General features: G+C 69.9%; 49 protein-coding genes (1 of these 49 running past the window's edge). 20 read left to right on the top strand and 29 right to left on the bottom strand.

From position 1 onward, the window contains the following. Positions 1 to 299: 299 nt before the first annotated feature. A complete protein-coding gene (gene lnt, locus E8A74_RS38830) occupies positions 300 to 1997 on the bottom strand; it encodes an apolipoprotein N-acyltransferase (protein ID WP_211365551.1) in 1698 nt (565 codons plus the stop codon). A gap of 2 nt (positions 1998 to 1999) precedes the next feature. Continuing rightward, positions 2000 to 2518, bottom strand: a complete 519-nt coding sequence (locus E8A74_RS38840; protein ID WP_136934155.1) for a peptidylprolyl isomerase — start codon at positions 2516 to 2518, stop codon at positions 2000 to 2002. A 90-nt stretch (positions 2519 to 2608) separates the two neighbouring features. Here E8A74_RS38840 and E8A74_RS38845 point away from each other — a divergent pair, with 90 nt between their 5' ends. Together E8A74_RS38845 and E8A74_RS38850 are read left to right on the top strand one after the other, a co-directional pair. After that, positions 2609 to 3850: a hybrid sensor histidine kinase/response regulator gene (locus E8A74_RS38845; RefSeq protein WP_136934156.1), complete on the top strand. Its 1242-nt coding sequence runs from the start codon at positions 2609 to 2611 to the stop codon at positions 3848 to 3850. Continuing rightward, a complete protein-coding gene (locus E8A74_RS38850; RefSeq protein WP_136934157.1) occupies positions 3847 to 5016 on the top strand; it encodes a cysteine desulfurase family protein in 1170 nt (389 codons plus the stop codon). The genes E8A74_RS38845 and E8A74_RS38850 overlap by 4 nt, the downstream gene beginning before the upstream one ends. Positions 5017 to 5348: 332 nt before the next feature. Here the strand turns inward: E8A74_RS38850 and E8A74_RS38855 are convergent, their stop codons facing one another. The 4 genes from E8A74_RS38855 to E8A74_RS38870 form a co-directional block, all read right to left on the bottom strand. Then, on the bottom strand, positions 5349 to 6332 hold the full coding sequence (locus tag E8A74_RS38855; protein ID WP_136934158.1) for a hypothetical protein: 984 nt from the start codon (positions 6330 to 6332) through the stop codon (positions 5349 to 5351). 197 nt (positions 6333 to 6529) lie between these two features. Beyond that, positions 6530 to 7255, bottom strand: a complete 726-nt coding sequence (gene rlmB / locus E8A74_RS38860; protein ID WP_136934159.1) for a 23S rRNA (guanosine(2251)-2'-O)-methyltransferase RlmB — start codon at positions 7253 to 7255, stop codon at positions 6530 to 6532. After that, positions 7252 to 7974 (bottom strand): orotidine-5'-phosphate decarboxylase, encoded by a 723-nt coding sequence (gene pyrF / locus E8A74_RS38865; RefSeq protein ID WP_420814232.1) that lies wholly within the window; start codon positions 7972 to 7974, stop codon positions 7252 to 7254. Before pyrF ends, rlmB begins: the two co-directional genes overlap by 4 nt. Before the next feature lie 154 nt (positions 7975 to 8128). Continuing rightward, on the bottom strand, positions 8129 to 8881 hold the full coding sequence (locus E8A74_RS38870; RefSeq protein ID WP_136934160.1) for a coiled-coil domain-containing protein: 753 nt from the start codon (positions 8879 to 8881) through the stop codon (positions 8129 to 8131). Between the two features lie 371 nt (positions 8882 to 9252). Here E8A74_RS38870 and E8A74_RS38875 point away from each other — a divergent pair, with 371 nt between their 5' ends. After that, positions 9253 to 9468, top strand: a complete 216-nt coding sequence (locus E8A74_RS38875; RefSeq protein ID WP_136934161.1) for an acyl-CoA carboxylase biotin carboxyl carrier protein subunit — start codon at positions 9253 to 9255, stop codon at positions 9466 to 9468. Between the two features lie 26 nt (positions 9469 to 9494). Here E8A74_RS38875 and E8A74_RS38880 read toward each other — a convergent pair whose 3' ends face one another. Next, complete coding sequence (locus E8A74_RS38880; protein WP_136934162.1) at positions 9495 to 10520, bottom strand: MlaD family protein; 1026 nt, start codon at positions 10518 to 10520, stop codon at positions 9495 to 9497. A gap of 71 nt (positions 10521 to 10591) precedes the next feature. Between E8A74_RS38880 and E8A74_RS38885 the strand changes: the two genes are divergently transcribed. Further along, entirely contained in the window at positions 10592 to 11332 is a 741-nt protein-coding gene (locus tag E8A74_RS38885) for an ABC transporter ATP-binding protein (RefSeq protein ID WP_136934163.1), read from the top strand. Between the two features lie 44 nt (positions 11333 to 11376). Here E8A74_RS38885 and E8A74_RS38890 read toward each other — a convergent pair whose 3' ends face one another. The 5 genes from E8A74_RS38890 to E8A74_RS38910 form a co-directional block, all read right to left on the bottom strand. Further along, entirely contained in the window at positions 11377 to 12240 is an 864-nt protein-coding gene (locus tag E8A74_RS38890) for an Fpg/Nei family DNA glycosylase (protein WP_136934164.1), read from the bottom strand. 21 nt (positions 12241 to 12261) lie between these two features. After that, positions 12262 to 13113, bottom strand: coding sequence for an MlaE family ABC transporter permease (locus E8A74_RS38895; protein WP_232379943.1), 852 nt, complete (start codon positions 13111 to 13113; stop codon positions 12262 to 12264). A gap of 6 nt (positions 13114 to 13119) precedes the next feature. Then, positions 13120 to 13938 (bottom strand): MlaE family ABC transporter permease, encoded by an 819-nt coding sequence (locus E8A74_RS38900; RefSeq protein WP_136934165.1) that lies wholly within the window; start codon positions 13936 to 13938, stop codon positions 13120 to 13122. Positions 13939 to 14136: 198 nt separating this feature from the next. Further along, a complete protein-coding gene (locus tag E8A74_RS38905; protein ID WP_136934166.1) occupies positions 14137 to 16026 on the bottom strand; it encodes a DUF4091 domain-containing protein in 1890 nt (629 codons plus the stop codon). After that, a complete protein-coding gene (locus E8A74_RS38910) occupies positions 16023 to 17267 on the bottom strand; it encodes a glycosyltransferase family 4 protein (RefSeq protein WP_232379944.1) in 1245 nt (414 codons plus the stop codon). The genes E8A74_RS38905 and E8A74_RS38910 overlap by 4 nt, the downstream gene beginning before the upstream one ends. Before the next feature lie 196 nt (positions 17268 to 17463). Here E8A74_RS38910 and E8A74_RS38915 point away from each other — a divergent pair, with 196 nt between their 5' ends. From E8A74_RS38915 to E8A74_RS38930, 4 genes are all read left to right on the top strand, one after another. After that, positions 17464 to 18540, top strand: a complete 1077-nt coding sequence (locus E8A74_RS38915; RefSeq protein WP_136934168.1) for a glycosyltransferase family 2 protein — start codon at positions 17464 to 17466, stop codon at positions 18538 to 18540. A gap of 28 nt (positions 18541 to 18568) precedes the next feature. After that, positions 18569 to 19966: a hypothetical protein gene (locus E8A74_RS38920; protein ID WP_136934169.1), complete on the top strand. Its 1398-nt coding sequence runs from the start codon at positions 18569 to 18571 to the stop codon at positions 19964 to 19966. A gap of 556 nt (positions 19967 to 20522) precedes the next feature. Beyond that, on the top strand, positions 20523 to 22763 hold the full coding sequence (locus E8A74_RS38925; RefSeq protein ID WP_136934170.1) for an AAA family ATPase: 2241 nt from the start codon (positions 20523 to 20525) through the stop codon (positions 22761 to 22763). Positions 22764 to 22766: 3 nt separating this feature from the next. Then, positions 22767 to 24329 (top strand): hypothetical protein, encoded by a 1563-nt coding sequence (locus E8A74_RS38930; RefSeq protein ID WP_136934171.1) that lies wholly within the window; start codon positions 22767 to 22769, stop codon positions 24327 to 24329. A 28-nt stretch (positions 24330 to 24357) separates the two neighbouring features. Here the strand turns inward: E8A74_RS38930 and E8A74_RS38935 are convergent, their stop codons facing one another. From E8A74_RS38935 to E8A74_RS38945, 3 genes are all read right to left on the bottom strand, one after another. Next, on the bottom strand, positions 24358 to 25728 hold the full coding sequence (locus tag E8A74_RS38935; RefSeq protein ID WP_136934172.1) for a TIGR03013 family XrtA/PEP-CTERM system glycosyltransferase: 1371 nt from the start codon (positions 25726 to 25728) through the stop codon (positions 24358 to 24360). Positions 25729 to 26106: 378 nt separating this feature from the next. Then, a complete protein-coding gene (gene gyrA, locus E8A74_RS38940; RefSeq protein WP_136934173.1) occupies positions 26107 to 28725 on the bottom strand; it encodes a DNA gyrase subunit A in 2619 nt (872 codons plus the stop codon). A gap of 188 nt (positions 28726 to 28913) precedes the next feature. Continuing rightward, positions 28914 to 30080 carry a hypothetical protein gene (locus E8A74_RS38945; RefSeq protein WP_136934174.1) on the bottom strand — a complete coding sequence of 389 codons (1167 nt, stop codon included), beginning with the start codon at positions 30078 to 30080 and terminating at the stop codon, positions 28914 to 28916. A 181-nt stretch (positions 30081 to 30261) separates the two neighbouring features. Between E8A74_RS38945 and E8A74_RS38950 the strand changes: the two genes are divergently transcribed. Beyond that, a complete protein-coding gene (locus E8A74_RS38950; protein ID WP_136934175.1) occupies positions 30262 to 31377 on the top strand; it encodes a hypothetical protein in 1116 nt (371 codons plus the stop codon). Positions 31378 to 31389: 12 nt separating this feature from the next. On the opposite strand, the gene E8A74_RS38955 is transcribed toward E8A74_RS38950, so the two are convergent. From E8A74_RS38955 to E8A74_RS38970, 4 genes are all read right to left on the bottom strand, one after another. Further along, the gene (locus tag E8A74_RS38955) at positions 31390 to 32598 is read right to left on the bottom strand and encodes an alanyl-tRNA editing protein (RefSeq protein ID WP_136934176.1); all 1209 of its coding nucleotides are present in this window, start codon (positions 32596 to 32598) and stop codon (positions 31390 to 31392) included. A gap of 13 nt (positions 32599 to 32611) precedes the next feature. Continuing rightward, the gene (locus E8A74_RS38960) at positions 32612 to 33646 is read right to left on the bottom strand and encodes a hypothetical protein (protein ID WP_232379945.1); all 1035 of its coding nucleotides are present in this window, start codon (positions 33644 to 33646) and stop codon (positions 32612 to 32614) included. Then, a complete protein-coding gene (locus E8A74_RS38965; RefSeq protein WP_136934177.1) occupies positions 33613 to 35244 on the bottom strand; it encodes a serine/threonine-protein kinase in 1632 nt (543 codons plus the stop codon). Before E8A74_RS38965 ends, E8A74_RS38960 begins: the two co-directional genes overlap by 34 nt. 309 nt (positions 35245 to 35553) lie before the next feature. Continuing rightward, positions 35554 to 36210, bottom strand: coding sequence for a hypothetical protein (locus tag E8A74_RS38970; RefSeq protein WP_136934178.1), 657 nt, complete (start codon positions 36208 to 36210; stop codon positions 35554 to 35556). Positions 36211 to 36352: 142 nt separating this feature from the next. On the opposite strand from E8A74_RS38970, the gene E8A74_RS55705 reads away from it, so the two are divergent. Then, positions 36353 to 37483 (top strand): hypothetical protein, encoded by a 1131-nt coding sequence (locus tag E8A74_RS55705; protein ID WP_136934179.1) that lies wholly within the window; start codon positions 36353 to 36355, stop codon positions 37481 to 37483. 232 nt (positions 37484 to 37715) lie between these two features. On the opposite strand, the gene E8A74_RS38980 is transcribed toward E8A74_RS55705, so the two are convergent. From E8A74_RS38980 to E8A74_RS38995, 5 genes are all read right to left on the bottom strand, one after another. After that, positions 37716 to 39740: a PAS domain-containing hybrid sensor histidine kinase/response regulator gene (locus tag E8A74_RS38980; protein WP_136934180.1), complete on the bottom strand. Its 2025-nt coding sequence runs from the start codon at positions 39738 to 39740 to the stop codon at positions 37716 to 37718. 229 nt (positions 39741 to 39969) lie between these two features. Further along, positions 39970 to 40140 carry a hypothetical protein gene (locus tag E8A74_RS53235; protein ID WP_170229702.1) on the bottom strand — a complete coding sequence of 57 codons (171 nt, stop codon included), beginning with the start codon at positions 40138 to 40140 and terminating at the stop codon, positions 39970 to 39972. A gap of 75 nt (positions 40141 to 40215) precedes the next feature. Next, positions 40216 to 40530 (bottom strand): PEGA domain-containing protein, encoded by a 315-nt coding sequence (locus tag E8A74_RS38985; protein ID WP_136934181.1) that lies wholly within the window; start codon positions 40528 to 40530, stop codon positions 40216 to 40218. Then, positions 40530 to 42086: a glutamine-hydrolyzing GMP synthase gene (gene guaA / locus E8A74_RS38990; protein WP_136934182.1), complete on the bottom strand. Its 1557-nt coding sequence runs from the start codon at positions 42084 to 42086 to the stop codon at positions 40530 to 40532. Before guaA ends, E8A74_RS38985 begins: the two co-directional genes overlap by 1 nt. Before the next feature lie 59 nt (positions 42087 to 42145). After that, positions 42146 to 42619: a hypothetical protein gene (locus E8A74_RS38995; RefSeq protein WP_136934183.1), complete on the bottom strand. Its 474-nt coding sequence runs from the start codon at positions 42617 to 42619 to the stop codon at positions 42146 to 42148. Positions 42620 to 43472: 853 nt separating this feature from the next. Between E8A74_RS38995 and E8A74_RS39000 the strand changes: the two genes are divergently transcribed. The 3 genes from E8A74_RS39000 (at position 43473) to E8A74_RS39010 (ending at position 45704) form a co-directional block, all read left to right on the top strand. Then, positions 43473 to 44240, top strand: a complete 768-nt coding sequence (locus tag E8A74_RS39000) for an SDR family NAD(P)-dependent oxidoreductase (RefSeq protein WP_136934184.1) — start codon at positions 43473 to 43475, stop codon at positions 44238 to 44240. 32 nt (positions 44241 to 44272) lie between these two features. Then, a complete protein-coding gene (locus tag E8A74_RS39005) occupies positions 44273 to 44746 on the top strand; it encodes a hypothetical protein (protein ID WP_136934185.1) in 474 nt (157 codons plus the stop codon). A gap of 160 nt (positions 44747 to 44906) precedes the next feature. Next, the gene (locus tag E8A74_RS39010) at positions 44907 to 45704 is read left to right on the top strand and encodes a class II glutamine amidotransferase (RefSeq protein ID WP_136934186.1); all 798 of its coding nucleotides are present in this window, start codon (positions 44907 to 44909) and stop codon (positions 45702 to 45704) included. 2 nt (positions 45705 to 45706) lie between these two features. Here the strand turns inward: E8A74_RS39010 and E8A74_RS39015 are convergent, their stop codons facing one another. Next, positions 45707 to 45904, bottom strand: a complete 198-nt coding sequence (locus tag E8A74_RS39015; RefSeq protein ID WP_136934187.1) for a hypothetical protein — start codon at positions 45902 to 45904, stop codon at positions 45707 to 45709. After that, positions 45901 to 46248, bottom strand: coding sequence for a hypothetical protein (locus tag E8A74_RS39020; RefSeq protein WP_136934188.1), 348 nt, complete (start codon positions 46246 to 46248; stop codon positions 45901 to 45903). Before E8A74_RS39020 ends, E8A74_RS39015 begins: the two co-directional genes overlap by 4 nt. Positions 46249 to 46306: 58 nt before the next feature. Between E8A74_RS39020 and E8A74_RS39025 the strand changes: the two genes are divergently transcribed. The 3 genes from E8A74_RS39025 to E8A74_RS39035 are packed head-to-tail and all read left to right on the top strand — an operon-like array spanning position 46307 to position 48928. Then, a complete protein-coding gene (locus E8A74_RS39025; RefSeq protein ID WP_211365552.1) occupies positions 46307 to 47578 on the top strand; it encodes a glutamate-5-semialdehyde dehydrogenase in 1272 nt (423 codons plus the stop codon). Positions 47579 to 47612: 34 nt separating this feature from the next. After that, positions 47613 to 48479 carry a ribosome silencing factor gene (gene rsfS / locus E8A74_RS55160; protein WP_232379946.1) on the top strand — a complete coding sequence of 289 codons (867 nt, stop codon included), beginning with the start codon at positions 47613 to 47615 and terminating at the stop codon, positions 48477 to 48479. Between the two features lie 11 nt (positions 48480 to 48490). Next, a complete protein-coding gene (locus E8A74_RS39035; protein ID WP_136934189.1) occupies positions 48491 to 48928 on the top strand; it encodes a 23S rRNA (pseudouridine(1915)-N(3))-methyltransferase RlmH in 438 nt (145 codons plus the stop codon). 172 nt (positions 48929 to 49100) lie between these two features. Here E8A74_RS39035 and tatC read toward each other — a convergent pair whose 3' ends face one another. The 3 genes from tatC to E8A74_RS39050 are packed head-to-tail and all read right to left on the bottom strand — an operon-like array spanning position 49101 to position 51707. Next, the gene (gene tatC / locus E8A74_RS39040) at positions 49101 to 49967 is read right to left on the bottom strand and encodes a twin-arginine translocase subunit TatC (protein WP_136934190.1); all 867 of its coding nucleotides are present in this window, start codon (positions 49965 to 49967) and stop codon (positions 49101 to 49103) included. Continuing rightward, positions 49964 to 50512 (bottom strand): Sec-independent protein translocase protein TatB, encoded by a 549-nt coding sequence (tatB, locus tag E8A74_RS39045; RefSeq protein WP_136934191.1) that lies wholly within the window; start codon positions 50510 to 50512, stop codon positions 49964 to 49966. Before tatB ends, tatC begins: the two co-directional genes overlap by 4 nt. 58 nt (positions 50513 to 50570) lie before the next feature. Next, positions 50571 to 51707, bottom strand: a complete 1137-nt coding sequence (locus tag E8A74_RS39050) for a radical SAM protein (protein WP_136934192.1) — start codon at positions 51705 to 51707, stop codon at positions 50571 to 50573. A gap of 246 nt (positions 51708 to 51953) precedes the next feature. On the opposite strand from E8A74_RS39050, the gene E8A74_RS39055 reads away from it, so the two are divergent. The 4 genes from E8A74_RS39055 to E8A74_RS39070 form a co-directional block, all read left to right on the top strand. Further along, entirely contained in the window at positions 51954 to 52847 is an 894-nt protein-coding gene (locus E8A74_RS39055; RefSeq protein WP_136934193.1) for a hypothetical protein, read from the top strand. A gap of 87 nt (positions 52848 to 52934) precedes the next feature. Next, a complete protein-coding gene (locus tag E8A74_RS39060; RefSeq protein WP_136934194.1) occupies positions 52935 to 54236 on the top strand; it encodes an OmpP1/FadL family transporter in 1302 nt (433 codons plus the stop codon). Beyond that, positions 54236 to 55615 (top strand): OmpP1/FadL family transporter, encoded by a 1380-nt coding sequence (locus E8A74_RS39065; protein ID WP_136934195.1) that lies wholly within the window; start codon positions 54236 to 54238, stop codon positions 55613 to 55615. Before E8A74_RS39060 ends, E8A74_RS39065 begins: the two co-directional genes overlap by 1 nt. A gap of 10 nt (positions 55616 to 55625) precedes the next feature. After that, positions 55626 to 56576 carry the 5' portion of a glycoside hydrolase family protein gene (locus E8A74_RS39070; protein WP_136934196.1) on the top strand. The gene runs 141 nt beyond the window's last position, so only the first 951 of its 1092 coding nucleotides appear in the window; it begins with the start codon at positions 55626 to 55628; its stop codon lies off the right edge, out of view.

The raw sequence follows: 56576 nt of genomic DNA on the forward strand, positions 1-56576 counted from the left end.
CGCTGCCCCGGACCCCGCGGGGGGCTGTCCGCCCCCTCGACCCCGGACCAGCCAGGGGCTGGACCCAGGGTTGAAAAACTTCGCTCCGCGCAGTTTTTCAAACAGGCCGACGAAGAAGCCAGGTCGACAGCAGAACCCGCAGCGCGGCTGTCTCGGTTGGCAACGCCGCGGCTGGTCTTGACCGGGCCTGTTCGATGAACTGCGCATCGCGCAGTTCATCGAGCCTGGGTCCAGCGCCTCGCTGGTCCGGGTCCAGGGGTGGACAACCCCTGGTCGGGGTCCGGGGTGAAACCCCGGCGCTACGCTGCTTTCGGCGCGCGCTTCGGCCGGCTCCAGATGCCCATGGCCACGATCGCTGCCGTCGCGAGGTACCACGGTACGTCGCCGATCGCGCCGTAGAGGGTCCACGCTCGCATGAAGCGGCCCTCGCCGATGATTGTCTCCTCGCGGAACGTGCCTCCGTGCGCGACCACGCGGCCTGTTGCGTCGACGATCGCGCTCACGCCGCTGTTCGTCGCGCGCACGAGGAAGCGCCGGTGCTCCACGGCGCGCAGCTTCGCGAGCGCGAGGTGGATCCACGGCTCTGTCGAGTCGCCGAACCACGCGTCGTTCGTGAGGTTCACGAGCAGGTCCGGATCGCCGTGCTTCACGAGCTTTTGCACGAACGAGGGCAGGATGTCCTCGTAGCAGATGAGCGCGCCGATCTTGTGCTCGCCCCAGGGCAGCGCGTCGAGCGACGTGCCCGGCGTGAACTGGCCCGAGTTCGGCGACCACTTGTAGAGGACCGGGAACATGTCGCCGAAGGGCAGGTATTCGCCGAAGGCGAGCAGGTACTGCTTGTCGTAGCGGCCGAGGATCTTGCCCTCGTCGCCGGCCATGAGCGCCGTGTTGAAGTACGTCATGCGCCCGCCCGGCGTGCTCGGCGGCGTGCGCAGCACCGAGCCTACGATCGTCGGGACGCCGAGCTGCTTCGTGAGGCTCTTCTGGACCTCGTCCTTGTAGCTCGCCTCGGTGACGACGCGCGGGGCGGGGACGGCGCCCTCGCTCCACACCACGAGGTCGACCTCCTTCGACTTCGCGAGCTCCTTCGTGCGGTTCACGTAGATCTGGTAGGCGTTCTTCCGATCGAAGAGGCCCATGTTCCCCTGCACGATGCCGATCCGCACCTTCTTCGCCTCGGCCATCGTCTGGCCGATCGTACGGACCCGGAGGAATCCGTAGCCGGCTGCGAGCAGCGGCACGGCGATGCCGATCGCGACGATGCGGTTATCGGCCTTCTCCTTCTTGCGCCAGGCGAGGAGGATCTCGGCGAGGCCGAGGTTCGCGCAGACGAGCACGAGGCCGACGAGGATCGGGCCGCCGAGATCTGCGACTTGCATCAGCACGGGCGCGTTGTGCACCGAGGCGCCGTAGTACCAGGGGAAGAGCAGCGGGAAGACGAGCTCGCTCGCGGCGAAGGCGAGCGCGAAGACGAGCGGCGCGGGCCATCCGCGGGTCTCGGCGCGTCCGTAGAGCCAGCCGGCGAGCGCGATGCGGCCGCCCTGGTAGGCGCAGAGGATCGCCATGAAGAGGATGCACAGCGGCACCGGGAAGCCGCTGAAGACCTTGAGCATCTCCAGGAGCCAGTAGAAGCCGGTCATCGTCATCGTGAAGCCGGCCGTCCATCCGAGGCCCGCGGCGCGGCGCACCGGCTGGCCGCGCATCGCCACGATGAGCGGCACGAGCGCGACGAGCGAGAGCGGCCAGATGTCGATGCCCGGGAAGCCGAGGAAGTAGAGCAAGCCGCTCAGCACCGCGAGCGCGTACGCCTGCCGCGCCGGCAGCGCGCCGGTGGGGTTCCACGCCTTGGCCGCGTCCTTCGACGCCGCCTTGGCCTTGCCCTTCGCCTTCTTGGCCGCGCCTTTGGCTTCGCCTTCCGGCGCCTTTGCCTCGTCGGCTTCGGCGCCCTTCGCGACGTCTTCGGCGCTCGGGTCCTGCGTCGCCTCCCCTTCAGACATGGTCACCTGGTCCGCTTGATGATGTGGTAGCCCTGGGCCGTCTCGACGACGTCCGAGATCGTGCCGACCTCCATGGCGAAGGTCGCGTCCGCGAACGCCGGCGGCATCGCGTTGCGTTCGAAGTTGCCGATGGCGCCGTTCGCGGCCTTCGAGACCGTGTCGTCGGTGTACTTCGCGACGAGCTCCTCGAAGGTCTGCTTGCCGTCCTTCACCTGGGCGAGGACTTCTCCTGCGCGCTTTTTCGCCTCGTCCTTGGTGCGCGTCACCGTCTTCGGCGCGCGCTCGGCGCCCTTCCAGGCGATGAGGATGTGCGCGGCGCCGGCGATCTGTCGCGTTGCCGTGGGCGCGGGCGCGGGCGCCTCTGCGGCGGAGGCGAAGGGCGCGCTCGGCGCTGCGGCCGAGGGCAAGGGGGGCGCGGCGCTCTCGGAGGGCGCTGCGTTCGGGCTCGAATCGGTGCCCGCGTTGCAGCAAGCAGTGGCCACGAAGAGGAGCACGATGTTCGGGAGGAGACGCAGGCGCATGGCCGGCACGTATTGCCGACGTCCGGCCGGCCGTCAACCTGCGCGTTTGCAGCAAAAGGTGGCCGAGGTCGGGGTACGATGGCCCCAAGAATGCCCCGCATCCTTCACATCGAGGACGATCCCGCGAACCGCCTGCTCGTGCGCAAGCTTCTTCAGAAGGCAGGCCACGAGGTGATCGACGCTGCCGACGGGCTCGAGGGCGTCCGGCTGGCAGTGAGCGGCATGGCGCCCGACCTCATCCTGGTCGACCTCAACATTCCCGGGCTCGACGGGTTCGAGGTGACGTTGCGCCTGCGCGGCGAGCAGCAACTCGCGGGCGTGCCCATCGTGGCCATCACGGCCGAGGGCGACCGCGAGACGAGCCTCGCCGTCGGCTGCGACGGCTTCCTGCAGAAGCCCATCGACGCCCGCTCGTTCGCGACCGTGATCGAGCGCTACATCCAGCAAGGCACGCGCGAGAACATGCCCGTCTCGGCCGGCGCGGTGCGCCTGCGCCAGCAGAGCCAGCGCATCGTGCAGCACCTCGAAGAGAAGGTCGCCGAGCTCAGCCGGGCGAACGCGCGGCTGCGTGAGGCGGACGCCGCGCGCACCGAGTTCTACCGGAACATCTCGCACGAGCTGGCGACGCCGATGACCCCGATCGTCGGCTACGTGAAGCTCTTGCTCGACGAGGAGCTCGGGCCGCTCACGCGGGCGCAGGGCAAGGCGCTGCGGGCGATGGATGACTGCGTCCGGCGGCTGCGATCGCTCATGGACAACCTGCTCGACGTGACGGGGCTCGAGACGGGGCGCATGCGCTTCATCCACGTCGACTACGACTTCCTCGACACGACACGCAGGGCCGTCGCGCAGGTCGCCGACAACCTCGCCGAGGCGCGGATCCACCTCGTCGAGAATCTTCCGCGTGGCCCGCTCCCCGGCTGGGGTGACGCGGGCCGGCTCCAGCGCGCGATGGTGCACTTGCTCGAGAACGCCGCGAAGTTCACGCCGTCCGGCGGCACCGTGGGCGTGCGTGTGGCGCGCCTCGCCTCGGGGCACTACGAGCTCTGCGTGGCCGACACCGGGCCGGGCATCCCGCCCGATCAGCAGCAGCGCATCTTCGATCCGTTCTACCAGGTCGACGGATCGGTCACGCGCGAGCACGGGGGCGTGGGCGTGGGGCTCGCGATCGCGAGGCGCACGGCGCGCGGGCTCGGCGGTGAGCTCAAGCTTGCTTCGCCCTGCAACGAGATCATCGAGGGCGTGCGGCTCGGCGGCGCGGCGTTTTTCCTGACGGTCGCGCAACGCGCGCCGGGCGAGCTGCCGTCGCCGGACGCGGAGAAGGAGCGGTGAGGGTCGTCTACCTCGACTGGAACGCGACGACGCCGCCGCATCCGGACGTCGTCGCCGCGATGGTCGAGGCGGCGACCTCGTCGTGGGGCAACCCGGCGAGCGTGCACGGGCCGGGGCGGCGAGCGCGGTCGCGTGTCGAGGACGCGCGCGAGGCGGTCGCCGCGCTCGTGGGGTTCGATCCGCGGGACGTCGTGCTCACCTCGGGCGGGACCGAGGCGAACAACCTCGCGCTCCACCATGCGTTCGCCTCGGCGGGCGGCGCGCCTTCGCAGCCTGCGCTCGTCGTGGGCCGCATCGAGCACCCGAGCGTCGTTCGGTTCGCCGAACACCTTGCCGCGCGGGGGGTCCTCGTCGCATGGGTGGATCCCGAGCCTTCGGGGCGGATCTCGCCCGAGGCCGTCGCCGAGGCCATGGATCGCGCAGTTGCGTCGGGAGCCTCCGTGCGGCTCGTCGCGCTCCAGGCCGTGAACCACGAGACCGGCGTGATCCAGCCCGTCGCGGCCGTCGCGGCGCTCTGCCGGTCGCGGGGGGCGCTTCTCCACGTCGACGCGGTGCAGGCCGTGGGCAAGCTGCCGCGCGCGACCCTCGAAGGCGCGGACCTCGTCAGCGTGGCCGCGCACAAGATCCGGGGGCCCAAGGGCATCGGCGCGCTGCTCACGGCGCCGTCGGTGCGGCTGTCGCGTCTCCTGTACGGCGGCTCGCAGGAACGCGGGCTCCGGCCGGGGACGCAGGATCCGGTCGCGGCCGCGGGGTTCGCCGTGGCGGCCGAGCGGGCGCGACACACCCCAGCTCGATACGCCGAGCTCGCGCTGCTCCGGGATCGGCTCCAGGCCGAGCTCGTTCGGCTGGGCCACGAGGCTGGGGCCGAGCCGCTGCCCAACGGCGCGGCCGAGCGTGCGCCTCATGTGACGAACCTCTCCTTTCCGGGCTGGCGTGGGGAGGAGCTCTGCGCGGCGCTCGATCTCGAACGCGTGGCGGTCTCCAGCGGGTCGGCTTGCAGCGCGGGCACGGCTGAGCCCTCGCCGGTGCTCGCGGCGATGGTGGGCGAGGCGCGCGCGCTCGCGGCGGTGCGGCTCTCGCTCGGCGAAGAGACCACCACGGACGACGTCGACGAGGCCCTCGCGCGGTTCGCCCGCGTCCTCGGACGCACCCGCCCCGCATCCTGAACGTTCGTCCTGCCGATCGGCTCACATGCACGCGCGACGTGAGGGTTCGTCCTCCCAAACCCGATGTGGGCGAACTCGCTTCGAGCCGGTTCCCGGGAGAACCGGATCGATATCGCGCGTTTGGCGACCGGCCGGCCTCCCTTCGCGTATCGCCTGAACTATCTCGGCGAAATGCGAGGAGTTTCTCCGGGCGTCATGTCCAAGTGCGCGAAATTGATCAACAATTCGGCGATCTTCCGGCGCGCGAGGGTCATTCGCTTGAAACGAACGAAGAAGCCCTTTCCCTGGCCGCTCGTTCAGGCAAATTCGGTGATGAAGTAGAGCCTTGAAGGCTACTCGTTAAGTGTTCGAAAGTAGTCGTTTATTTCCGAGCACGTGAACTGATACACACATCGCTCCGCGGCGGCGCCATAAGGGCCCACGCCCGGCGCGTCGACAGGCCCGTCCCCGCTCCGCCAGCCGTGGAGGCGGGCGGTGGGGTCGGCTCGGAGCGGCAGCGGCAAAAAGGGCCGGATCGTGTGCGCGGCCGCGATCGCCGTGGGCACGAGGACGGCGAGCAGCATGGCAAGTCGCGCGCGCGGGGCCAAATCCTTACCGGTCCGAGCACACGCGACCACGAGGATCAAAGCCGAAGGCGCATACCAGTTCGGCTCGGGGGGCACGGCCCGCGCGAGGGCCGAGGCGGCGACGAGGGCCGTGAGGAGCAGGACGACGGCCCGGTCGGCGGGCGGAGAGGTGCGGAGGGCGCGGGCGCCGTGGAAGAGGGTCCAAGGGCTCCAGAGCAGCGCCTGGGCGAGCGCGGCCGCGGCGAGGGCCCCGAGGGCGCCGAGGAGCGTGAACACGGGCGCCTGCTGGGCGTAGGCGTGCCGGAGCTGGAAGGAGAGGCTCGGGGCGAGCAGCGGGCCGGCGAGGGCGAGGGGAGCGAGAGCGAGGAGGCGCTCGCCGAGGCGGCGGCGCGTGGCCAGGACGACGATGAGCGGGAAGAGGGGAAGGACGACCACCTTGGCGAGGGCGCCCGCGGCCCCCACGAGCCCGAGGCCGAGCGCGACGGCGAGCCTTCGTGGGGGGGACGCGGCGGCGGCCTCGGGCGCGGGCTCGGCCCACAACAGGGCGAGCACGAGGGCGAGGAGGGCGGGGCCGTCCGGGGTGGCGACGAAGCCGCCCGCGACCGGGAGGAGCGCAAAGCTCGACAGGAAAGCCGCGAGGTTCTGCCCGGAGGTGTCCGCGCCGCGGCGACGCGCGAGGGCCACCGTGGCGATCGAGAGGCCGAGCGAACACACGAGCGGGACGAGCCGGACGCGGAGCTCGACGGGCAAGGCCGTGAGCCGATCGACGAGCCGGAGCAGGAGCGGGAGGAGCGGCGGGTGGTCGACGAGCGGAGGCAGGGCGCCCGGCGCGCGCGCGGCGGCGAGGTAGTACGCCTCGTCCGGGGAGAGCTCCGTCCCGAGGGCCAGCGCGAGCCGGAGCGGCAGGGCGGCGAGGACGATCGCCGCCCAGGCCGCGCGCGGGGCTCTCAGGTGGGCACCTGCCGCTGGCGGAGCACCTCGTAGAGCGCGAGCGCGCCCGCGACCGAGGCGTTGAGCGATCCGATCGGCCCCGCCATCGGCAGACGCGCGACGTGCTGGCAGGCGCGGAGCACGGCCTTGCGTGCGCCCTTGTCCTCGGCGCCGATCACGATCGCCACCGGGCCGCGCAGATCGACCGCGCCGAGCGTCGTCGGCCCCTGCGCGTCGAGCGCGATCACGGTGACGCCACGATCCGCGAGGGATCGCAGCGCCTCCGGCAAGGACGAAACACGGCAGAGCGTGGCGTGCTCGATGGCGCCCGCGGACGCGCGGAACATGGCCGGCGAGAGCGGCGCGGAGCTGTGCTCGGGCCAGACGATCCCCGTCGCCCCGAGCGCGACGGCGCTGCGCACGATCGCCCCGAAGTTCTGCGGATCCATGATCCCGTCGAGCGCGACGACGATGGACGTCGGCTCGATCGCGAGCTGATCCACGCCGCGGATCCGGAGATCCGGCGCGACCGCGAGCACCCCCTGGTGCCTGCCGCCGCCGGTGCGACGGTCGAGCTCGACGCGGGGCGCGGTCTCGACACGGACGCCGCGGCCCTCGGCGAAGCGTCCAACCGCCTGGATCTTGGGGCTCCCGCCTTGCTCGACGACGACACGTTCGAGGGCGTCGCCGTGCACGCGCACGGCTTCGCGGACGGGCTGAAGGCCATAGACGAGTCGACTCATGCTCTCCTCGCAGCGAGCGCGCCTTCGATCTCCGCCACGACGGCGCGCGCCGCGTCGAGCGGGCTCGCCGCATCGCGGATCGGCCGCCCGACGACGAGCAAATCCGCCCCGCTCGTGATCGCCTGCGCCGGCGTCGTGATCCGCTTCTGATCCCCGGCCGCGCTGCCCGCCGGCCGGATGCCCGGCGTGACGAGCAGCGCCTCCGGCCCGAGCGCGCGCCGGAGGTTCGTCGCCTCCGACGCAGACGCGACGAACCCTCGCACCCCTGCATCCCACGCGAGCCGCGCGACCCGCTCCGCTTGTTCCGCCGGGGACGCGGACAAACCGAGCGCCGCGAGGTCCTCCGCGTCGAGCGAGGTCAACACCGTGACCGCGAGGATCGTGAGCGGCGCGCTCGCACGCGCGGCCTCCTCGGCTGCACGTTCGAGCATCGCGCGGCCGCCGTGCGCGTGGACCGTCAGGTACCGGACCCCGAGCGACGCCGCGCTTTGCACCGCGCGGCCCACGGTCTCCGGGATGTCGTGGAGCTTCAGGTCGAGAAAAACGTCCCGGCCGAGATCGTGGCACGCCGCGATCGCCGCGGGTCCCTCCCGCACGAAGAGTTCGAGCCCCACCTTGAGCACGCCGACCGACGGAGCGACGACACGCGCGCCGCCCCGGGCTTCATCGAGCGAGCCGTAATCCAGCGGGAAGACGAGCCGCCTCGTCGCGTCGTTCATCGGAGATGCATCGGGGTCATGGGGGGAGGGAGCCTCGGCGCCGGACGAGGTGTCCAGGGCCTTCTCGGGAGCCGTGCGCATCATGCGTTTGCACCTTTGCGATGCAAACGGCGGCCCGCATCTGCGTTCGCGCGGGCCGCTCGCCTGGACGGGATCAGAGGCAACTGCAGAGCGGATCGCCGGGCGCGCAGTTGCAGGGCTTGGCCGCGCCGCCGCCGCCCGCGGGCCGCGGACCACCGCCGCCGCCCTTCTTGGCCGCGTCCTGCTTCGCCTTCTCTTCGTCGAGCTGCTTCTGCAGGGCGAGGCGCGTCGCCTCGTCCTTCGCGCTCGTCAACTGGCTGAGAAGGCTGTCGACCTTCGCCTGCTGGTCTTTCGCCTGCTGCTCGGCCTTCTTGCGATCTTCCTCGGCCTGCCGCGCCTGATCGGCGAGAGCCTGGCGCTCTTGCTCGGCCTTCTGGCTCTGGTTGATGATGAGGCCGGTCGTGACGCCGCCGATGACGACGACCGCCGCGACCACGCCGTAGAGCGTCTTGCGCAGCTTCTTCTTCGACTCGTCGTGCTGCAGCTCGGCGAGCTTGCGCTCGTGCTGCTGCTGCGCGTTCATCGCCTCGAGCCGCGCCCTCTGCTCGGCTTCGACGCGGGCCTTCTCGACCTCGGCCTGACGGATCGCTTCGAGGCGCGCGGCCTCTTCGCGGGCCTTGCGCTCTTCCAAGGCCCTGCGCTCGTCCTCGGCCCGGATGCGCGCTTCTTCTTCCTCGCGCTTCCGGCGCTCGTCGTCGAGCCGGGCTCGTTCTGCGGCGGCCGCAGCGGCGGCCTTCGCATCCTCCTCCTGCTTGATACGGTCCTCCTCGAGGTTCATGAGCTCCTTGAGGGAGAACAGGACCGAGCTTTCCTTCTGTTCGGACATGCGTCGTGGCTCCTTCGAAAGCAGCGCGCTCGCCGTTCGCCCCGGGGGAGGACCGCCGTGCTTCTGCAGCACGGCTGCGCCTTTCCGAGGACACCCGCCAAAGTGAGAGTACCGCGGCGCCTGTCGGTATCAACTCCCCAAGATGCCTGTCAATTGGGTGGAGTCGATTCTTTTCCCGAGGGCCCGCCCTGCCTCGGGATTTCGTCCCGGAAGACAGGTCAACTCCGTGCCAGAGCGCCCCAATCTGCGTTTTCCCGCTTGACGGCAGCGCCGTTTCCGGGATCAGCCGCGGCCCCGGGCCCAGGCGCACGCGAGCACCGGTTCGTCACTTGCTTCCCATCGCGACGGACCTCCGCTAGCGTCGCCGCCCCATGGCAAAGGTCATCAAGGCGCACATCACGGGCAACGTGTGGAAGATCGAGGTCAAGGTCGGCGACAAGATCGAGGAAGGGACCGTCGTCGCGATCCTCGAATCCATGAAGATGGAGATGCCCGTCGAGGCCGAGGACGAGGGCACGATCACGACGGTCCTCGTGAGGGAGGAGCAAGCCGTGAAGGAAGGCGAGCCCCTCTTCGAGTTCGAGTGATTCGCGTGCGCTGAGGGGACGCGGCGCTACTCGCGCCAGAAGAACTTCCAGGGGTTGTGCTTGAGGTCGCGCACGAGCTCCTGGAGATCGTCGTAGAGCTGCTCGTCCATCACGAGCGCGCCCACCGTGCCTTTGCCGCGCCGCACGCTCGAAGCGATCGCCTGCGCGTCCTGGGTGATGCCCTTCGTGTTCCGCGCGATCTCGGCGAGGTCGCCGATCGCCTGGCGGATCTTCGCCTGCTCGCCCTCGCCGCCGACGGTCTCGCTCACGCGCTTGACGTTCGCGAGCGTGGCCTTCGCGTCCGCGAGCAAGGGCGGCGCGTCCTTGGCGAGCGCGCCCGTCGTGCGATCGACGTTATCGAGGATGCGATCGATCTGCGGGTTCTCGACGTACTTCTGCTTGGCCTCGCGCACGGTGTCCTGCGTGTCCACCGTGATCTGCTCGACGTTCGCCGCGATGCGATCGAGCCGCTCGCCGTTCTTGTCGAAGAAGTCCCCGGTGCCCTTCAGCGTGCGCGAGAGGCCATTCAGCGCCGTGCCGATCTCGTCCTTGTTGCCCGAGAGCGCGTTCACCGTGGTGTCGAGCAGGTCGTAGGCCTTGGCGATCAGCATGTCGAGGCGCGGCGGATCGAGGCCCCGCACGATCGCGTTCTCCGCGAGCACGGGCCGATCCCCCGAACCCGGATCGAGCGCGAGGAACTGCTCACCGAGCACGCTCGACGAGGTCACGTAAAAGACCGCGTTGTCACGAACGCTCGGCTGATACCGCTTCTCGACCTCGACCTTCACCCGCACGAGCGGATCACGTTTGCCCGCGCCGCCCGGGATCTCTCCACCCCGGAACTGGACTTCGGTGATTTTTCCCACCTTGACTCCGGCGATCTTTACAGGGGCACCGGTTTGCAAGCCGCCGGGGTTGTCGAAGTCGACGAAGAGGGCATACGTGGGCTGGAAGTTGATGCCGCCCATGACGAGGATGAACCCCGCGAGGAGCGCGGTGGCCGTCAGGATCAGGATGCCGACCTTGACCTCGATGGATCGCGGGCTCGCCATGCGTCCACTATGCACGATGTTCGTCGGCGAAGGCAGACCCTCGTAACATCGAGCGCGCGGCCCACTGCGTCATGATTTCCTTCCGCCACCTCGCCAAATCCTTCGGAACGAAGAAGGTCATCGAGGACGTCAGCTTCGACGTTCAAGACGGGGAGGTTTTTTTCATCATCGGTCAATCGGGCGTCGGCAAGAGCGTGCTCATCAAGCACATCGTCGGACTGCTCTATCCGGACGCGGGCGAGATCTGGCTCGAAGGCGAGGAGATCAGCCGCTTCGACGAGGAGCAGATGTACCCAGTGCGCATGAAGTGCGCGATGGTCTTCCAGCACTCGACGCTCTTCGACTCGATGACCTGCGCGGAGAACGTGGCGTTGCCGCTGCGCAAACACAAAGGCCTGAAGCCGAAGGAGGCGCTCGCCGAGGCGCGCAAGCGGCTCGATCAGGTGCACATGCGCGAGTTCGCCGACAGGTTTCCGCCCGAGCTCGGCGACGGCATGCGCAAGCGCGTGGCCATCGCGCGCGCGCTCACGCTCGACCCACGGTACGTGCTCTTCGACGAACCCACGACGAGCCTCGATCCGGTGAGCGCGCGGCGCGTGGACAAACTCATCCGCGAGCTGAGCGACACGCTCGGCGTGACGAGCATCGTCGTGAGCCACGACCTCGTGAGCATCTTCTCGATCGCCGATCGGATCGTGATGCTCTACAAAGGGTTCGTCCGGCTGATCGGGACGCCCGACGACTTCAAGGCCTCGAACGACGCGATCATCCAGCAGTTCATCCACGGCCGCGCCGAGGGCCCAATCGAATGATTTTGTGGCAGGGGGAGCCCTCGATGGGGCTCCCCCTACGGCCCTCACTTCGCGTTGCTTCGTTCGGGCCTACCCGGCCTCGTGGCTGCTGGCTTCTTTTGACAGCGTGCGCAGTGAGGGCTCGTGCGGCCGGCGATCGTGAGGGTGCGAATGGGAGCGCCGCAGCGCGGGCATGGTTCGCCCACGCGGCCGTAGACGAGGAACGGATTCGGCGCGTCGGTTCGATCGGAAAGATAGATGATCTCGTCGTCGCGCTCGTGCACTGCAAGCGTGTGCATGATCGTCGCGAGGATCCCGTCCGCGAGCGCTTCGATCTCCGCAGGCGTGAGCGCGTCGGCCGCGCGTGAAGGATGTACACGTGCGCGAAACAGAGCCTCCGTCACCTGGATGTTGCCGAGGCCCGCGAGGACGCTCTGATCGAGCAGGACGTTCTTGATGGGCCGTGAAGTGCCGGCGATCCGCGCGCCGAGGCGCTGCGCGTCGAGGCCGTCACGCAGCGGGTCGGGGCCGAGCGACGAGGCGAGCGTCGCGAACGTGTCACGCGGCACGATCTGAAGGCGGCCGAGCATCCGCACGTCGACATAGTCGAGCACGCGGCCGTCCTGCAAAACGAGGCGCGCGCGGCCGTGCCGTGGAGGCGCGTCGCCGGCCGCGCGGGCCCGCCACCTGCCCGTCATGCCGAGGTGGCAGGCGAGGCCCGTGCCCGCGTCGAACGAGAGCAAGAGCAGCTTGCCCACGCGCTCGATCCCGCAGAACGAGCGCCCCGCGAGGCCCGCCGCGAACGTGGCCGGCGTGGTTTTTCCTTTCAGAACGGGCGTCGCGTCGGCCTCGGCGCGCTCGATGCGCGCCCCTTCGAGGAGCCGGCGGAGCGCGCGCGCCTGGTGCTCGACCTCGGGCAGCTCGGGCATGGTGGTTCGTCCGAACGAAACCTAAGGACCGAGGAGCATGTAGCCAAGCGCGGAGAGGATGAGATCGAGCACGATCACCGCGAGCGAGGCGTTCACGACAGCGCGCGTGGTCGCCCAGCCGACGCCCTCGCTGCCCCCGTGTGTGGTAAGCCCCGAGTGGCCCGCGACGACCGGGATCGCGGCGCCGTAGGCCAGGCACTTCGCCAGCCCCACGACGAGGTCGCCCGTGTCGACGAGGTTCAGGTTGAAGAACGTCCGCGGGTTGACATCGAACATGATGTACGCGGTGAGCATGCCCGTCAGCATCGCGACACCCGCCGCCCAGATGACCAGGCAGATGGTCATGACGAGGCTCGCGAGGAAACGCGGCTTGATGAGGTAATCGATCGGGTCGGCCGCGCACATGCGCAGCGCGTCGACCTGCTCGGTGACGACCATCGAGCCGATCTCGGCCGCGATGCCCGCACCGACACGCGTGGCGAGCATGAGCGCGCTGATCGTGGCCGCGAGATCCCGGACGAGCAGCTCCAGGTACGAGGCGCCGACCATGCTGAACTCGGGCAGGATACGCTTCACCTGGAGCCCACCCTGGAGGACCAGGATCATGCCGATGAAGCCCATCACCACGGTCAAGAAGACGACCGAGCGGTTGCCGATCTCGAACATCTGCCGCACGACGGCGCCGAAGTCCGGCCGGCCTCGGACGCAGGAGTAGAGCGTCCGGACGAACACCGAGGCGATCCCGAGGCCCATGCCCACGAGCTCGATCGCCTGCGCGCCCACCACCGCGGCGAGCGACGCGTCCGGCGCCTCGGCCGCCTGGTCGATGCCGCTCTCGGGCGCGGGCTCGTCGTGGGTGTTCGCCGCGCTCACGTGTCCTCAGTCCAGCGTGAAGGAGACGAAGTAGTCGAGGATGAAGATGCCCGCGGCCGAGGCGACCACGGTCGCGTTCACGGCCCGCCCGACGCCCGGCGCGCCGCCCTTCACGCCGAGCCCGTACTGGCAACTCGACAGCGCCATCACGACGCCGAAGACGATGCTCTTCACGAGGCCACTCGTGACGTCGCTCAGGCCGAGCAGGCCGCTCGTGAGGCCGTTGTAAAACGTCTTCGGCTCGACGCCGAGCAGGCCGAGGCCGCCGTACGCGGCGCCGAGCAGCGCGAGCGTGTCGGCGAAGATCGTGGACAGGAAGAGCGTCGTCACGATCGCGACGAAGCGCGGCGCGATCAGGAACGCGATGGGATCGATCGCGAGCACGCGCAGCGCGTCGATCTGCTCGGTGACGACCATCGTGCCGAGCTCGGCCGTGTTGTTCGCGCCGACGCGGCCGTTGATCATGAGCGCCGTCAAGAGCGGCGCGATCTCGCGCAAGATGCCGAAGCCCGCGCCCCAGCCGAGCAAGCCCTGCGCGCCGAGGCGCACGACGAGCGGCGCGGCCTGGATGACCATGATCGCGCCCGTGAAGAGGGCCGTGACGATCACGATGGGGATCGATTTCACGCCCATCCGGTAGAGGTTCCGGAGGGTCTCGGCGCGATCGATGCGGAAGGTGACGAGCCTCCGGAGGATCTGGTAGCCGAGCAGGCCCATGCCGCCGACGGTGGCCGCCGCGCCGAGGAAGCCGCCGCCGATCTCCTCGAGCAGCCCCACGTCGGGAGGCGGAGGCGAGGCCGCAGACGATGGTTTCTTCGGGGGCATTCGCGAGGGCGAGCTTATCCTAGAACATCGAGCGGTTTGACAACCGCTCGATGTTCTAGCTCTTTTGTCCCGAGGGGGACGCCTCGCGTCCCCCTCTCGCCCGGGCAAAGCCCGGTCGATTCACCCCCCGAGGCGAGCTCGCTTCGCGATCTCGCAGAGCGCCGAACAGGTCGGCGCCCTAGGCCGCCCGCCCGCGGATCACGAAGCACGGCGCCGGCCGCGTCGAACGAGCCACCCGGCGAGGGTCGCGGCGACGAGCACGAGCGTGGCGAAGGCCACGACGAGGGGAACTTTGCCGCGAACCATGGGCCCTCGTTGCGTTTGACGCGCTGCGCGACCCGCGTCGAGGACGGCCGCGGTTTGCCGAGGGTCGAGGCGCCCGCCCGCGGGGACGAGCGCGCGGAGCGCGTCGCGCGCGGCCGTGTACGCCGCGGCGTCCGTGGGGAACGGCGTGGCTTCGTCGAGGTCGACCTCGTCGAGCGCGCGAGGAAGGAGGCGCGTGGTGATCACGTCGGCCTCGGCGGCAAACGCGCTCCGCGCGAGCGCCAGGTACCCCGCGTCCTGGATCCCGCGGCGCAAGAGCTTCAGCCGGATCGACGGGAAGACGCCGTCGAAGCCGGCCGTGTGGTGCGCGAAGCGTCCGGTCTGTTTGCCCGGGTAGACGAGGACGCCGTCGCCGAGCGCGCTGTCGCCGTCGTCGTTGTGGAAGGTCTCGGCGACGACGAAGGGATCGATCGGGCCGCGGCCGCCGCGGTTGCCGTCGTTCCAGAACGTCGTCTCCCACAGGAACCATCGTCCCGTGGGCCGCGTGGCCGCGATCCAGGCGTCCACGAGCAAGCTCGTGGCCGGCACGTCGAGCAGGAGCGGCCCCGAGTGCGGGAGCCTTCCGTTGTAGACCCACACGTCGCGGCCTCGCGCACGCGTGCCGAGCGCCGCGTCTTGCTGGAAGGTCTGCGAGGGCAAAAGGACGAGATCGACCTTCTGATGGCGTGGATCCTCGGCGCAGGCATGCGCCACGCGCACGCGCTTCTGCACGGGTGATCGCGCGAGGAGCGAGCGCCACGTGGGTCCACGCGGGCTCTCGCATTGCTCGTCGATCGCGTAGAGAAAGACGTCCTCGACCGCCTCCGGGATCTTCGGGACGAGCGCCTCGATCACGCGGAGCTTGTCGGGGTGCGGATCGCCGAGCGTCCCGTAGGCGCCGAGCGTGACCGCAGTCAACGGGACTCCTTCGCCTGGGCCCTCGTAGCCTTGTTCCTTGGTGTACCAAGCGCCCGTGAGCGCGGGCCGGAGGCGATCGAGGTCGGCCTCGCTGCGAATCGAGCCGAGCGCGTCGATGTGGTGCCGGTGGAGGAGCTGGAAGAGCTGCTTCTCCGCGGGTTCGAGGGCGCCGATGCGCTCGACGAGGTTCTTCGGGTCGTAGTAGGCGAGGAAGCTCGTGGCGCGGTAAGGGAGCTCGGCGCTCGCGACGTCGACGACCACGGGCAAACGCGAGAGGACGCCGCCCGCGTGCTTCACGACGATCTCCGTCGCGACGCGGCCGGGGGGCGTGCGCGTGGGGACTTCGAGATCGATCCAGATCGCGCCGCGGGATCGTGGTTGGATGCGCAGAGGGTAGGGGAGCCACGCGGGCGCGAGCTCCACGGGGACGAGCGCGTCAGGCACGGCGCCGAGCACGTCCTCGTCCGCAGGTCGTGACGAAGGGGTCCAGCCGAGCGACTCGCCCGCGTGCCTTTCGTTGCGGGATCGCGTGGTGATCTCGACGTAGGACTCGACGAAACGATCGACGCGGATCGGCGGGCGCGGCGGCGCGACGTCCACGGTGACGGCGTCGAGCGGCGTGTCGCCGGCTTCGATGAACACCTGGATCGCGATCACCTCGCCGCGGAGCGCCGCGAGCTCGATCGCGTGATCCCCTCCGCCGAGCGCATGTCCTCGTGAGACCGCTCGATCGAGATCGGGCCCCTCCTGCCGCACGCGCACGCCGTCGTCCACCACGACGACGCGTGGCCCACCGGCCGCCGCCGCCGTCGTGAGGAGCAGGAGCGCGAGGGCCGACGCGGCGCCCAGCGTGCTCCCGCGCTTCATGCGTACACCGCCCTCGCGCGCACGAGCGCCGCGAGCAGCGCCTCCGCGCTTCGATCCCAGCCGGGCGGCGCGGCGCGCGTGAGCTCGTCCTCGTCCCACGCGTGGCTCGTCGCTCGTTCGATCGCGGCGGCGAGCGCGGGCGCGTCGCGCGGCGGCACGAGCAGGCCCGTGCGCTCGTGCGCGACGACGTCGGGGATGCCGCCCACGCGTGTCGCGACGACGGGTCGACCCGCGGCGAGCGCTTCGAGCACGACGTTGGGCGTGCCCTCATGAAAGCTCGGGAGCACGAGCGCGTCGGACGCGGCGAGGAAACGCGCGACCTCCTCGGCAGGGCGCCCGCCGGCGACGAGGAGCGGCAAGCCCGCGTCGCGCTTCTCTTCCAGCGTCTTGCGGAGCGAGCCGTCGCCGACGAGCGCGATCGTGAACCGGCCCGGCGCGCGTGCTTCGAGCGATACGAGCGCGTCGCAGAGCTCGTGCAGGCCCTTCGCCGCTTCGAGCCTCCCGACGTAAACGAGCATCTTCGAGCGTGGATCGAGCCCGAGGGCCTCACGCGCCTCGTCGCGGCTCCGCGGCTGGAAGAGCGCGCGATCGACCCCGTTCGGGACGAGCGTCACGCGATCCCGCGGCGCGCCGAGCTCTTCGAGGGCGCCCAGCATCGGACGGCTCACGCCGATCACCACGCCCGCGCGGCGCAACGTCCCCTGCACGAGGGCGCGCACCGAAGGCCAGCGCGCGATCACGTTCACGTCGGTGCCGTGCGCCTTCACGGCGTACGGCAGGCCGAGCGCGCGGGCGAGGTGCTGCGCGGCCCACGCGTCGGGGAAGAGGAACGCGCCGAGCACGACGTCGAAGCGGCGGCGCAACGCGGCGAGGTGCGGGACGAGGCCCGCGAGGTAGAGCGGGCCGTTCACGCCGGAGAGCCACGGACCTGCGAGCGGCAGGTACGGCGCGCGTGGATGCACCACGGGCAGGCCGTCGATCGTGTCCTCCGCGGGCACGCGACAAAGCTTTCCGACCCGGGCGCGCTCCCCGAGCAGCGACGCGCCCGGCACCCACGGCACGACGCCGAGCACCTCGACCTCGGCGAGGCGCGCGAGCGCGGCGAGCTGCCTGCGCTGGAACGGACAGGACAGCGGCTCCACCCGATTCGGGAAGATCCGCGTCACGGCGAGGACACGCAGCCGCTCGCCTGCACCAGAGGGAAAATGGGTTGTCCCGAGCAACGCGGGAGAGCATTGCACGCGCATTCGCGTTCGCAATGCGCATGTTCGTGAACACGGATTCGCTGGATCCGCCCGCCCGGGGCACCCTGCAATCGGACTCGGATTTCGCCCGATTGAAAAAGAGCCACGACGTGGGATGCTGGCCGCGTCGTGGGGTGGGGGCCGGGCTCGGCTGGTGCGAGCTCTTTGCGCGGCGTTTCGGGGGGGGCTTGGGATGGATGATTGGGGACCCGAGTCGGGGCGCGGCGGGGTGATTCTTCGGACGCTCGCCGAGCGTCCTTTCTGTTCGATCGTGATTCCTTGTTACAACGAAGAGGAGCACATCGAGCGGGTCGTGCGGGCGGCTTCGGGGCAACGATATCCGTCCGAGTGCCTGGAGATCTTCGTCGTCGACGGTCGCTCCCTCGACCGGACCCCGGACATCGTGCGCGCGCTCATCGCCGAGGATCCACGCATCGTTTTGCTCGACAATCCCCAGCGCCTCCAGGCCGCGGCCCTGAACATCGGGATCAAGCGCTCCCGCGGGGACGTGATCATCCGCATGGACGCGCACGCCGATTACGATCCCGGCTACGTGGCCGCGTCCGTCGCGGCCCTCCGGCGCACGGGCGCGCTCAACGTGGGCGGCGCCATGCGGCCCCTGGGAAAAACCAGGTTTCAGAAAGCGCTCTGCGCGGCGCTCCAAAGCCCGCTCGGCGTGGGCGGATCGGCGTCCCGGGATCCCGAGCGCGAGGGATACGTGGAGAGCGTGTGGTGCGGCGCCTTCCGCCGCGAGGCCTTCGAACTCGCGGGCCTCTTCGACCCGGACGCGCGCACGAACGAGGACGCGGAGCTGAACCAGCGGATCCTTTCGCGCGGCGGCCGCATCTATCAGTCGCGCGACATCGTGGGGCATTATTATCCACGGTCGACGTTCGGCGGTTTGTTCCGGCAGTATTTCAATTATGGCGCGGGCCGCGCGCGGACGATCCTCCTGCGAGGGTTGCCGCCTTCGCCGAGGCCCCTGATCCCGTTCGCGACCTTTTCCACGTTCACCGTGCTCGTGGCGCTCGCGCTCCTTTATTCGCCGGCAGAGCCCGTTCTCCGCGCGGCCGTTGCCGTGTATACGCTGGCCATCGCCGTCGGGGCGGCGTGGGCCGCGTATCGCGTGGACCGGCGCCTGGTGTTCCTCGTGGCGGCGATGTTTCCCGTGATGCACTTCGCGCACGGGCTCGGCTTCGCGGTCGGGCTCGTGCGGTACGCGCAGGCGCCGCTGCGCGACGCGGAGCCGGAGCGGCTGCCGGCCCGCTGAAGCACCGGACGGCCCGAAAAGGAGGCGCATGCTGGGCTTTTTCCCCGCGGGAGGGCTCGCCGTCACCGACGCGACGGCGGCGGTCACGGTCGAGCAAAGCGCGGTCACGGGCATCACGCCGGGCGGCGGGTACGGAATCGCGCTGACGAGCGTGGACGGTGCTGCGAGGATCGTCTCCCGCGCGTCACGCGCGGGCTTTTTGCTGGATATTTCAGGGCGGTACGGGCGGGCGCTCGCGTCGACGCAGGGGGCCACGTCCCCGCAGGACATCGCGGGCACGGCCGTGACGCGGCTCGATGTCGTGACCTCGCCGCGCACGGCGTTTTCGATCTCCGCGGACGCGCTGCTCGCGTCGCGGCTCGGGCTGCGCGCCACGAATGATTTGACCGCGCGGGATCCCTTCCTCCAGGGGAGGGTCATTTACACGCTGGGGAGCCGCCTCGGGTTTTCCGCGAGCACGTCGCCGCGGTCGTATCTGCGTTTCGAGGCCGGATACACGCAAGCGGGCGCCGTCGCCGCCGATCACCCCGAGGCGGTGGGGCTCGATAGCCACGCGGTCCTCGGGAGCGCGTCGTTTTCGTGGCTCGCCGCCCGTCGTTTCCGCCTCGGTCCGATCGTGCGGGCGGGCTTCACCCATTTCGAGCACGCGCTGCTCGACGTGGACCTCACGCGCGGGCCCGCGGACATCACCACGGTCTCGGCCCTCGGATCCGCGACGTTCGAGATCTCGCGGCGCATCCGCGGCGGCGCGGCGCTCGGGCTGACGGTGGCGAGCCCGCCGTCGTTCCTGCAGGACGAGGCCTCCCGCGTGATCACGCCCGACGCGCGGATCGACGCGCGGGTTGCCGGGCGTGGATACGGGGTTGTCGGGACGTACAGCTTTTCGTATTCGTCGCTCGGTCCGCGGATCGGGTTCGGGGCGCAACATGCGGCGGGGCTCGAAATGTGGAGCCGGCCGCGGGGGGGACGGGAGTTCCGGAGCGTGATCGCGCGCGGGATCCTGCGCTTCCGTCACGGCGAAGCGCCCCTCGCGACGCAGCCGCGGCTCGGGTTGCCGGAAGGGACGCCGCAGCCCGAGGGAAAGTTCGTGACGACGGCGGTGGCCGCGGGCGGTTCGCTCGGAATGCCGCTGACGCTGGGGATTCTGGTAACGGGCGGGGTCGATCTGGAGCTGATTTCGACGCGTTTCGACCCGGACCCGACGGGCGCGTCGGCGCCGACGTTCCGGACGATGGTGACGGTGGCGATTTCGGCGATCGCCTCGACGGATCCGATGCGGCGGGTGCCGAGGGATCCGGATCTGCAGGACCAGGACGCGCGGCCGGGGGTGCTCGACGAGGAGGCGGCGCGCAGGGCGGGGGGAGCGGCGGGGCGGAAGGAGACGACGGAGGGGGACGAGGACGAGGACGCGTTCTACGAGGAGTGATGGGATATGTGGGTTGGCTTGCGCAACTGGGGGGATCGAGGCCTCGATCGAGCCGGTTGTGTGAGGCGCCGGGTGCGATCGAGGTGTCGAGGGGACCGAGCGCCTGAGGCGGAAGGGGCGATCGAGGTGTCGAGCGACCCGGTTGCGTGAGGCGTCGGGGGGGATTGAGGTCGGCATCGACCCGGTTGCGTGGGGCACGAGGGGCGATCGAGACGTCGGGGGACCCGGTTGCGCGAGGCGCAGGGGGCGATCCAGGCGGGGATCGCATCCGGTGCGCGTGTTCCTACCTCAACCCCACGCGTTCCTTCGGTGAACCGCAGGGGCTCCTGCGTCAACACATAGACGCCTCGTGCGTTCGCACGCAGGGGACCCTCTGCGACATGTGGTACATTGTGTCCTAGCTTCAAGTACTTTCACGCTGTCCCAGGCTACTTGTACGGACGCCAGCAACGCTGGTAGGTTCGAGCCTCTCCATGCCTGTCTCTCTGGAACACGAGCGAGCAACGCTTCGTGACGTACATGCGGACAGGTGGACGCGCCCAGGAGCCTGGCCTCGATGAGCACCACGAACGGCACGACCGAGCCCGCAGCAACCAAAGACGCCCCTTCGAGCACGGACGCGGATGATCCGATCCCGGCCGCGGCCGAGAGGCTTGCCAAGCGGCTGCGCCCCGTGATCCACCCTGGCATCCAGGCCCTCGGAAAGAAAACCTTGGCGAGTTTTACCTGGGAGCGTCAGGGAAAGCGCCAATCTACCGCCGTTGTCCTCAAGGAGGTGAAGGACCAGCGTGCGGGGGCCTCGAACGTGATTTTCACCCTGGCTTGGCAGCCCAAGGGTGGCAAAGAAGTCGAGATTCAGGTCAACGCCACGATTACCATTCAGATTCAGCGGGGCAGGACGGCGTTGCTGCTCCAGATCCGGATCTATGACGGCACTCGCACGGTCAATCTGGGTCGAGGCGAGAGTATCCAGAAGTGGGAAGCTGGAGAGAAGAACGTCGTCGTATTTCCTTATCCGAGTTCTGCGATCGGCGTCGAACGTGCTGGTCAAGTTTGGTTCCCGAAGGACCCGTCGAGTCCCGTCGTGACTCGTGAACTCGGCTTCGAAGGCAAGGCGACATATGGGGATCTGGCGCCCTACTGGCCTCAGTTCAGCGAAAAGGGGTGGCTCGTGGAGCTGCCTCCGTTGCCTGCTCCACTGGGAGAGGCAATGTCCAAGGAGGTTCCGGAGAGCTGGGGCAAGACGGTATTGGCATTCGCCATATGGGCCATGCTGGTGCAGCCCTTCCAGCAATCCGAGTCGGGGGACGCAGAGGCCACGGTCGATCCCACGGCGTACGGCCTGCCGCCGGTGGCGAGCTACTGGCCGCAGCGCGCGGTCAACCTCGATCCGAACCGCGTCTATGCCGAGCTCTCGAAGACGTTGCTCTTGCCCTGGCATCTCGTTGCGGCCGCCTGCGCGTCGCTCAATGCTGGCAAACACGTGATCTTCACCGGGCCGCCGGGGTGCGGCAAATCGAAGCTGGCGATCGCGCTCGCGCAGATGGTCCGCAACGCCGAGCCGGTCATCGCGACCGCGTCGCCTGCCTGGACGGCCGGCGATCTCGTGGGTCGTTACCTGCCGCGCCGTGATGGCAAGGGCCTTGAATTCAAGCCTGGTTTCTTCCTGCGCGCCGTCGAGTCGAACCGCTGCCTCGTGATCGACGAGTTCAACCGAGCGAACATCGATCAATGCTTCGGTGAATTGTTCGCCGTGTTCGCGGGTGATCCCGTGGAACTGCCGTTCGAGCAGGCCCTCGAGGATACCGCGGGCCAGGCTGCGGCGCTTCCCGTGACGAAAGCCGTCGACGGATCGGTCGCGGCGGACGGCGCAGGCGCCACCGGCGATGCGGACGGGACCACCCTACCGGCACCCAAAGAGCCACGACACGCGACGGTCCGCATTCTCCCCACCACGTATACGCGACGGCACAGCGCTCGGCCCGAGGAGGAAGGAGTTGCTTATCGCGATTACAAGGTGAGCCCCGAGTTCCGCCTGGTCGGCACGATGAACGACGCGGATCGCGCGCAGCTTCATCAGCTCTCGTTCGCGTTGCTCCGGCGATTCGATATCCTGCGGGTCGAGGCGCCGGCCCCGGAGAAGGTCAAGGAGTTCATCGGAGAGCGGATCGTGAAGATCTCCGACACGATGGACAAGGCCGCCTACCAGTTCGAGGGGCAGGGGACGAAGGAGCTCTTGCAGCGCCTGCGTGCCGAGTATCTCGAACCGCTCTTCAGCAACGTCGCGCCGAAGAACGGCGGCGCACAGCCCTTCGTCGACCTCGTGGCGGAGCGAGCCATCGGTCTCGCGACGGTGGAGGATATCCTGCGGTTTTTGGCCGAAGGGCTGCGAAGCCCGAACGAGGGCGAACGCGTGTCCTCGGGCGGGGTCAAGGAGCCGGGGCTCGCCGCGGGCGCGTCGTATCTGGCGATGGGGCTCGTGCTCAGCGTGTTCCCGCAGCTCGACGCGCTCGACACGGTCCGTCGCTGGGCTGCCATCGAGCACATCCTCGCCGTCTTCCACCGGGAAGGCAAAGGGGCGCCTTTCGTGCACATCGAGGGGAAACGGGACGACAAGACGGGGAAAGTGTCCTATCAGCTCGTCAAACCGTCCGCACGCTCCTTCCGACCCAAAGACATCAACAAGGACAATGAGATCTCCATCCCCGAGTACCTCATCGGGGAGTTGTCGCTGCAATACCAAGACATCGGTGACGACCGATGGGAAAGCCTGGTCCGTCCCCCAGCGGGCGCATGACCCATGAAGCGTACCGCTCTCGCCTCGATCGCTCCGCCGGTGGCCGCGGCTCCTCCCGGGAGTCGCGCTGCGTCGCGGCCTGACCTCGATCTCTTCGTCGATCAAGTGGGCTGGCTCGGCGCGCATCTCCGCGATCGGAGCCGGCTCAGCGTGATGAGCTGGATCGGGCGGGCCTTGCGCCCCGAGGTCTGCGACGAATTGCGCTCGTTTTTTCGGGTGGATCATCAGATCCACATCCAGGCAGAACGCGAGCTGCTCGCGCTCCTCCGCCGGCCCTGGCAAAAGCAGGCCCCTCGATATTCGAGGTTGGACATGCCGGAGCGCAATGTGGATTGGACGCGTACGCACGTCGAGGAGCTCACGTCGCCTCCGTCCCGCTTCTGGGCGCGGGATGTCGTCCCCATGCTCGATGCTGGGCTCCTCGGCGGGTTGTGCTCGCTCGGGAGGACCATGCTCGACCTGGGCACGCTGGGGCCCCTCAGCGAGGAGCGGCGGGCCGTACGGGAGGCCTTGCGGGACGCGATGGCGCAAGTCGCCCGGACCATCGGGCGTCGCCATGGGGCCTATACGCATCTGCATGAACAACGACTCCTACGCATGGATAGGGAGACGCGTTCGAGCGCGCAGGCGCTCCGAGCCTATCTCGCGTTCTGGCAAGATCGGTTCGGCGCGGAAGGCGACACGGAGCGTTTGCGCGCGTTCGCGAAGGAGATCGAGGAGGCCGACCTGCGTTGCCAGAGGCGGACGCTGGATAGCCTCCTCGAATTGTCGGTCTCGATAGCCATTGCGCGCGCGGCCCAGGAGACGCAGGACACGGTCGACTTGCCCGAGGGGGTGCGGTGGGAGCTCGAGGATGTCGACGAGCGAGATGAGCGCAACGTCCCACGGATCCTGCTTCGTGCCGGCGCGCTGTCTTGCACGATCTCGAAGAATGCCCCGAAAGGGGATGCTCTCGTGCCCTTGCTCGCGGACATGGGCATCGAGGCGCGGGGGAATCAGCCTGATATCGTGCTGACGTTCGCGCAGAAACACGCGGACGGGCACGAGGACCGGCTCGTCGTGCTCGCGGACGCCAAGCGCAATGCCGAGCACGACGGGAGGGGATATCTGGCGACGTCCGTCGAGACGGCAGCGGTGTACGCCGTCTCGTTTGGCCACCTCATGGGCGTGCGGTTTCATCCGGACGGGCACGGGCGAATCGATGGGGATGTCCTTCCGGCCGTGTCGCTGTTCTGTCGTCAGGGCGTGAAGAAGGTCGCCGGCGCTGGGCCTCGACAAGAAGACATCGTCGCGCGGCTCCGGGCGCCCCAACGGTTGCCCGCGGTCATGGCCCTCGATTTCCAGCATTTCTTCGGGGGCGAAGGGGGAACGAGGTGGTCCCCCGCCATCGTCGGCGCTTGGTTCGGGCGGATTGCGCGCGAGGCGTCGGCGGCGTTCCGGCACAGGGCGGCAGAACATCGTTCGCAAAGCGGCGGAGGACAGGAGCGCGGGAGCCAAGCCGCCCGAACCGCGCCCGCCGGGCGCCGTGAGCGGGTACGGCGGGATGACGGAGGGGATGCCGCATAGCTGCCCGAGCGCTCCCCGTGCCTTCCGATCAGCGCGACCCAATCCGAAGAAGCACGACCTTCACCGTATCGAGCAGGATCGACAGATCGAACCAGACCGACAGCGTCTTGATGTAGAACAGGTCGTGCTGGAGCTTTTCGAGCTGGTCCTCGGTCGTCGCACCGTAATGGTAGCGGACCTGCGCGTAACCCGTCAGGCCCGGCTTGACGAAGAGGCGCTGCCGGAAGAACGGGATCGCCTTTTCGAGCTCCTCGGTGAAGCTCGGCCGCTCGGGCCGCGGGCCGACGAGGCTCATGTCGCCGGTGAGCACGTTCCAGAGCTGCGGCAGCTCGTCGAGACGGGTCTTGCGAATGACGCGGCCGACGCGCGTCACGCGCGGATCGTCCTCCGACGCCCAGCGCGCCTTTCCATCGGCCTCCGCGTCCGTGCGCATCGACCGGAACTTGTAAATGGTGAAGGGCCGGCCGAACACGCCGCTCCGTACCTGCGAATAAAGGACCGGGCCCGCCGAATCGAGCCGGATCGCGAGCGCCGTGAGGAGCATCAGCGGCGCCGCGAGCACGAGGCCCACCGAGGCGCAGACGACGTCGAGCAGGCGTTTTCCGAGGAGCGTCCGCTTCGCGACGTGGAAGCCGTGCGCAAAGACGAGCTGGCTCGGGCGCAATTCACGGACGAAGATTTTGCCCGTGATGCGCTCGTAAAACTCCACGCCTTCCTCGACCTCGACGCCCCGGAATTTGAGCTCCAGGAGGGCATCGATGGGCAATTTGCCCCGGCGATCCGCCGCGCAGACGATGATGTGCCGGATGCCGTGCCCCGTCGCGATGCGCGGCAATTCGTCGTAGGCGCCGAGCACGTCGGGGGCGGCGCGGCCCGGGTCGCCCTCCTGCACGAGGCGGCCGACGAAACGCATGCCGCCGGTGTCGTGGGTCCGCGCGCCGGTGATCACGGCGTCGGCGAGCGGCCCCGAGCCGAGGACCAGGGTCCGCTTGCAAAGGCGATCACTCGCCGCCGCCCGCGCGAGCCCCGTGCGAAAAAGGGGCAAGACGAGCGCGCCGGCCGTGAGCCCGAGCGCCACGGCGCCAAAGCGCTCGTCCGCGTCGACCGAAAAACCCTGGAAGAGGGCCCAGAGCAGGAGAGCCGAAATGGCGAGCGCGCGCGCGACTTTCCAGGCCAGGGTACGAAGGTCGCGAATGGGCGAAGGTCCGTAAAGGCCATGGTAATAGAGCGACGCCTGCGCCACGAGCGTGATCGCCGCAGCGTCGAGCACGCGGGCGAGCGTGACGACGCCGCGATGCCCCTCGATCGCCGCCGCACCCGCGCAGACGAGCGATACGAGCAGGCCAGCCTCGACGAACCATACAATGGCGCGGCGACGCGACCGAAATAGCTCGAGCATGTTGCCCCCCAGCAATGGAGGGCCCACACGCACCCGATCCTGCGCGGCGCACCCCCCCAAGCCCCTCCGTTGACGCTTGGGGGCGTCCCGCGGACACGCCGCGCGACCCCCCCAAACCTCTCGGTTGACGCTTGGGGGGGTCACGCGGACACGCCGCGCGACCCCCCCACCTCTCGGTTGACGCTTGGGGGGGTCACGCGGACACGCCGCGCGACCCCCCCAAACCCCCGTCGACGCTCGGGAACCACGTTCGGACACGCCGAACGACGCCCCCAAACCCCCGGATCCCCCCCGGGGGACCGGGGGAGCCCCGGCGATGCTGTGTGACAGTGCTTACGTTAGCTCCCGGTCACGCGAGGTGCCAGGGGAGGGGGGATGTCACTCGGCGACGCCGTTCGTCCCGTCGTGACTCGCGCCGTTCGTGTCGTTCGTGCCATCCGTGCCGGTCGTCTCGAGCGGCGGGGGCGGGACCGTGCCTTCCTCGGCCTCGGCAAAGGCCTCGATCGCCACGACACGTTCGTCGCCGTCGACGTTCATGAGGCGCACGCCCTGGGCGTTGCGGCCGGTCTCGCGGATCTCGCTGGCCTTGGTGCGGAGCGTCTGGCCGCGGTCCGTCACGAGCATGATCTGATCCGCCGGCGACACCATGGCGACGCCGATGACCGGACCGTTGCGCTCGCTCGCGTCGATGAGGATGACGCCCTTGCCGCCGCGGCTCTGGAGGCGGAACTCGTCGAGCGGGGTGCGCTTGCCATAGCCGCGCTCGCAGACCGCGAGGACCCGATCCCGCCCGCCGTCCGTGACGCAGAGGCCGACGACGAAGTCGCCCTCGTTGAGCTCGACGCCCTTCACGCCCATGGTGGCGCGGCCCGTGGGGCGGACCTCCTCCTCGGCGAAGCGGATCGACATGCCCTTGTGCGTGGCGATGAGGAACTCGCGCGAGCCATCGGTGATGGCCGCGGAGAGGAGCTGATCGTCCTCCTCGATGCGCACGCCGATGATGCCCTTGTCGCGGAAGTTCTCGTACTCCTCGAGCGCGGTCTTCTTGATCTGGCCGCGTCGCGTGAGCGTGACGACGAACCAGCCGGTCTCGATGCGCGCCACCGGGGTGATGGCGGCGATCTTCTCGCCCTGCTCCATCCCGACGAAGTTCACGATCGCCCGGCCCTTGGCGTTCCGCGCCGCGCTCGGGATCTCGTAGACCTTCTTGACGTAGACCTTGCCCTTGTCGCTGAAGAAGAAGACGTAGCTGTGCGTGGAGGCGACGAAGAGCTGGCTGACCCAGTCCTCGTCCCGCGCCTCCATGCCGACCATGCCCTTGCCGCCGCGGCGCTGGGCCCGGTACGTCGTGACGGGCGTGCGCTTGACGTACCCCAGGTGGGAGATGGTGACGACCATGTCCTCCTCCTGGATGAGGTCCTCGACCTGGATCTCGGCCTCGGTCGGGACGATCTCGGTGCGGCGCACGTCGTTGTAGCGGCTCTTGATGTCCTCGAGCTCGCCCACGATGACGTCCATCAGCTTGCCCTCGTCGGCGAGGATGCCGTTGAGGCGGGCGATCTCCTCGACGAGCTCGCCGTACTCGCGCGCGAGCTTCTCGCGCTCGAGGCCCGTGAGGCGCGAGAGGCGCATCTCGAGGATGGCCTTGGCCTGGCGCTCGGAGAGGAAGTAGTCGCCGCGGCCGTCGCCCTCGACGCACTCGGGCTCGGGGCGGCCCGCGCGGCGCAGGAAGTCGCCGAAGCCACGCAAGGGCAGCTTCTGCAAGCGATCCCGCGCCTCCTCGGGATCTTGCGAGGTGCGGATCGTGGAGACGATGATGTCGACGTCGGTCGTCGCCATGCCGAGGCCCTCGACGAGCTCGCGTTGCGCTTCGGCCTGGCGCAGCTCGTAGCGCGTGCGCCGCGTGACGACCTCGCGGCGATGCTCGACGAAGTGCGCGAGCGTCTCCTTGAGGCCGAGGACGGCCGGGCGGCCGTTGGCGATCGAGAGGTTGATGATGCCGAACGTCGATTGCAGGTCCGTGAGGCGGTAGAGCTGGTTCTGGACGACCTGGGGGAAGACGTCCTTCTTGAGCTCGATGACGACGCGCATGCCCTCGCGGTCGCTCTCGTCGCGGACCTCGGCGATGCCCTCGATGCGCTTTTCCTTGATGCACTCGGCGATCTTGGCGACGAGCTTGGCCTTGTTGACCTGGTAGGGGATCTCGGTGATCAAGATCTGCTCGCGATCACCCTTCAAGGTCTTCTCGACGCTGCAGCGGCCGCGCATGACGATGGTGCCGCGGCCCGTGCGGTAGGCCTGGTCGATGCCGCTCTTGCCGTAGATGAGGCCACCCGTGGGGAAATCGGGGCCCTTCACGTGTTGCATCAGGTCGTCGACCGTCGCGTCGGGGTTCCGGATGAGCAAGACCGTCGCGTCGATGATCTCGCCGAGGTTGTGCGGCGGGATGTTCGTCGCCATGCCGACGGCGATGCCGCCCGAGCCATTGACGAGGAGCTGGGGGAACTTCGCCGGCAGGACCGTGGGCTCGAGCTCGGAGTCGTCGTAGTTCGGGGCGAAATCGACGGTCTCTTTTTCGATGTCGGTGAGCAGATCCGTCGCGATGCGGGCGAGGCGCGACTCCGTGTAGCGCATGGCCGCGGCCGAATCGCCGTCGATGGAGCCGAAGTTGCCCTGTCCGTCGATGAGCGGGTAGCGGAGGCTGAAGGGCTGCGCCATGCGGACGAGCGCGTCGTACACGGCCGTATCCCCGTGCGGGTGATACTTGCCGAGGACGTCGCCGACGACACGCGCGCATTTCTTGTGCGACCCGCTCGGGCCGATCTTCTGCTCGTGCATCGAGTAGAGGATCCGGCGGTGCACCGGCTTGAGCCCGTCGCGCACGTCGGGGATGGCGCGACCGATGATCACGCTCATCGCGTAATCGAGGTAGCTGTTCCTCAGCTCGTCCTGGATGCTGACGGGGATCTTCTGCTGGATGTTCGAGGTATCTTCCATACCGCCGCTCGGGCCTGGGCCTGACGCGCGAGGAGGCTTGAAAAAAGCCTCGTCCACGCCGGCCGGAGGACGCTCTCAGGTAGTATACGACCCGTGAACCTGCAATCAGGTTCGAGGGTTTTGTACGCAGGTTCGGGTGCGTCGCGGCGCTGGGTCGGCCGCTCCGTCTGGGCCGTCCTCGGGGAGGCTCAAGGCACGAGCGTGCAAGTGGCCGTGCTGACCGCGCCGGGGGCGATTTCAGCGAGGCAGGAGGCGGTCACGACGGGCGCGCCCGCGGCGTCGCGGCCGACGAGCTTGATCTTCGGATACGCGGCGGGCTCGATCGGCGCGAAGCGGACAGGCTTGTCGCAAGCGACGCCGTCGGCTTCGAGGGGGCTCGGCGCGCCGAGCAGGGCGTCGTACGTCGCGACGTTCTCTTTCGCGCACGAGGTGCCCGCGGCCGCGAGGACGTCCGCGAGGGAGAGGTCGAGCGCGCCGTCCTTGCTCAGCGGATCGCAGAGCGCATGGACCACGAGGCCGTCCACGGCGATCGCCGTGCAGGAAGCGCCCCACGTGACGGGTCCGCCCGTCTCGGCGCGCGCCTCGATGCGGAACGTGTAGGTCGCGCCGGCCTTGATGTTCTGCGTGTACGGGGCGGGCGCGGGGTTATTGCAGGGGAGGTTCACGAGCGGGGGCAAGGCCGGATCGGTCGGGCGCACGTCGAAGCTCGCGACCTGCCCGGTGATCACGGGGTTGCCCTGCGGATCGACCGAGCTCTTTTTGCAGGCGAGCTCGAGGCCGGGGATGGTGCTCGTGCCAGCGAGCGTGGCGCGCGGGTTGATGAGCACGCCGGTCTTGGTCGAGAGCGGGGCGAGCTCTTCACACGTCTCCGGCGTGGAGCGGACGTTCTCTTGCGCGGTGATGTCCTTGCAGTAGGTCGACCAGAGCGGCGCGACGGTGCCCGCGGCAGGCGCGGCGCGGCGGACCATGCTGCGGCTGCCCGAGGAGGTGCCGCCGACGGGCGTGAGCTCGGCGGCGGGGACGTCGTAGCCGTCGATCTGGAGGCGGTAGACGTGGCCGACGAGGATCTGCCGGAAGATGACGCTCGCCGTGCAGGTGACGGGCGGCGACGAGGGGAGCGGGAAGGGCGCGGACGCGTCGGTGACGTCGAGGACGGTGGCCACGTAGCTCTGCATGGCGCCGGTCGCGGCGGAGCAAGGCACGTCGCCGAGGAAGAGGCTCGGCTCGACGAGGAGGCTGGTCGGCACGGTCGTCGTGGTGTCGAGATCGAGATCGGTGTCGGACGTCTCGTCGCACGCCGTGCTCGCGAGGGCGAGGGCGACGAGCGGCACGAGCGCGAGGGTCCGGCGGCGCATGGGGCCGGCGTAGCCGATGGCCCGGCTCGATGCCAGGCAAAACACACGCGCTCTCGCGCGCGCCCCGGGCGTGCGCGGCGGCGTTCGGGGTGCGGTGGACGGCCCGCCCCAATCGTGATCTTCTCGATCGCGGGCCTGCGTAGGGATTTTGGGCGCGGCGTCCTGTCCTTCAGGAGGAGTGATGGCGGTTCGGAGGCGCGCGACGAGAGGGCTCTTCGTCGTACTTTCGTGGGCGGCCGGTTGCCAGCTCGTGTCCGGGATCCCGGACGAGCTCTCGCTCGGGGCAGGCAGCGGTGGCGCGGGCGGCGCGACGCCGATGATGTGCGTGCGCGACGAGGTCCCCGAGCCGCCCGCCGTGGACGACGCGGGCGGCGCCGAGGGGTTCGTCGTGGCGCTACGCACGATCGACATGGAAAAAGGCCTGAACGACGCGCTGCCCGGGCTGAACCTCGACGGGCTCTGCTCGTGCACCGAGGACAAGCGCGGCTGCGCGTCGGTCGATCCGTCGGACGACAAAGGGTATTGCGACGACGACAGGGGGCACGACGCCGCGAGTTACGCGCTCTTCGGCGCCCTCGCGTACATCCTCACCGTCGATGACATGTCGAGCTTCCTGCGCGGCCTGACCGAGTCCGGCCAGTGGAGCGTGCTGCTCCGCGTCCAAGGGTACAACGGCGCGAGCGAGGACGATCAGGTGGAGGTCGGCTGGTACGGGAGCCTGGGGCTCGCGGCGTCGCCGGAGTGGCAAGGCGCGGATGCGTGGTCGATAAGGCAGGAGTTCGTCGCGCCGATGCTGGAGGACCCCTACGCGCCGAGGTTCATCGACGGCACGGCGTACGTGACGGGCAACAAGCTCGTGGCACGGCTCCCCGAGGCGCCGCTGCCGATCGCGGACGGCACGTTCACATCCATGCACGCCGCGCTGTCGAACCTGGTGCTCATGGCGCGCATCGATCGGACCGCGAACGGTCTCTACCGGCTCCGCGAGGGCAAGATCGGCGCGAAGCTCCCCGTGTCGGAGCTCTTCCCCCTGCTCGCGAGCTTCCGCGACACGAAGGGAAATCCGCTCTGCAAGAACGCGCTGCTCTACCCGGCGACGCGGCAGATCACCTGCCGCGCGGCCGACGTGCTGCTGGCTGATACGACCGACAAGAACAAGCCCTGCGAGGCGCTCTCGTTCGCCATGGATTTCGAGGCGGATCCCGCCATGCTCGGGGCGGTGAAGCCCTCCCCGCTGCTGTCCGCCGGATGCCCGGCCGAGACCGATCCCGCGCTCGACGACTGCAGCGGCCTGTAAACGAGCGTGTGCTCAGCGCCCGGGCGTGGCGAGCGTCGCGGCGGCGATCGTCTTCCAGTCGATCCCCGCGGGCAAGCGGCCCTCGGCGCGCTCGGGCCTGCCGCCGCCGCGCCCGCCCGCCGCGGTCGCCGCGCGCTTCAAGAAGGCGCCGCAGTCGAAGTCGCTCGACGAGCCGCGGGCCGCGAGCACGATCGTGCCGCCCTCGGCCTCCCCGGCGAGCAGCGCGACGAGATCCCCCTCGGCCGTGATGCGCCCGGCGACCGCGCGCACGAGGTCGAGCGACGCATCGTCGAGGACGCCGATCACCACGCGTTCGCCCCGTTCCCGCGCGTCCTTCACGAGCGCGTCGGCGATCGCCGCGGCCACACGCCCCCGCACGCGCCCGAGCGCCTGACGCGCCTCGTCGAGCTCGCGGCGTAGTTTTTCGATGCCTGCAGGCACGTCCTCGGGGCCGCACGTGAGATCGCGGGCGAGCGCGCGCACGACGTCCGCTTCGCGCGAGAGCTTCGTCCGCGCCCGCACGCCCGCCGAGAACGTGACGCGCATCTTGCCCTTGTACCGTTCGAGCCCGTCGATGCGGACGAAGCCGACCTGCGCGGTGTTCGTGCAGTGCGTGCCCCCGCAAGGCGAGACGTCGAAGTCGCCGATCACGACGACGCGCACGTTGTCGTGCACCTTGGGTTGCCTGCGCAGCGGGAGCGCGCGGAGCTCGTCCTCCGAGGGGAAAAACGCGCGGATCGGCGCGTCGTCGTCGATGACGGCGTTGACGAGGGCCTCGGCCTCGGCCGCGGCGCGCTCGTCGAGGGCGGCGACGTCGAGGTCGATCGTGCACGCGCTCTCGCCGAGGCGCGAGGAGACGGTCTCGGCGCGGGCGACATCGGCGAGCGCGCGCGAGAGCATGTGCTGGCCCGTGTGCTGGGCCATGTGGACGAGGCGACGCGGCTTGTCGATCGTGCCTTGCACCTCGGCGCCGATCGCGGGCAGGGGCCCTTCGAGGACGTGGTGGATGCGGCCCTCGTCGTCGACCTGCACGTCGACGACGGCGGCCTCGTCGAGGCGGCCGCGATCGGCCATCTGCCCGCCGGACTCGGGGTAAAACGCGGTCCGATCGAGCCGCACGCTGGGGCGGCCGGCGTGGGTCTCGTGGGCGACGACGACGCCGCGGAACGAGAAGAGCTTCGGGTCGTCGTGGTAGAGCGGCGAAGAGCGAGGTGTGGCCAAGGCCGATGGGCTCCTACGGGCGTGACGCGGGCAGGACGTGATCCCGCAGGATGTCGGGCAGGAGCCGGAGCTGGCCACAATGCGCGTCGCCGTCCGAGCCCGCGTACCCGCGGAGGAAGAAGTGGTTCTGATCGTGGGCGCGCGAGAGGCCGAACGGATCCTGCGCAGGCGGCGTGGCCGGGACGTCGGCGCCGATCTCGCGCAGGAGGAAGGTGCCGGTTTCCAGCGTGGAGGCGTAGTCCGGCGTGGGGACGGCCGTGTGCGTGACGAAGAGCAGAGGTCCGCCGTTCGCCGCGGCGCGCGCGAAGGACGAGAAGGGCAAGAGCTCCGTGGGATCGGGCATCTTCCCGCCGGACGCGTAACTCGCGTAGAGCGAGTCGAGCAGGAGGACGGCGTCGACGTCGTCGCGACCTCGCGCGAGGATCCGCGCGATCGCACCGTAGCCCGCGCTCCACGACGACAGGACGATGCTGCGCGGGCGGGCCGCGGGGTTTTTCGTGGCGAGCGCGACCTCGCGGCTGATCGCCGAGAGCATCGCGTCGAAGGTGCCTTCGGACTCGAACGTGCTCTTGTAGCCGCTCGACAGCGTGCCCGTGTCGAGGCCGGCGATCACGAGGCCGAGGCCGAGGGGCGCGAGCTGCTTGCGCACGGGCTCGGTGCCGTGGAAGTGGACGAGCAGATCAAAGCCGCCGTCGGGCGGGACGGTGAGGCTCGAAGGGACGAGGATGCGGCCGAGCGGGAGCGGTCGCCAGCCGAGGTAGTCGCCGAAGCCGCTGTCCGGGAAGTCGCAGCCGCTGCGAGGCGCGGCCTCGGAGACCAGGGCCGCGGGCTTGCCGGGCGCGCCGTTCGGCAGCGGAGACATCGTGAGCGTGGGCGCGGAGGCCTCGGACGCATCCGTTGGGTTCGCGGCCGCGCCTTCGTCCTCGCTGCGCGCGGCGGAGCCGATCACCACGATGGCGGCGCAGAGGCCGACCACCGCGAGATCGCGGAGGGACGAGCGGGTCGTGCCCTTGCTCAGAAGCCGGGATCCGTGACTCTGGGTACCCACGTCGTGCTCGTCGGCGCCCCGGTGGGCTTTGCGGTCGCGGTCGTCGTGGCCGCAGGCTTTGTCGCGCCCGCGCCTTTCGTCGTGCCCGCGGGTTTGTCGTCGCGCTTGGTCGTGGCTTCGGGTTTCGTGTCGGCGGACGGAAGATCGTTGATGTCGAGGACCGTGCCTCCGCCCGTGTCGATCGGCTGCGGTGCCGCGGCGGTCTGCACGGCCACGGGCGTCGTGGCCTGCGTGGGGGCGGGCGGGCTCGGCGGCGTGGGCGCCACGTTTCCCGCGGCGTTTCCGGCGGCCGCGCGTGGCTCCATCGTCGTGCGTAGGAACATGAACGTGCCGGCGAGCGAGAGCGCGGTCACCGCGCCCAAGGCGACGAAGAGGCCCGCGCGGTTTTGACGGGGCGGCATCGACGGCAAGAGCGAGCCGGACATCGCTCCGTCCGCGTACGATTCGTACGAAGGCGGGAGGATCGAGGTCGAGGAGCTCCGCGGCATGCTCGTCGGGAAGCTCGTGAGCGCCGAGTTCATCCGCGTGATCGCGATGTCCGAGACCGCCTCGTGCACGTGCGGCTGCGCGGTGCCCGGCGACATCGCGATGCCCGCGGCGCGCTCGTCGGCGGCGCGCACGGCGTCACGGAGCGCGGCGCGGCGCTTCTGGCCCCGATCGCCCATCACGGAGCGCGTGAACGCGCCGATGTCGTCGTCGACCACCGAGGCCCCGGACAAGGCGAGGACACGCTCCAGGGCCGCGTCGAGCTCCAGCATCGTCTGGTAGCGCTCGTTCGGATCCTTCTTCAGGCACGTGAGGAGCACGCGCTCGAGCTCGACGGGGAAGCTCGGGTTTTTCATGCGCGGCGGCAGGAGCGGCCGCGAGATGATGTTCTTCATCGTGGCCATGTCGTTGTCGCCGAGGAACGGGTGCAGGCCCGTCGTGAGCCGGTAGAGCACGATGCCCATCGCGAAGACGTCGGTGCGCCGATCGACCTTCTGCCCGAGGGCCTGCTCGGGCGACATGTACGGGACTTTGCCCTTGAGCTGCCCCGCCGTGGTCTCGCCCCCCGCGCGGCCGAGCGCCTTCGCCACGCCGAAATCGACGAGCTTCACGATGCCGTCGTACGAGACGAGGATGTTCTGCGGCGAGACGTCGCGGTGCACCAGGTCGAGGCGCTGGTCCTGATCGTCGCGCAGCTCGTGCGCCGCGTGCAGGCCCGCGCAGGCCTGGCGGACGATGCGGAGCGCGATGCGCTGCGGCACGGGGACGTTGCTGCGCTTGGCGGTCTTCGTGAGGACGCTGAGCGCCTCGCCGTCGACCCACTCCATGACGATGTAGATCGTCTCGTCCTGCTCGCCGACGTCGAGGATCTCCGCGACGTTCGGGTGATGGATGCGCGCGGCGAGCGAGGCCTCGTCGAGGAACATCTGCTCGAACTGCGGGTCGTCCGAGATCGACGGCAGCATCGTCTTGATGGCGACCGTCTTCTGAAACCCGCGGGAGCCCTTCTGCCGCGCCGCCCAGACCGTGGCCATGCCTCCCTGTGCGATCGGCAGGAGCAGCTCGTAGCGCCCGAGCACCATCCCTGGGGAGAGCGTTTCATGTTGGGTCATCGGAAGGCCCGGCGAGCGCCGCGGAGACGGCGTCGATGCGCCATCCTAGCAGCCTGTGGACTTATCTGCTGCGCGCCCCGAATCGTCGGTCGACATCGCTCGAAATCCTTCAGGATTCCTCGCTCCGTCGCCCTAGCTTCGGGGCGCTCGCGACGATAAGTCCACAGGCTGCTAGCATCCAGGCCGCTTTCGTCGCCACGAACGCGTGAAATGGCCGTTCGAGGCGGTCCCGAAGATCCGGGCTTGCCGAGGGGAGTGTGCACCGGGCCTCGCAGGAGCGAGGCCCTCGGAGGTGCGAGGCGCGAGAGATCAGGAGCCGGGCGGAACGGCCATGCCGAAGAGAGCCTGGTAGATCTGGCTCAGCTTCTGGTGCGACTCCCCCGTGAGCATGTCCTTGCCGTAGGGGAGCGTGAAGGGCGTGACGCCGGCGGCCTTGGAGCAAGTGAACCACACCACGAGGTCGGTGTTCGGCTGGCCCGGACGAACGAACGAGACGCCCATGCCGGGCGCCGTCGTGCAATTGTTCGCGCCGGCCTGGAAGCTGTCCTCGTCGCCGAAGAGATCGAGGAGGTCGTTCTTCATGTCCTCGTTCGTGACGGGCGTCTGGGCCACGATCGCGAGGCCGTTCCACAGCGGCACCTGCGTCTGGACGGGCGCCGGCTGCGTCGTCTGGCCGCCCGGGAGGAGGCCCGGCGGGATGAGCCCCGGCGCGGCTTGGTTCAGGCCCTGGAGGAGCTGCTGCCCCGCAGCCTGCATCTCGGGCGGGATGGGCAGGCCCGGGATGCCCGGGAGCGCGCCGGGCGTCGCGACCGGCGCGGCGGCGGGCGGCGGCGGCGCGCTCAGGCGCAGCACGGTGATTTGCGCCTGGTCCATCTGATCGAAGGGCGCCGTGCGAGAGGCACAGCCCGCCGAGAGGGGGGCGACGAGGAGGGCAAGACCGAGAAAGGTGCGGAGACTCGAGTTCATCGTTTCTACCTCGCTTAGTACCACGGTTTGACGGACGGGGGGCAAGCCCAGTCGTCGGCAACGTGCTGAAACGTCGCGCGGCGCTCTCGACCTCGGACCGCGGCCGGCGTATGGTCTGCCGAGCGCTCACGGGCGCCCCGACGTGATGGAACCGGAAATCGAGCTGGAACGATTCGCCGCGCTTTGCGCGGAGGTCGAGGCAGGGACGCCCCTCGAGGAGGTTTTGCGCGTCGAGGCGCTCTCGGCCGAGGCCTGGGGCGTGAGCCGCAACGCCTGGATGGAGCGTATGTCGCGTGAGCCGGAGGCGACGCGGAACGCGCTGGAGGCACGGTACAAAGCAGCCTTCGATGCGCGCTCGCGGGCCATCGAGACGCGCAAGGCGCGTGCCGGAGGCAGCGAAGACGAGCCGACGCCGCCGCGCGCGCAATCGGTGCCGCTCGGGCTCATGGACACCGTGCCGATGTTGCCCACGGCCGATCCGGAGCAGCTCCTCGCGAGGCTCCGCGCGCGCAGAGCCGCCGCAGCGGCCGCAGCGGCCGAGGGCGTGACGCCGCCGCCGGTGACGGCGAGCGGCGCGCCTGCCGTGAAGGGTCCGCCGCCGCCGCCACGCGAGAGCGCGCCGGGCGCGATGTTGCCTCCGGAGGAGCACGCAGCGCCGATGCGGCCGCGCGTCGCGACGATCCCGGATCCGCTGCCCGCGCGGCAGACGTTGCCCGCGCAACCTGCGCCCTCGAGGCCCACGCTCCCGTTCCAGAGCGCGCCGCTCCCACCGCCGCCTCCGTCGCCCTCGTCGCCGGGCATGAAGGCCGTGGTGCTCCCGCCGCCCGTGCCGCCGCCGAAGCCGCTCGCCGCTGCGCCGCCGCCGCAACCATCACAGCCCGGGGGATACGGATACCCGCCGGCGCCAGGCACGCCGGCCGCGGCCGCGAGCACAGGGGCGCCGGTGTCGAGCACGTCCTACGCGTCGCAGCGCCCGACGCCCGTCCCGATGCCGCCGACGGTGCCGCAGCCGATGACGCTCGCGGGCTTCCCGGCGGTCGCCTCGGGCCCGCAGCTCAGCCTCGAGCGGTACGCGGCGTTCGCCGCGGAGATCGCGGTGAACCCCGTCGCGCTCGCCGAGATCCGCACGAAGTACGGGCTCACGGACACGGCACACACGACCGAGACCGAGGCCTGGCAGCGGCGCTTCGCGGCGGATCGCGAGACGTACGTGCGATACGCGACGCTGTACCAGCACTACCGCGACTGGTTCGCGGCGCGCGGCCCCCGCTGATCGCTCGGCCTTCCTGGCCTCGAGCCGCTCGCGACGCCTGTAGAACACCCTCCGAGAGGACGTTCCACAGGCTCTCCGAGCTTTCTTGGGATCGACCGCATCGCGGTCGATCCACGAGAGGTCCAGGGCTGTGCCCTGGTTCGGGTCCAGGGGCGAAGAGCCCCTGGTCGGGGCCGGGGTGAAACCCCGGCGAGGCGCTGTGAACCCCCCTCGGAGACGCGCAGCGAGCTTCTCAGCGCCCTGCGACCAATTGGCGGAGCAGCGCGCGGAGCTTCGGGAGGTCGAAGGGTTTTTCGAGCTGGGGGTTTCGGACCTCTTCGAGGAAGGCCCGCATGCGCGGCGTGAACGCGCCGCCCGTCACGAAGACGAGGCGCGCGGCGACGTCGGGCGCGCGCTCGCGCAGCGCCTCGTGGACGTCCACGCCCGTCACGTCGGGCATCATCAGATCGCAGAGGATCGCGTCGAACGTCGGATCCTTTTCGAGCAGCGCGAGCGCGTCGCGGCCGCTCGTCGAGACCACGACGTCGTGCTCGTCGGCGAGGAACATCTTGAGGGCATTCGCGAGCGGCGCCTCGTCGTCGATCACGAGCACGCGGCCGCGGCGTGGCTTCACGTCGGGGGGCTTCGGCTTCATGGCTGGCTTCTGCGCGTGGTTCGGCTCGTCGACGCGGAGCGCCCGCGCGCCGTCGAGAGGTTTGCCGGCGGAGGCGCCGGGGGGGAGCACGACACGAAAGATCGTCTCGCCGGGCCTCGAGGCGAGATCGATCGTGCCGCCGAGGCGCGTGACGATCCCCTGGCAGATCCAGAGCCCGAGGCCCGTGCCCACGCCCGCGGGCTTCGTCGTGAAGAAGGGGTCGAAGATCTGCGCCTTGACGTCGTCGGGGATGCCAGGGCCCGAGTCCATCACCTCCACGACCACGCGCCCCGCGTCGCCGACGTAGGTGCGCAGCCGGATCAGGTTCGCGGCCGCGTTCCCTTCGGGCAACGCCTGCGCCGCGTTGACGAGCAGGTTCACGAAGACCTGGCCGAGCCGCGCTTCGTTGGCGTCGACGAGTGGCACGTCGTCGTACTGCTTCACGAGCCGCGCGCGATGGCGGATCTCGCCGAAGACCATGTTGAGCGAGGCGTCGAGCACGCGGCGCACGTCGGTCGGCGCGATCTCGCCGTCGTCCGCGCGCGAGAACGTCCGCAGATCCCGCACGATGCTGCGCATGCGCTCGGCCGCCTCGCGCGCGCCGTCGATCGCCGCTTCGAGCTCCAGCACGCGCTGCGTGAGCTCGCCCGGCGTGAGATCCGCGGCGTGCTCGAGGACCTCGACGCGTTGCTTCAACGCGGGCAGCGCCTCGCCGGTCGCCACCGTGAGCTGCGTGAGCACGTAGGCGAGGGGGCTGTTGATCTCGTGCGCCACCCCGGCCGCGAGCGTGCCGACCGCGGCCATGCGCTCGGCTTGCACGAGGCGCGCTTGCATCTGCTTGCGCTCGGTCAGATCACGCGCGACGCCGAGGGTCGCCGGTGCGCCGTCGTAGTCGACGAGCAGGCTCACGACCTCGGCGTGGACGATGGATCCGTCGCGACGGAGCAGCCGGTATTCGTGCGGGGAGACCGACGTGCCGCGCTCGAGATCGGCGTGGTTTTGCTCGTGCGTGATGCGCTCGTCGGGATGAACGGAGTCCCGCGCGAGGCGCCCGATGAGCTCGCCGGCGCGCTCGTAGCCGAGGTACGTGATGAGCGCGGGGTTCGCATAGATCCACCGGCCTTGACGCACCACGCCGATGGCGTCGGGCGCGTGCTCGATGAGCGCACGGAACCGCGCCTCCGAGCGTTTCAGCGCCTCCTCGGCGGCCTGCCGCTCGGTCACGTTCTCGCGGAGCGCGGCGAGCGCGCGGTTTCGCTCCGTGAGATCCTCGACCACGCCCATGCCGCCGATGACCTCGCCGCTGGCGCTCCGGAGCGGGCAAAGGCGCATCGAGACCCACACGATGGCGTCGCTCGTGGTCGCCTGATAACGGCCCTCGTACGTGCTCGACGCGCCGGCGAGGGCACCCTCGATCGAGGGCAACACGGCGCGGTCGCGCAGCCCGTGCATGTCGAGGGACGCGAGCCGCTCGTTCGTCGTCTGGAGGAGCTGCGTGAAGCGCGCGTTCCACGTGGTGAGCCGGAGGTTCCGGTCGTACAGGAACACGCCGACGGGCGCCTGTTCGAAGAGCGTGCGGTAACGCTCCTCGGATTGTCGCAGGGCCTCGCTGGTATCGCTCATCCGTAGAACCCCGACGCGCGCGCCGTTCTCCCGCCTCCGAGCCTTCGTCCACGTGCCGTGGTCGTGAACGAGCCGACGGCGGCCTGCGCCAGCATGCCAAAATGCGAGGCCCTACGAACGGAAAAAGGCGTCCACCCCTGCGTTGTGGGCGAGGGGCGACGCCTCTTCGTCTCGGGTCAGCGTGCGCGCGGGTGTTCCGCGCGTACCGCCGAGAGGTCCGAACGTCCGGTCAGGACGCTTGTTCGGTCTTCGGGGCCTTGTCGGCCTTGGTCTTCTTCCGCGCCTCGGCGTCCAGCAGGCCAATACGCGCCTTCTGGCCACGCTTGATCCGCTTCTTCTTCAGCGGCGTGGAGAGCCACTCGTGCCGCAACCGGATGTTCCACTTCGGGGTATTCGCCATGTCTATCCTCGGAGAGCGCGGGACCGTAGCGAAACAGCCCGCAGAGTCAAGTCCTTCTTGCCCGAACGGGCGTGATCAGTCCGGGATTTTCACGAGGCCCACGTCGAGGTGGATCGGCGGATCCCCCTCGCGGGCCTCGACGAGCTTGTCCCAGGGAAAAAAGCCAGGTTTTTCCACGGTGATCCGGTGCTTGCCCGGCGGCAGGGCGACGCCGCGCTTCGCCACGAACGCGAGCGCCCCGATGTACATGTCGTCGATCGTCACCGACGCGTCCGGGGCGTTGCCCTTCACGCGCAGCGAGACCGTGGCCGGCGCGCTCGGCGCACATGCCCCGATGAGAAGGCTGCACAAGAGGGCCGCCAAGCTCCCGCGTTTCGTGCTCGTTTCCATCACTCCCACTCGATCGTAGCCGGAGGCTTCGACGAGACATCGTACACGACGCGGTTCACGCCGCGGACCTCGTTGATGATCCGCGCGCTCGTTCGTCCGAGCACCTCGTGCGGGATCCGCGCCCAGTCGGCCGTCATGCCGTCCTTCGACTCCACGGCCCGGAGCGCGATCACCTCGTCGTACGTGCGCTCGTCGCCCATCACGCCGACGGTACGGACGGGCAAGATCACGCAGAAGCTCTGCCAGATCTTGTCGTAGAGCCCCGCCTCGCGGATCTCCTCCTCGAAGATCGCGTCGGCCTCGCGCAGGACCTGGAGCCGCTCCTCGGTGAGCGGGCCGAGGCAACGCACGGCAAGGCCGGGGCCGGGGAAGGGGTGGCGCCAGAGCAGGTGGTGCGGGATGCCCATCGTCGCGCCGACCGCGCGCACCTCGTCCTTGAAGAGCTCACGCAGCGGCTCGACGAGGCCAAGCTTCATGCGCTCCGGCAAGCCGCCGACGTTGTGGTGGCTCTTGATCACCGCGCTCGGGCCCTTCGCCGAGACGCTCTCGATCACGTCCGGGTAGAGCGTGCCCTGCACGAGGAAGCGGCAATCCTCGATCTTCTTCGCCTCCTCCTCGAAGACCTCGATGAAGACGCGGCCGATCGTCTTGCGCTTCTGCTCGGGATCCGTGACGCCGGCGAGCGCGTCGAGGAAACGCTCGCGGGCGTCCACGTGCACGAGCCGGAGGTGGTAGTGGTCGCCGAACATCTTCACGACCTGCTCGGCCTCGCCTTTTCGCAAGAGGCCGTTGTCGACGAAGATGCAGACGAGCCGGTCGCCGAGCGCGCGGTGGCAGAGGATCGCGGCGACCGAGGAGTCGACGCCGCCCGAGAGGCCACACACGGCGCTCGCGTCGGGGCCGACCTTCTGGCGGATCGCCTCGACCGATTCCTCGACGAACGAGGCCGGGGTCCACGTGGGCTCGAGGCCGCAGACGTCGAAGAGGAACGCTTCGAGCAGGTCTTTGCCGCGGTGCGTGTGCGCGACCTCGGGGTGGAACTGCAGGCCGTAGATGCGGCGCTCGTCGTCGGCGATCGCGGCGAACGGGGTGGTGTCGGTGGTGCCGAGCGTGGAGAAGCCAGGCGGGAGCTCGACGACCTTGTCGCCATGGCTCATCCAGACGTCGAGGACGTCGCCGTCGTTGAAGCGGCTGAAGACGCCGGCGGCGCGGGTCGTACGGACCAGCGCGGGCCCATATTCGCCCTCGGCGCCGCGCTCGACCTTGCCGCCGAGCAGGTGCGAGAGGAGCTGCATGCCGTAGCAGATGCCGAGGATCGGGATGCCAACGGAGAAGAGCTCAGCCGAGAGGTGCGGGGCGCCCTCGCCGTACACGCTCGACGGTCCGCCCGAGAGGATGATGCCGCGGGGCGCAAGCTCGCGGATGCGCTCGATCGGCAGGTCATAGCGGTAGACCTCGCAGTACACGGAGGCCTCGCGGATCCGGCGGGCAATGAGCTGGGTGTACTGCGAACCGAAATCCAGGATCAGGACGAGGTCCCGTCGGCCAGTGAGCATGGTCGCCGCGCTAGCACTTTTCGCGGGAGGGGGCGAGCACCGGAGCGGGCGCGAAGAAGCTAGATGGGAATGGGCGTCGGGACGAACGAGGTCATCCCCGGCGGAACGGGGACATCGGGGTGTTTCTCCAGGATGGCGGCGAGGGCCTTGGCAAGGCGCTCGCCGTCGGCCGGATCGCTGCCACGCGCCGAGTAAAAGACCGCATATCTGCCGGCGAAAGCAGGCGGAGTGGGCCCATCGTCCACGGCGAGCGCGACGGAGAGGCGCACGACGGCCCGATCCTTCTCGCACACGAGCATGAGGACGCCGTCCTGGACCGCGCGAATTTCGCGCACGGCAAACCCGTCGAGCGTGCTGCCAGGCGCGAGGGGCGCGACGAGGGCAAGCTCGGCAGGGCCAGCCGGGCGGGGCGCAGGCGCAGGGCGGGAGGACACGACGGGGAGCGGCGAGGCGTCGGTCGAGGCATCACCGCGCGAGCACGCAGGGAGGGCGAGGAGCAAAGCAGGGAGGACGAGCGAGCCAAGCCGAATCACGGGAGGCGAGGGTATCATCCCAGTTCACGCAGCGCCGCCGCCGGGGCGCTGCCCCCCGGGGCGCTGCCCCGGTCCCCGCGGGGGGCTGTCCGCCCCCTCGACCCCGGACCAGCCAGGGGCTGGACCCAGGTTTGAAAAACTGCGCGGTGCGCAGTTTTTCAAACAGGCCGGCGAAGGAGCCAGGTTGCCAGCAGAAGCAGTCGCGCGGCTGTCTTGGTGGCCTTCAGCGATGAGCCCATGGGCTCCCGCAGCGAGCCCGCCACGCCTTCCATCGTTCCCGCGCCTCCGAGGCACGTCCTCGTCGCTTCGAGGCACGGCCTCGCACCTCCAGAGGCCCGAGCGCACTCCTCGGAGACACGTCCTCGTTCCTTCGAGGCACGGCCTCGTGCCTCTGGAGGCTCGAGTGCACGCCCCAGAGACACGTCCTCGTTCCTTCGAGGCACGGCCTCGTGCCTCTGGAGACTCGAGCGCACGCCCCGGAGACGCGTCCTCGTCGCTTCGAGGCACGGCCTCGTGCCTCCGGAGACTCGAGCGCACGCCCCGGAGACACGTCCTCGTTCCTTCGAGGCACGGCCTCGTGCCTCTGGAGGCTCATCCATGTAAGGAGCCAGGTTGCCATCCGAACCCGCAGCGGGGCTGCCTTGGTCGGCAACGTCGGTGCTGGTCTTGACCGGGCCTGTTCGATGAACTGCGCATCGCGCAGTTCATCGAGCTTGGGTCCAGCGCCTCGCTGGTCCGGGGTGGAGGGGGCGGATAGCCCCCTCCTGGGGCCTGGGGCAACGCCCCAGCTCCGGGCCTCCGAGCGCTCGCTGCGCTGGCAAAAGGCGGGGAGAATCGGTAGCGTGCCGTGCTCATGGGGAAGCTGACGGACAAGGTCGTCATTATTACGGGGGCTTCGGGGGGCATTGGGACGGCGACGGCTGCGCTCTTTTCGCGCGAGGGGGCCAAGCTTGTGCTGGTCGGCCGTGATGAAGAGCGGCTGCGGCAGGCCGCGGAGGGGTGTGATTCTGCGCGGACACGCACCGTGGTCGCGGACGTTCGAACGGCCGAAGACACCAAGCGGTATGTCGACGCGGCGGTTCAGGCCTTCGGCGGGGTCGACGTGCTTTTTGCGAATGCGGGGTCCGAGGGGATGGTCACGCCCATCGCTGACCTCGACGTGGCGGTGCTCGACGACCTTCACGCGATTCATGTCCGCGGGGCGTTCCTGGGCATCCAGAAGGTCATTCCGCACATGCGGGAGCGGGGTGGGGGGAGCATTGTGGTCACGTCGTCGACGGCGGCCATCAACTCGTTCCCGGGGTGCGCTGCGTATGCGACGAGCAAGGCGGCGGTGCTTGCGCTCGTGCGCACGGCGGCGGCTGAGCTCGCGCCCGTGAACATTCGGGTCAATGCGATGGTCCCGGGCGGCGTCGACAACCGCATGATGTACGCGTTCACCGAACAAATGGCCCCGGGGCACGCCGAGGCGTTGCGGGCTGGCTACCAGCAAATGATTCCCGCCCGTCGCGTGGCCACCAACGAGGAAATGGCGAAGCTCGCGCTTTTCCTCGCGTCGGATGATTCGAGTTATTGCCACGGGGCGAGCTTCGTGGCGGACGGCGGGTTGACGATCGTCTGAGGGGAGAGGGGAAGAAGGGGAGGAGCACCATCGTGAGCAAGGGGCCGCCGTCCGACAATGTCGTGCGTTTTCCGCCGTTGCCTCGTCTGCCGCCTCCGCCGCGCTTCCCGCAGGATCCTCGCCAGCGGCAAACCAGCAGGATCCTCGGCGGCATCGCCCGCGCCGTGTCAAACGAGATGGTGGTTTCCGGGCCCAATCTCGTGAAAGGGTTTCCGGCCTCGGCGGTGGATCTCGGCCGTCTGAAGACCGCGCTCGAACGCGGCGTGCACCGCCTCGACGCCGAGCAGGTCGCCGAGCGGTGGGACGAAGTCTTCGCGTGGATGTGCCGCGTCGTCGGCGCCTGGGTGCAGCGCAGCAAGATGCTGAGGATCGTGCAGTGTGAAGGCGGGATCCGCGTCGAGATCCAGACGCAGGATGATCATGGGTACTACGACTACGCATTCGACGTGTTCCCAGGGCGTACCACCGGGGCTGCGGCCAGGAAGCGCAAAGGGACGAACGGATGACGCTCCGTGCCGGACCGGGCCGCTCGTGAGGGCGGCCCGCATCGTCCATGGTGCCCTCGCCGATCCTGGCGGATCCCGCCCCCGTCGCGCGCGCCCGTCCGTACCCGTTTCTCCCGTACAATCTGGCCCGTCCTCGCACCCTCGGCTATAACCTGCTCCGATGTGTCGCCTCTTCGGTGTTGTTTCGAGGCACGTCGAACCTCACCCCGAGCCGCTCGCCACGGCTCCCAAGAGCCTCGCGGCCCTGTCGCCCGAGCACCCGCATGGCTGGGGGATCGCTGCCCATGACGGGAAAACCTGGGCGATCCACAAGAGCCCGACGTGCGCGCACGCGGACCCGACGTTCCACACGATCGCCTCGAACGCCCGCGGGCGTATCGTCCTCGCCCACGTCCGCAAAGCCACGGTCGGAAAGACCGGCCTCACCAATACCCACCCGTTCCGCCGGGATGCGTGGGTGTTCGCGCACAATGGCACCATCTCGGACGTCGCGTGGCTCGAACGGCGCACCTCGCAATCGCGCAGGCGGGAGATCACGGGGGATACGGACAGCGAGCGGTTGTTCGCGTTCCTGATGACCGCGCTCGACGAGGTCGGCGCCACGTACGGGAGCCGGCGCGCGCCGGGCGGCGCGGTCCACCGCGCGATCGCCCGGGTCATCGAGGCCGCGACGGACAGGCCTCGCTTTGGCGCGATCAATTTTCTATTGAGTGATGGGGACGTGCTTTATGCCCATCGCTTTGGCCGGAGCTTGTACGTCTCGTCCGAGGCGGGCGTCGTCCGCATTGCGTCGGAGGCGCCGCACGAGGGCGCATGGCAGGAGGTCCCCGAGCGATCGCTCCTCTGCATCGAGGGCGGCGTCGCGCCGAGGGTCTCGCCCGTCGAAGCCAAACAAAGGGCTTTCGTGGGACGTCGTCGTCTTGGAGGACGTGGGTTCGAGATTCGGCGCGCCTTCTAAGGCTAAGGCGGCGGAGGCGGATCGGTCGGGGCGGGCGCTTCGGCCGGGGGCGCTTGGTGTCCGGGCAACTCGAAGCTCCGCGGCGCCTCGTACTCGGGCGGCGGGCCTCCCGGCAGCGGCTTTGGTTTCGGCGGGCTGCTGCAGGCGCCCGCGGCGAGCACGAGGAGCGACGCGAGCGCGGGGACGAACCGGTTGCTCATAGATGGGTCCCCTTCTTCTTGATGTTCTGCGGCGGAGGCGTCGGCGTCGCCGGTCCCTCGTGCTGGTTCACGGGCGGCAGGCCGAACGGGCTCGGGGGCGCGAGCGGGTCGTCGGGGGTACCGTCGATCTTCTGGCGCATTTCGGAGGGTTTGGGGGGAGGCGTCTCCGGGGCCGGGTCGAATTTCGCGCCCTCGGCGCCGGGCGCGCCCATCGGGATCATCGTCGCTGCGGGCGCGGCGCTCGCCGGCCCCTCGTCGTCGTGGGAGCCACAACCGAGCCACGTAGGCAGCCCGAGGGGCAGGAGAAGGAACCAGGCGGGGAGACCGCGCGGGCGAGCCGACACGCGGCCACGCTAGCACGCCCTTGGCCTTGTGCGGGCAGCCGCGTTAGGTTTCGACGCCGTGGAGAGCACCGCAATCCTGACCGAGGAACTCGTCGAGCTTGCAAAGCGCGCCCGAAAGGCCGCGCGTACGTTGTCGATCGCGTCGCGTGAAGCCAAGGATCGCGCGCTCGTCGCCATCGCGGAGGCGCTGCGCGCGCAAGCCGCCGAGGGCTCGCCGCTCCGCGCCGCGAACGCCGAGGACGTCGAGGCCGCGCGCGCGGCGGGGCTTGCACCCGCGCTCGTCGATCGGCTGATCCTCGACGAACCGCGCATCCTCGGCATCGCGGCGGCCGTCACGCAGATCGCGTCGTTCGAAGATCCGGTGGGCGAAGTGCTCGGCATGAAGCAGCGCCCGAACGGCCTGAGCGTGGGTCAGGTGCGCATCCCGCTCGGCGTGATCGCGATGATCTACGAAGCGCGCCCGAACGTGACCGTGGACTCGGCCGCGCTCTGCTTGAAGAGCGGCAACGCCGTGCTCCTGCGCGGCGGCAAGGAGGCAGCGCGATCGAACGCCGCGCTCGGGGAGCTCGTGCGCGCCGCGGTCGCGTCCGCCGGGCTGCCTGCGGACGCCGTGCAGATCGTTCCGCCCAGCGATCGCGAGGGGATCCGGCTGCTCGTCGGGCTCGCGGGGAAGATCGATCTCGTCATCCCGCGCGGCGGCGAGGGGCTCATCCGCTTCGTGACCGAGCACGCGCGGGTGCCGGTGATCCAGCACTACAAGGGGGTTTGTCATCTCTACGTCGACGAGGGCGCCGATCTCAACATGGCGCTCCGGCTCGTGGAGAACGGCAAGCTCAGCCGGCCGGGCGTCTGCAACGCGCTCGAGTGCTTGCTCGTGCACGAGAGCGTGGCGCTCGCGTTCTTGCCGCGGGTCGGGAAGCTCGCGGCGCAGGGGCTCGAGATCCGCGGCGATCAGGCGACACGCGCGGTGATCCCCTCGGCCAAACCCGCGTCGACCGAGGATTACGGGCAGGAGTTCCTCGCCCCGATCCTCGCCATCCGGATCGTCGGCTCGCTCGACGAGGCGCTCGATCACATCGCGCAGTACGGCTCGAACCACACCGAGGCGATCTGCACGCGCAGCTACGAGCGGGCGCAGCGCTTCTCGCGGGCCGTCGACGCGAGCTGCGTGCTCGTCAACGCGTCCACGCGCTTCAACGACGGCGGCGAGCTCGGGCTCGGCGCGGAGATCGGCATCTCGACGACGAAGCTCCATGCGTACGGACCGATGGGGCTCGAGAGCCTCACCGCGAAGAAGTGGATCGTCTTCGGTGAGGGGCAAGTTCGGTAATCGGCCCGGGTCAGAGGCCGGAGTGAGGTAGACGTTGGTAACGAAGAAGCGATCGGACGGCGGGGGCGAGTCGCCCAAGCCGGCTCGCAGCAAGACGGCTGCGACGAAGACGACGACGACGAAGACGAGCAAGACGAGCAAGACGGGCGCGGCGCGCTCGCCTCGCGACGTGGACCCGGGCGAAGCGTCGGGCGAGCGAGACACGCACGTGGCGCCGGCCGTGGTGAAGGCGGCCGTGAAGGCGGGGAAGAAGTCGGCCCGGCCGAAGCTCCGCGCCTCGCACGCGAGCGGGCAGGCGGTGCGCACATCCGCGGCCGCGAAGACGACGAAACGCCCGGGATTGCCGCGTCGCAAAACCGAGGGCGAGCTCCGCGGCAAGGCCGCGCCCGGCGTGAAGAAGGCGCCGCTCGCGGCCCCGAAGCGAGCGGCCGGACGCAAGGCGCCCGTGCCCGAGACGGCCTCGCCGGCGCGGGAGCTCGCGGTCGCGATGGCGGTCGCCGGCCTCGACAAGAAGGCGCTCGGCGTGGAGATCCTCGACGTGCGCGGGCGCGTCGACTACGCGGATTTCCTGGTGCTCATGACGGGCCGGAGTGATCGGCACGTCGGCTCGATCGCGCAGGGGATCGAGGAGGAGCTCGGCAAGAAGAAGATCGCGCCGATCTCGGTCGAGGGCATGTCCGCGGCCACGTGGGTGCTGCTCGACTACGGCGACGTGGTCGTGCACGTCTTCCAGGAGGACGCGCGGCAGCTCTACGACATCGAGGGCCTCTGGATGGACGCGAGCCGCGTCGCCGTGCCCGAAGGCGAGCCGGGCGCGCGTCCCGCCTCGCAGGGCAACCGCGCGCAGGCAGACGCGGGCGAGGGCTTCGGGGACGACGAGGATCGGACCGAGGAAGAGTAGAGCCGGATCGTATGCGTATCGTCGTCGTCGCCGTGGGCCGCGTGAAGGACAAACCGCTCCGCGCGGCCCTCGACGACTACTTCGGGCGCGTGCGCCGGTACATGCCTTGTGACGAGATCGAGCTCGAGGACGCGCCGCCCGCGCGGCTCATCGAGCTCTTCGCGAAGAAGACGGACGGCTCGACGACGATCGCGCTCGAGGTCCTGGGGCGCGCGCTCGACAGCCCCTCGTTCGCCCGGACGATCGAGCGCGCCGGATCCCGCGGCAAGGGCGTGGTCTCGTTCCTGATCGGCGGCGCCGACGGCATCCCCCCGGAGACGTCGCGCGCCGCGCACGACAGGATCAGCCTGTCGACGCTCACGTTCCCGCACAGGCTCGCGCGGCTCGTGCTCGTGGAGCAGATCTACCGCGCGATGACGATCCTGCGCGGCGAGCCGTACGCCCACTGAACGAGGCGTTTTCCTAGAACATCGATCGGTTTGACAACCGCTCGATGTTCTAGCTCTTTTGTCCCGAGGGGGACGCCTCGCGTCCCCCTCTCGCCCGGGCAAAGCCCGGTCGATTCACCCCCCGAGGCGAGCTCGCTTCGCGATCTCGCAGAGCGCCGAACGGGTCGGCGCTCTAGGCCGTCTTCGTCTTCTCTTTGCTCTTCCGGTACGCCTCGCGCTGGGCCTCCGTCGGCTTCTTGCCGAAGATGAACGCGAGTCCGATCGAGAGCACGTAGAGGACGAGCATCGGCACGGCCATCACGATCTGGCTCGTGATGTCGGGCGGCGTGACGACGGCGGCGATGATGAACGCGATCAGGACGAACCAGCGTCCGAATCGGATGAGCTGCAAGTAATTGACGATGCCCGCGAGCGAGAGGAACAGGATGAGCAGCGGGATCTCGAAGACGATGCCGAACGCGAGCAGCATCCGGGTCACGAAGTCGATGTACTCGCCCATCATGATGGTGGGCGTGATCGTCACGCCCTGGCCGCCGCCGACGGTGCCGGCGAGGCCGAGGAAGTAGTTGAACGTGATGGGGAAGGCGACACGCCAGCCGAAGTAACAGCCGCCCACGAAGAGCCCCGACGCCGAGAGCACGAAGGGGATCACGAAGCGTTTTTCGCGCGCGTAGAGCCCGGGCGCGATGAAGGACCAGAGCTGGTAGAAGAGGATCGGCGCGCTGAGCACGATCGAGCCGAGCAGCGAGAGCTGGAAGTACCCGATGAACGCGGCCTGAGGCGACTCGAAGTGCAAGGTCGCCTGGTTCGGCAAGCCCTGCGCCGTCCACGCGCCCTTGAACGGCCGCGAGATGATGTCGAGCAGGGGATCGCGATACTCCCAGGTGAGCACGCAGCAGATGAGGAAGGCGACGAAGCAGTAGACGAGGCGCTTGCGCAGCTCGTCGAGGTGCTCCCAGAACGTCATGGGAGCGCCTTCTTCCTCCTCGATCGGAGCGGACGCCGCGTCCTTGACCGCCTTCGCCTTGGAATCACTCATGACGCCGCGCTCGGCTCCTTCGTGACGACCCGGCTCGTCGGATCGTCGGTCGCCACGGCACCCAGCGGGTGGTGGGCGAGGGGCTCGGGCCCGCCGAAGTCTCCCTCTCCGTACGGGGCCGCGTCGTCGGGCAACGCGTCGTAGGCGTCGCAGCCGACCTGCGGATACTCACGCTCGCGCAAGATGACGACCGGCTCTTCGTCGGGCGCCGGCGCGCTCGCCGCGGCGGCCGCCACGGTCGCGGCCGCGGCCACGGTGGAGGTCGTGGCGGCCTTGGCGGCAGGGGTCGGAACGGCGAGCTTCTCCAGGCCGTCGAGCACGTTCACGTTCGAGAGCGCGCGGATCTCCTGGATGCTCCGGTCGATGCCCTCTTCGCGGAGGAGCGTGTCGATGCCGCTCTGCGCCCGGAGGTCGGTGCTCATGCGGCGGATGCGCGTCACCCACTGCCCGGCCGTCCGCATCATGCTCGGCAGGTGCCGCGGGCCCACCACCACGATGGCCACGAGCACGACCACGACCATCTCGCCGAAGCTCAATCCGAACACGCGAGCAAGCTAGCGCGCCGTGGGTTCGGAATCCACCGGGAGACGCCGTCCCTCTGGGTCAACGCTCGGGGGCTTCGCTCGGTCGAGCCGAGCTACGCCCTCGAACCCCCCGCTCCAGCGGCCGCGCGAGCTGACCACACGCCGCCCCCACGTCGCCGCCGCCCGAATACCGCACGATCGTGCCCACCCCGCGCCCGAGCAGCACCGCGCGGAAGGCTTCGAGCCGCGTCGAAGGCTGAAACGGATCGGGCGTGGTGCCGTCGGCGATCGCGTTGTAAGGGATCAAGCTGAGCCGGGGCCTCTGCCCGTGCGCCGTGGCGAAGGCGAGGCAGAGATCCGCGAGCGCCGCGGCATCCTCGTCCGCGTCGTTTTGCCCGGCGAGCAGCGTGTACGCGAACATCGGCGATCGCCCTGTCGCCCGCGCGTGCTCGCCCGCGGCCGCGAGCACCTCTTCGAGCGGGTGCGCGCCTTCGATGGGCATGAGCGCGCGCCGCCGCCCCGGCCGCGCCGAGCCGAGCGAGACCCCGAGCCGGACCGCAGGGACCTCCCGGAGGAGCGTGCGGATCCCGGTGGGCAAGCCCGACGTGCACACCGTGATGTTGCGCATGTCGATGGCGAGCGCGCTCGGCTCGCTCATGACGCGGATCGCGTGAATCACGCGCTCGATGTTCGCCATCGGCTCGCCCATGCCCTGGAAGAGCACGCCGTGCACGCGAGGGCGGATCCCGGCGGCGGCGAGGTTTGTCGGGGGGTCGTGCGCGAGCTCCTCGCGCACGCGCCGCACCTGCTCGACGATCTCCCACGCCTCGAGGTTGCGCCCGAGGCCCATGCGACCCGTCGCGCAGAACGCGCAGGCGAGCGCGCAGCCGACCTGCGAGGACACGCAGACCGAGAAGCGACCCGGGTGCTCGAGGGGGATGCGCACGGTCTCGATGACGGCCCCGTCGGGCAGGCGGAAGGCGTACTTGACGAAGGGATCGATCGCGCTCGCGGCGCGGGTCTCGATCTGGATCGTGGGGACGTGCCCGGCGGCACGGGCGGCGTCGAGCGCGGCGCGCCGGATCGTCGCGGGCGAGCGCGCGGGCAAACCCCCCGTCCGGTGCACGGTCGAGACGATCCGCCGCGCGTCCGTCACGTCGATGTTGCAAACGCGGGCGAGCTCGTCGGGGAGAAGGGCCTGGAGGGCGAGGGGCACGGCGGCATCGTTCTAGAGCGCCGACCCGTTCGGCGCTCTGCGAGATCGCGAAGCGAGCTCGCCTCGGGGGGTGAATCGCCCGGGCTTTGCCCGGGCGAGAGGGGGACGCGAGGCGTCCCCCTCGGGACAGAAGAGCTAGAACATCGAGCGGTTGTCAAACCGATCGATGTTCTAGTCGAGCGGGACCCCGGACGCACTCGTCTCGTTCCTCCCCATCTTCCGCGGATCCTGCTACCCTGCCTCTCGATGATGGATCCAAAGCGCGATGGTCCCTCGATGATGCTCGCGCCGTCCGCCCGGGGAGGAGCCGCGCTCTCGTTCCCGCCGGCCGATCCACCCCGCAAGCTCCCCCCGGTCGATCAGCACGTCGTCGCCCCCGAGACGACGCGCGACGAGATGATACGCGGCCGGAAGATCATCGCCCAGCCTGCGCTCGAGCCCCACGGCGACGCGCACGCGAACCTCGGCGCCGTGATCCGCTTGCACGTCCGCGAAGGCTATCGCGCCTCGATCGACCTGCTCACGCGTGTCTCGGAGCGCTCGAATTTCGCCACGGATTTGTCGATCCGGCGGGACGGCACGGATCCCGCGACGGGGAGGCGGCACCTCGAAGAGGTCTCGTTCGAGATCGTGAACGAGCAGGCGCCGGGCGTGGTGCGCGAGAAGGCCGAGGACCTCATCGAGCGCGGCGTCCGCCGCGTGTTCGCGATCCAGGTGAAGCGCGGCGAGATCTGCGAGTGGTCGCGCGAGAAGGTTGCGTTCGTGCCGCTCGACCTCGATGGGAGGATCGAAGACCCCTGCTTCATACGGCCGATCCGGGTGCGCGCGTTGCTCGATGGTGCGGTCGCGGAGCGCGAGGCCGCGCGGGCCCTCGAGCGCAAGGGCAACCCCGAGATCCTGGCGATCAAGCAAGACGCGGAAGAGAAAGGCCGCGAAGAGGGTCGCGAAGAAGGCCGCCGCGAGATGCTCCTCGAAGTCCTGCGCGAGCGCTTCGGCGAGATCCCGGAGGCCATGCTGGCGCGTGTCGCGACCGCGAGCGGCGCGACCTTGTCCCGATGGGCGAAGCGCTCCTACGCCGCGAGCTCGCTCGACGACGTGTTCGTCGAGGTCCAGGAAGACAGCGGCCCCGTTCGTCGCTGAGCCTCGATCCGTCCCGCGCGTTGCTGCGCGTCTCGGGCTCCGCTCCCCCTTCCTTCCGGCCCTGCATGCGTCTACCGTCGCGCTCGCATGGCCCGCCGCCGCGCCCTCTTGCTCGCTGTCGCCTCGGCCGCCCTCGCGGCGCTGCCGGCCGGCGACGCGTGGAGCTCCCCCGAGGACGTGTACGGCTTCGGCCCGCGCTCCATGGCGATGGGCGGCACCGGCGCCGCGCTCGGCCGCGGCTTCGAGGCCGTCTGGAGCAACCCCGCGCTCCTCAGCCTCGAACATCGACGCGAGCTCACGATCGGCCTGCTCGGCTCGGTCTTCGACCTCCGCGCGCCCGAGCGCCTGAACTACGACAACCTCGCGGGTGGCTTCATCGGCGCCGTCTTGCCCGTGCCGTTCGCCGGCGTCCTGAAGGACCGCATCACCATCGGCCTCGGCTTCTTCACGCCCTTTGATCTCATCGTCCGCGGCCGCATCCTCTACCCCGAGACCAAGCAGTTCCCCCTCGCGGATCGCACGGCCTCCGTCGCGGTCCAGGTCGGCCTCGGCGTCGACATCGGGTACGGCGTGCGGATCGGCGGCGGCTTCGCGGCGCTCGCGGCGCTCACCGGCTCCGTCCTCGTCGCCACCGACGCCTCCGGCCGCATCGGCACCGTCGTCGAAGACACGCTCGTCGCGAGCTACGGCCCCATCCTCGGCGCGAGCTACGAGCGCGGCGCCTACCGCGTCGGCCTCACCTACCGCGGCGAGCTCGTCGGGCGCTTCAACGTCGTCATCGAGGTGAAGGATCTCGGCCAGATCGTCGTGCCTCCGCTCAACATCTCCGGCCTCGCGCAGTACGATCCCGCGCAGATCGCGCTCGAAGTCGCGCGCGTCCGTGGCCCTTGGCGTGTCACCGCGGGCGCGACGTACAAGCGCTGGTCGGCCTACCCCGGCCCCGCTGAGGCCACCGTCCGTTGCCCGGAGATCGACCCGTCCACGGGCGCACCGCCCGCGGAGCCTTGTGGCGCCCTCACGCCCACGCCGCTCGGGTACACGGACACGATCGTCCCGCGCCTCGGCGTCGAGCGGGTCCTCTCGCCGAAGACGTCCGTCTCGATGATGCTCCGCGCCGGCTACTTCCTCGAAATCTCGCCCTCGCCGCCGCAGACGGCCGCCGCGAACATCTACGACAACACGCGCAGCGTCTTTGGCCTCGGCTACGGGCTCGAGCTCGCCGCGCCCTTCCCGAACCTGCGCTTCGATCTCGCCGGGCAGGTGCAGGTCCTCCATCCTCGCGCGAACGACAAGGCCGCGGACGTGCCCGCGCAGAACCCCGGCGCGCCTTCCGTGCGCACGAGCGGCGTCGTCGTCGCCGGCGCCGCCACCGTGGGGGTCGGGTTCTGATGTCGAACCAAGCGCGCTCGCTCCTGCCCGCGCTCGCCGTAGCGTGGCTCCTCGCCGCGCCGGAAGCTCGGGCCAGCGCTCCCGGGACGTACGGCATGGGCTCTCGCACCGGCGCGCTCGCCGGGGCCGTCACCGCCGACGCCGCGGACTTCTCGGGCTGCTTCTACAACCCCGCCGGCCTCGTCTCCGCGCCTGGCCTCGAGCTCTCGCTCGGCTACCTCTACGCGGACAACCGCCTCCGCATCAACGGCAAGGACAACGACGTCGCCGACGTCCACGGCCTCATGGCGGGCATCGTCGCCCCGGGCAAGATCCTCTCGCTCCCGTTCGCGTTCGGCATCGCCACGTACATCCCCGACAACGGCCTCTCCCGCATCCGCGCCCTCCGCCAGGAGACGCCGCGCTGGGAGCTCTACAACGACCGGCCCACCATCCTCTTCCTCTCGGTCCACCTCGCCGTCCGGCCGCTCCCGTGGCTCGAAATCGGCGGCGGCCTCGCCTTCCTCGCCGCCACGCGCGGCCGCTTCGGCATCCGCGGCGAGGCCGACGTCCTCAAGCCTTACGACTCGCAGCTCTCCCACGAGGTCGACGCCGATCTCACCTCGATCCGGTACCCCATCGCCGGCGCCCGCGTCAAACTCGGCAGCCTCGGCTATCTCGGCGTCGCCTACCGCGGACAAACCAAGCTCGACCTCGCGCTCCAGGCGAACCTCGAGGGCATCGTCGACTTCGCCGGCGTCGACGTCCCGCTCCGCTACGCCCTCGAAACGCGCACGCTCGACGCCTTCCAGCCGCAGCAGGTCGTCCTCGGTTTGTCCTTCCAGGCCGTGCCCCGCCTCCGCGCGAACTTCGATCTCGGCTGGGTGAACTGGTCGGCCTACGAGAGCCCGATCCCCCAGACCTCCGCTCACCTCGAAGCCGAGCCTCCGCCCGGCGTCGGCGTCGAGTTGCCCGAGGATCCCAGGCCTGTCGTGATCGTCCCGCCCGCGTTCCAGGACCGCTTCGTCCCGCGCCTCGGCGTCGAGTACGTCCTCGCGTTCGGCGCCGAGCGGCGCGTCTCGGGGCGCCCTGGGCCGGCCAAGGCCGTCGAGATCCCCTTGCGCGCCGGGTACGCCTACGAGCGCTCGCCCGTGCCGCCGCAGGAGGGCCCGACGAACTTCGTCGACGCCGATCGGCACACGATCTCCCTCGGCGCGGGCGTCGTCCTCAACGCGCCGTTCTCCGTCCTCCGCGGCGCGCTCCGCCTCGACACGCACGTGGCCTTCTCCGTGCTGCCCGAGCGCGTCACGCAGAAGGCGAACCCGGCCGACTTCGTGGGAGATTACCGGGCCGACGGCACCATGATCGCGGGCGGCGCCACGCTCACCGCCTCGTTCTGAGGGCAAGACGATGCGCACGCGACACGCTGGTTCGTTCCTCCTCGCCCTCGCGCTCCTGTCCGGCTGCGCCACGCTCGCCGACACCGAGACCGGCGGGGAGAACCTGCCGAACGCCGCCGCGGGCCCGTTCCGCGCCCTGCGCGTGGGCGAGCTCGGCAACCTCCGCTCCGCCCCGAATGCCCTCGAAGACGACGAGACGTTCCCGCGGGATCCCGCGGTCCTCGACGTCGACGGCGATCCCGTGACGCCCGCCGTCTTCGGCTACTTCTCCATGACCCCCGAGGTGCCGGGGCAGGACCCCGATCCCGCGGCTCCGCCCGGCGCCATCGTGCGTCACGGCGCCGAGGATGGCCGCTCCTTCGACCGCATGCCCCTCGTCGTGCTCACGCCCGAGGAGCCCTGGGAAGGCGGCACCGTCGGCGCGCCGTCGGTCGTCCGTGTGGGCGGCGAAATCTTCCTGTATTACGCCGCGGCTGGCGGCATCGGGCTCGCGCGGAGCCCGGACGGCGCGATCTTCACGCGCGTCGAAGGGCCTGTCTTCGGCCCCGACGCGGCTGGCTGGGAGGCCGGCGCCGTGCCGCGGAGCCCGGGCGTCGTCGTGCTCGACGACGGCTCACTCCGGCTTTTTTACGAGGTCCCTGGGCCCGGCGACGCCGCGCGTATCGGCGAGGCGCGCTCCAAGGACGGCATCACCTGGACCCGCGTCGGCGACGGCCCCGCGCTTGCGCCCGCGCCGGCCGGGGAGGAGGCCGAGCCTCCCTACGACGGCGCCTGGGTCGGCGCGCCCGCGCCCGTGCTCGTCCGGTCGACTGAGGGCCGCTCCATTCTGCGTGTCTACCATGCCGCCCGGGACACCCACGGAAAGGCCGTCGTGGGCCTCGCCGCGCGCTTCGATCCGGCCAGCGCCGCGCCCCTCCAGCGCGCCGTGAGCCCTGTGTTCGGCAGCGGCAGCTCGCTCGGC

The sequence above is a fragment of the Polyangium fumosum genome (assembly GCF_005144585.1).
Lineage (GTDB): Bacteria > Myxococcota_A > Polyangia > Polyangiales > Polyangiaceae > Polyangium > Polyangium fumosum.

What these genes read in the sequence shown, in the direction of transcription:
- E8A74_RS38920 (WP_136934169.1), top strand. Translation starts at nt 18,569, where the DNA reads ATGCTGGGCTTTTTCCCCGCGGGAGGGCTCGCCGTCACCGACGCGACG.
- E8A74_RS38935 (WP_136934172.1), bottom strand. Translation starts at nt 25,728, where the DNA reads ATGCTCGAGCTATTTCGGTCGCGTCGCCGCGCCATTGTATGGTTCGTC.
- E8A74_RS38915 (WP_136934168.1), top strand. Translation starts at nt 17,464, where the DNA reads ATGGATGATTGGGGACCCGAGTCGGGGCGCGGCGGGGTGATTCTTCGG.
- E8A74_RS38845 (WP_136934156.1), top strand. Translation starts at nt 2,609, where the DNA reads ATGCCCCGCATCCTTCACATCGAGGACGATCCCGCGAACCGCCTGCTC.
- E8A74_RS39060 (WP_136934194.1), top strand. Translation starts at nt 52,935, where the DNA reads ATGGCCCGCCGCCGCGCCCTCTTGCTCGCTGTCGCCTCGGCCGCCCTC.
- E8A74_RS38970 (WP_136934178.1), bottom strand. Translation starts at nt 36,210, where the DNA reads ATGAACTCGAGTCTCCGCACCTTTCTCGGTCTTGCCCTCCTCGTCGCC.
- lnt (WP_211365551.1), bottom strand. Translation starts at nt 1,997, where the DNA reads ATGTCTGAAGGGGAGGCGACGCAGGACCCGAGCGCCGAAGACGTCGCG.
- E8A74_RS38945 (WP_136934174.1), bottom strand. Translation starts at nt 30,080, where the DNA reads ATGCGCCGCCGGACCCTCGCGCTCGTGCCGCTCGTCGCCCTCGCCCTC.
- rlmB (WP_136934159.1), bottom strand. Translation starts at nt 7,255, where the DNA reads ATGAGTCGACTCGTCTATGGCCTTCAGCCCGTCCGCGAAGCCGTGCGC.
- E8A74_RS38950 (WP_136934175.1), top strand. Translation starts at nt 30,262, where the DNA reads ATGGCGGTTCGGAGGCGCGCGACGAGAGGGCTCTTCGTCGTACTTTCG.
- E8A74_RS38900 (WP_136934165.1), bottom strand. Translation starts at nt 13,938, where the DNA reads ATGCCCCCGAAGAAACCATCGTCTGCGGCCTCGCCTCCGCCTCCCGAC.
- E8A74_RS39000 (WP_136934184.1), top strand. Translation starts at nt 43,473, where the DNA reads ATGGGGAAGCTGACGGACAAGGTCGTCATTATTACGGGGGCTTCGGGG.
- E8A74_RS38985 (WP_136934181.1), bottom strand. Translation starts at nt 40,530, where the DNA reads ATGGAAACGAGCACGAAACGCGGGAGCTTGGCGGCCCTCTTGTGCAGC.
- E8A74_RS39015 (WP_136934187.1), bottom strand. Translation starts at nt 45,904, where the DNA reads ATGAGCAACCGGTTCGTCCCCGCGCTCGCGTCGCTCCTCGTGCTCGCC.
- E8A74_RS38880 (WP_136934162.1), bottom strand. Translation starts at nt 10,520, where the DNA reads ATGGCGAGCCCGCGATCCATCGAGGTCAAGGTCGGCATCCTGATCCTG.
- E8A74_RS38885 (WP_136934163.1), top strand. Translation starts at nt 10,592, where the DNA reads ATGATTTCCTTCCGCCACCTCGCCAAATCCTTCGGAACGAAGAAGGTC.
- E8A74_RS38875 (WP_136934161.1), top strand. Translation starts at nt 9,253, where the DNA reads ATGGCAAAGGTCATCAAGGCGCACATCACGGGCAACGTGTGGAAGATC.
- E8A74_RS39065 (WP_136934195.1), top strand. Translation starts at nt 54,236, where the DNA reads ATGTCGAACCAAGCGCGCTCGCTCCTGCCCGCGCTCGCCGTAGCGTGG.
- gyrA (WP_136934173.1), bottom strand. Translation starts at nt 28,725, where the DNA reads ATGGAAGATACCTCGAACATCCAGCAGAAGATCCCCGTCAGCATCCAG.
- E8A74_RS38840 (WP_136934155.1), bottom strand. Translation starts at nt 2,518, where the DNA reads ATGCGCCTGCGTCTCCTCCCGAACATCGTGCTCCTCTTCGTGGCCACT.
- E8A74_RS38870 (WP_136934160.1), bottom strand. Translation starts at nt 8,881, where the DNA reads ATGTCCGAACAGAAGGAAAGCTCGGTCCTGTTCTCCCTCAAGGAGCTC.
- E8A74_RS39055 (WP_136934193.1), top strand. Translation starts at nt 51,954, where the DNA reads ATGATGGATCCAAAGCGCGATGGTCCCTCGATGATGCTCGCGCCGTCC.
- E8A74_RS38890 (WP_136934164.1), bottom strand. Translation starts at nt 12,240, where the DNA reads ATGCCCGAGCTGCCCGAGGTCGAGCACCAGGCGCGCGCGCTCCGCCGG.
- E8A74_RS39035 (WP_136934189.1), top strand. Translation starts at nt 48,491, where the DNA reads ATGCGTATCGTCGTCGTCGCCGTGGGCCGCGTGAAGGACAAACCGCTC.
- E8A74_RS38930 (WP_136934171.1), top strand. Translation starts at nt 22,767, where the DNA reads ATGAAGCGTACCGCTCTCGCCTCGATCGCTCCGCCGGTGGCCGCGGCT.
- E8A74_RS38905 (WP_136934166.1), bottom strand. Translation starts at nt 16,026, where the DNA reads ATGAAGCGCGGGAGCACGCTGGGCGCCGCGTCGGCCCTCGCGCTCCTG.
- E8A74_RS53235 (WP_170229702.1), bottom strand. Translation starts at nt 40,140, where the DNA reads ATGGCGAATACCCCGAAGTGGAACATCCGGTTGCGGCACGAGTGGCTC.
- E8A74_RS38980 (WP_136934180.1), bottom strand. Translation starts at nt 39,740, where the DNA reads ATGAGCGATACCAGCGAGGCCCTGCGACAATCCGAGGAGCGTTACCGC.
- E8A74_RS38965 (WP_136934177.1), bottom strand. Translation starts at nt 35,244, where the DNA reads ATGACCCAACATGAAACGCTCTCCCCAGGGATGGTGCTCGGGCGCTAC.
- tatC (WP_136934190.1), bottom strand. Translation starts at nt 49,967, where the DNA reads ATGAGTGATTCCAAGGCGAAGGCGGTCAAGGACGCGGCGTCCGCTCCG.
- E8A74_RS39010 (WP_136934186.1), top strand. Translation starts at nt 44,907, where the DNA reads ATGTGTCGCCTCTTCGGTGTTGTTTCGAGGCACGTCGAACCTCACCCC.
- guaA (WP_136934182.1), bottom strand. Translation starts at nt 42,086, where the DNA reads ATGCTCACTGGCCGACGGGACCTCGTCCTGATCCTGGATTTCGGTTCG.
- E8A74_RS38925 (WP_136934170.1), top strand. Translation starts at nt 20,523, where the DNA reads ATGAGCACCACGAACGGCACGACCGAGCCCGCAGCAACCAAAGACGCC.
- pyrF (WP_420814232.1), bottom strand. Translation starts at nt 7,974, where the DNA reads ATGAACGACGCGACGAGGCGGCTCGTCTTCCCGCTGGATTACGGCTCG.